Annotated in this window: 51 protein-coding genes and 1 tRNA gene (1 of these 52 only partly in view); 31 read left to right on the top strand and 21 right to left on the bottom strand. The window is 66.3% G+C overall.

The features are described 5' to 3' along the window. Nucleotides 1-345 carry the 5' portion of a DUF1810 domain-containing protein gene (locus IFR23_RS14365; protein WP_197978456.1) on the bottom strand. It extends 81 nt beyond the left edge of the window, so 345 of the gene's 426 nt are visible here — the first part of the coding sequence; the start codon lies at nt 343-345; its stop codon lies off the left edge, out of view. Nucleotides 346-428: 83 nt separating this feature from the next. Here IFR23_RS14365 and IFR23_RS14360 point away from each other — a divergent pair, with 83 nt between their 5' ends. Together IFR23_RS14360 and IFR23_RS14355 are read left to right on the top strand one after the other, a co-directional pair. After that, nucleotides 429-941, top strand: coding sequence for a hypothetical protein (locus tag IFR23_RS14360; RefSeq protein ID WP_192976497.1), 513 nt, complete (start codon nt 429-431; stop codon nt 939-941). 3 nt (nt 942-944) lie between these two features. Continuing rightward, nucleotides 945-1,574, top strand: a complete 630-nt coding sequence (locus IFR23_RS14355) for a YbhB/YbcL family Raf kinase inhibitor-like protein (protein WP_192976496.1) — start codon at nt 945-947, stop codon at nt 1,572-1,574. A gap of 439 nt (nt 1,575-2,013) precedes the next feature. On the opposite strand, the gene IFR23_RS14350 is transcribed toward IFR23_RS14355, so the two are convergent. Together IFR23_RS14350 and IFR23_RS14345 are read right to left on the bottom strand one after the other, a co-directional pair. Then, nucleotides 2,014-3,054: a GGDEF domain-containing protein gene (locus IFR23_RS14350; RefSeq protein ID WP_192976495.1), complete on the bottom strand. Its 1,041-nt coding sequence runs from the start codon at nt 3,052-3,054 to the stop codon at nt 2,014-2,016. Between the two features lie 100 nt (nt 3,055-3,154). Then, the gene (locus tag IFR23_RS14345; RefSeq protein ID WP_192976494.1) at nt 3,155-3,694 is read right to left on the bottom strand and encodes a peroxiredoxin; all 540 of its coding nucleotides are present in this window, start codon (nt 3,692-3,694) and stop codon (nt 3,155-3,157) included. A gap of 90 nt (nt 3,695-3,784) precedes the next feature. Between IFR23_RS14345 and IFR23_RS14340 the strand changes: the two genes are divergently transcribed. After that, nucleotides 3,785-4,615 (top strand): inositol monophosphatase family protein, encoded by an 831-nt coding sequence (locus IFR23_RS14340; RefSeq protein ID WP_192976493.1) that lies wholly within the window; start codon nt 3,785-3,787, stop codon nt 4,613-4,615. A 294-nt stretch (nt 4,616-4,909) separates the two neighbouring features. On the opposite strand, the gene IFR23_RS14335 is transcribed toward IFR23_RS14340, so the two are convergent. Further along, entirely contained in the window at nt 4,910-7,045 is a 2,136-nt protein-coding gene (locus IFR23_RS14335; protein WP_192976492.1) for an AsmA family protein, read from the bottom strand. Between the two features lie 168 nt (nt 7,046-7,213). Between IFR23_RS14335 and rpmI the strand changes: the two genes are divergently transcribed. From rpmI to IFR23_RS14300, 7 genes are all read left to right on the top strand, one after another. After that, nucleotides 7,214-7,417, top strand: coding sequence for a 50S ribosomal protein L35 (rpmI, locus tag IFR23_RS14330; protein WP_031395289.1), 204 nt, complete (start codon nt 7,214-7,216; stop codon nt 7,415-7,417). Nucleotides 7,418-7,436: 19 nt separating this feature from the next. Beyond that, nucleotides 7,437-7,802: a 50S ribosomal protein L20 gene (rplT, locus tag IFR23_RS14325; protein WP_056054375.1), complete on the top strand. Its 366-nt coding sequence runs from the start codon at nt 7,437-7,439 to the stop codon at nt 7,800-7,802. 282 nt (nt 7,803-8,084) lie between these two features. Continuing rightward, nucleotides 8,085-8,426 carry a GIY-YIG nuclease family protein gene (locus tag IFR23_RS14320; protein WP_192976491.1) on the top strand — a complete coding sequence of 114 codons (342 nt, stop codon included), beginning with the start codon at nt 8,085-8,087 and terminating at the stop codon, nt 8,424-8,426. Nucleotides 8,427-8,448: 22 nt separating this feature from the next. Next, nucleotides 8,449-9,543 carry a phenylalanine--tRNA ligase subunit alpha gene (gene pheS, locus IFR23_RS14315; protein ID WP_192976546.1) on the top strand — a complete coding sequence of 365 codons (1,095 nt, stop codon included), beginning with the start codon at nt 8,449-8,451 and terminating at the stop codon, nt 9,541-9,543. Continuing rightward, the gene (gene pheT, locus IFR23_RS14310; protein ID WP_192976490.1) at nt 9,540-11,978 is read left to right on the top strand and encodes a phenylalanine--tRNA ligase subunit beta; all 2,439 of its coding nucleotides are present in this window, start codon (nt 9,540-9,542) and stop codon (nt 11,976-11,978) included. Before pheS ends, pheT begins: the two co-directional genes overlap by 4 nt. Before the next feature lie 268 nt (nt 11,979-12,246). Continuing rightward, nucleotides 12,247-13,131, top strand: coding sequence for an aldose 1-epimerase family protein (locus tag IFR23_RS14305; protein WP_192976489.1), 885 nt, complete (start codon nt 12,247-12,249; stop codon nt 13,129-13,131). 276 nt (nt 13,132-13,407) lie between these two features. Further along, entirely contained in the window at nt 13,408-14,976 is a 1,569-nt protein-coding gene (locus IFR23_RS14300) for a peptide chain release factor 3 (RefSeq protein ID WP_056054389.1), read from the top strand. Nucleotides 14,977-15,027: 51 nt separating this feature from the next. Here the strand turns inward: IFR23_RS14300 and IFR23_RS14295 are convergent, their stop codons facing one another. The 5 genes from IFR23_RS14295 to IFR23_RS14275 all read right to left on the bottom strand — a co-directional run bounded on the left by IFR23_RS14295 (nt 15,028) and on the right by IFR23_RS14275 (nt 21,836). Next, entirely contained in the window at nt 15,028-16,158 is a 1,131-nt protein-coding gene (locus IFR23_RS14295; RefSeq protein ID WP_244655695.1) for an alpha/beta hydrolase, read from the bottom strand. Nucleotides 16,159-16,263: 105 nt separating this feature from the next. Then, nucleotides 16,264-17,592, bottom strand: a complete 1,329-nt coding sequence (locus IFR23_RS14290; protein WP_192976488.1) for an amidohydrolase family protein — start codon at nt 17,590-17,592, stop codon at nt 16,264-16,266. Beyond that, nucleotides 17,589-19,757, bottom strand: a complete 2,169-nt coding sequence (locus IFR23_RS14285) for a histidine kinase dimerization/phosphoacceptor domain -containing protein (protein WP_192976487.1) — start codon at nt 19,755-19,757, stop codon at nt 17,589-17,591. Before IFR23_RS14285 ends, IFR23_RS14290 begins: the two co-directional genes overlap by 4 nt. Before the next feature lie 79 nt (nt 19,758-19,836). After that, nucleotides 19,837-20,814, bottom strand: a complete 978-nt coding sequence (locus IFR23_RS14280) for a bile acid:sodium symporter family protein (RefSeq protein ID WP_446740914.1) — start codon at nt 20,812-20,814, stop codon at nt 19,837-19,839. Further along, entirely contained in the window at nt 20,814-21,836 is a 1,023-nt protein-coding gene (locus IFR23_RS14275) for an adenosine deaminase (protein WP_192976486.1), read from the bottom strand. Before IFR23_RS14275 ends, IFR23_RS14280 begins: the two co-directional genes overlap by 1 nt. 133 nt (nt 21,837-21,969) lie before the next feature. Between IFR23_RS14275 and IFR23_RS14270 the strand changes: the two genes are divergently transcribed. Then, on the top strand, nt 21,970-22,905 hold the full coding sequence (locus IFR23_RS14270) for a DUF808 domain-containing protein (RefSeq protein WP_192976485.1): 936 nt from the start codon (nt 21,970-21,972) through the stop codon (nt 22,903-22,905). A gap of 270 nt (nt 22,906-23,175) precedes the next feature. On the opposite strand, the gene IFR23_RS14265 is transcribed toward IFR23_RS14270, so the two are convergent. After that, the gene (locus IFR23_RS14265; protein ID WP_192976484.1) at nt 23,176-25,209 is read right to left on the bottom strand and encodes a S9 family peptidase; all 2,034 of its coding nucleotides are present in this window, start codon (nt 25,207-25,209) and stop codon (nt 23,176-23,178) included. Between the two features lie 147 nt (nt 25,210-25,356). Between IFR23_RS14265 and IFR23_RS14260 the strand changes: the two genes are divergently transcribed. The 4 genes from IFR23_RS14260 (at nt 25,357) to IFR23_RS14245 (ending at nt 30,667) form a co-directional block, all read left to right on the top strand. Further along, entirely contained in the window at nt 25,357-26,664 is a 1,308-nt protein-coding gene (locus IFR23_RS14260; protein ID WP_244655694.1) for a S1 family peptidase, read from the top strand. A gap of 104 nt (nt 26,665-26,768) precedes the next feature. After that, a complete protein-coding gene (locus IFR23_RS14255; protein WP_192976483.1) occupies nt 26,769-27,281 on the top strand; it encodes an RNA polymerase sigma factor in 513 nt (170 codons plus the stop codon). 36 nt (nt 27,282-27,317) lie between these two features. Continuing rightward, nucleotides 27,318-28,250 (top strand): FecR family protein, encoded by a 933-nt coding sequence (locus tag IFR23_RS14250; protein ID WP_192976482.1) that lies wholly within the window; start codon nt 27,318-27,320, stop codon nt 28,248-28,250. Nucleotides 28,251-28,252: 2 nt separating this feature from the next. Next, entirely contained in the window at nt 28,253-30,667 is a 2,415-nt protein-coding gene (locus tag IFR23_RS14245) for a TonB-dependent receptor (RefSeq protein ID WP_192976542.1), read from the top strand. A 43-nt stretch (nt 30,668-30,710) separates the two neighbouring features. Here the strand turns inward: IFR23_RS14245 and IFR23_RS14240 are convergent, their stop codons facing one another. Next, entirely contained in the window at nt 30,711-31,202 is a 492-nt protein-coding gene (locus IFR23_RS14240; RefSeq protein WP_107963082.1) for a hypothetical protein, read from the bottom strand. 136 nt (nt 31,203-31,338) lie between these two features. On the opposite strand from IFR23_RS14240, the gene IFR23_RS14235 reads away from it, so the two are divergent. The 3 genes from IFR23_RS14235 to IFR23_RS14225 all read left to right on the top strand — a co-directional run bounded on the left by IFR23_RS14235 (nt 31,339) and on the right by IFR23_RS14225 (nt 35,707). Further along, nucleotides 31,339-34,545 (top strand): autotransporter outer membrane beta-barrel domain-containing protein, encoded by a 3,207-nt coding sequence (locus IFR23_RS14235; RefSeq protein ID WP_192976481.1) that lies wholly within the window; start codon nt 31,339-31,341, stop codon nt 34,543-34,545. A 78-nt stretch (nt 34,546-34,623) separates the two neighbouring features. Beyond that, the gene (locus tag IFR23_RS14230; protein WP_107963084.1) at nt 34,624-34,896 is read left to right on the top strand and encodes a DUF1488 family protein; all 273 of its coding nucleotides are present in this window, start codon (nt 34,624-34,626) and stop codon (nt 34,894-34,896) included. Nucleotides 34,897-34,963: 67 nt separating this feature from the next. Further along, the gene (locus IFR23_RS14225; protein WP_107963289.1) at nt 34,964-35,707 is read left to right on the top strand and encodes a class I SAM-dependent methyltransferase; all 744 of its coding nucleotides are present in this window, start codon (nt 34,964-34,966) and stop codon (nt 35,705-35,707) included. 66 nt (nt 35,708-35,773) lie between these two features. Here the strand turns inward: IFR23_RS14225 and IFR23_RS14220 are convergent. Beyond that, nucleotides 35,774-35,848, bottom strand: a tRNA-Thr gene (locus tag IFR23_RS14220). 89 nt (nt 35,849-35,937) lie between these two features. On the opposite strand from IFR23_RS14220, the gene IFR23_RS14215 reads away from it, so the two are divergent. After that, nucleotides 35,938-36,075 carry a hypothetical protein gene (locus tag IFR23_RS14215; protein ID WP_192976480.1) on the top strand — a complete coding sequence of 46 codons (138 nt, stop codon included), beginning with the start codon at nt 35,938-35,940 and terminating at the stop codon, nt 36,073-36,075. On the opposite strand, the gene IFR23_RS14210 is transcribed toward IFR23_RS14215, so the two are convergent. Continuing rightward, nucleotides 36,068-37,876, bottom strand: a complete 1,809-nt coding sequence (locus tag IFR23_RS14210) for an aminopeptidase P family protein (protein ID WP_192976479.1) — start codon at nt 37,874-37,876, stop codon at nt 36,068-36,070. The genes IFR23_RS14215 and IFR23_RS14210 overlap by 8 nt on opposite strands. A gap of 627 nt (nt 37,877-38,503) precedes the next feature. Here IFR23_RS14210 and IFR23_RS14205 point away from each other — a divergent pair. Both IFR23_RS14205 and IFR23_RS14200 read left to right on the top strand, forming a co-directional pair. Then, the gene (locus IFR23_RS14205; RefSeq protein ID WP_192976478.1) at nt 38,504-40,558 is read left to right on the top strand and encodes a S9 family peptidase; all 2,055 of its coding nucleotides are present in this window, start codon (nt 38,504-38,506) and stop codon (nt 40,556-40,558) included. Next, nucleotides 40,555-40,947 carry an acyl-ACP thioesterase domain-containing protein gene (locus IFR23_RS14200; protein ID WP_192976477.1) on the top strand — a complete coding sequence of 131 codons (393 nt, stop codon included), beginning with the start codon at nt 40,555-40,557 and terminating at the stop codon, nt 40,945-40,947. The genes IFR23_RS14205 and IFR23_RS14200 overlap by 4 nt, the downstream gene beginning before the upstream one ends. A gap of 149 nt (nt 40,948-41,096) precedes the next feature. Here the strand turns inward: IFR23_RS14200 and ppc are convergent, their stop codons facing one another. The 3 genes from ppc to IFR23_RS14185 all read right to left on the bottom strand — a co-directional run bounded on the left by ppc (nt 41,097) and on the right by IFR23_RS14185 (nt 44,844). After that, on the bottom strand, nt 41,097-43,772 hold the full coding sequence (gene ppc, locus IFR23_RS14195) for a phosphoenolpyruvate carboxylase (RefSeq protein ID WP_192976476.1): 2,676 nt from the start codon (nt 43,770-43,772) through the stop codon (nt 41,097-41,099). Nucleotides 43,773-43,877: 105 nt separating this feature from the next. After that, nucleotides 43,878-44,252, bottom strand: a complete 375-nt coding sequence (locus IFR23_RS14190; protein WP_093398527.1) for an EF-hand domain-containing protein — start codon at nt 44,250-44,252, stop codon at nt 43,878-43,880. Nucleotides 44,253-44,277: 25 nt separating this feature from the next. Beyond that, nucleotides 44,278-44,844, bottom strand: coding sequence for an HNH endonuclease (locus tag IFR23_RS14185; RefSeq protein ID WP_056052248.1), 567 nt, complete (start codon nt 44,842-44,844; stop codon nt 44,278-44,280). Between the two features lie 89 nt (nt 44,845-44,933). On the opposite strand from IFR23_RS14185, the gene gluQRS reads away from it, so the two are divergent. Further along, nucleotides 44,934-45,767: a tRNA glutamyl-Q(34) synthetase GluQRS gene (gene gluQRS / locus IFR23_RS14180; protein ID WP_192976475.1), complete on the top strand. Its 834-nt coding sequence runs from the start codon at nt 44,934-44,936 to the stop codon at nt 45,765-45,767. Nucleotides 45,768-46,067: 300 nt separating this feature from the next. Here gluQRS and IFR23_RS14175 read toward each other — a convergent pair whose 3' ends face one another. Continuing rightward, the gene (locus tag IFR23_RS14175) at nt 46,068-46,418 is read right to left on the bottom strand and encodes a DUF3147 family protein (RefSeq protein ID WP_056489776.1); all 351 of its coding nucleotides are present in this window, start codon (nt 46,416-46,418) and stop codon (nt 46,068-46,070) included. An 83-nt stretch (nt 46,419-46,501) separates the two neighbouring features. Between IFR23_RS14175 and IFR23_RS14170 the strand changes: the two genes are divergently transcribed. The 4 genes from IFR23_RS14170 (at nt 46,502) to egtD (ending at nt 49,759) form a co-directional block, all read left to right on the top strand. Continuing rightward, nucleotides 46,502-46,732 carry a twin transmembrane helix small protein gene (locus tag IFR23_RS14170; RefSeq protein ID WP_056052241.1) on the top strand — a complete coding sequence of 77 codons (231 nt, stop codon included), beginning with the start codon at nt 46,502-46,504 and terminating at the stop codon, nt 46,730-46,732. A gap of 148 nt (nt 46,733-46,880) precedes the next feature. Then, complete coding sequence (locus IFR23_RS14165) at nt 46,881-47,465, top strand: cob(I)yrinic acid a,c-diamide adenosyltransferase (RefSeq protein WP_192976474.1); 585 nt, start codon at nt 46,881-46,883, stop codon at nt 47,463-47,465. Between the two features lie 48 nt (nt 47,466-47,513). After that, nucleotides 47,514-48,782, top strand: a complete 1,269-nt coding sequence (gene egtB, locus IFR23_RS14160) for an ergothioneine biosynthesis protein EgtB (protein ID WP_192976473.1) — start codon at nt 47,514-47,516, stop codon at nt 48,780-48,782. Continuing rightward, a complete protein-coding gene (egtD, locus tag IFR23_RS14155; RefSeq protein ID WP_192976472.1) occupies nt 48,782-49,759 on the top strand; it encodes an L-histidine N(alpha)-methyltransferase in 978 nt (325 codons plus the stop codon). The genes egtB and egtD overlap by 1 nt, the downstream gene beginning before the upstream one ends. 241 nt (nt 49,760-50,000) lie before the next feature. On the opposite strand, the gene IFR23_RS14150 is transcribed toward egtD, so the two are convergent. Together IFR23_RS14150 and IFR23_RS14145 are read right to left on the bottom strand one after the other, a co-directional pair. Next, nucleotides 50,001-50,198: a hypothetical protein gene (locus IFR23_RS14150; protein WP_192976471.1), complete on the bottom strand. Its 198-nt coding sequence runs from the start codon at nt 50,196-50,198 to the stop codon at nt 50,001-50,003. Nucleotides 50,199-50,429: 231 nt separating this feature from the next. Then, complete coding sequence (locus IFR23_RS14145; protein WP_192976470.1) at nt 50,430-51,545, bottom strand: DUF1176 domain-containing protein; 1,116 nt, start codon at nt 51,543-51,545, stop codon at nt 50,430-50,432. Between the two features lie 71 nt (nt 51,546-51,616). On the opposite strand from IFR23_RS14145, the gene IFR23_RS14140 reads away from it, so the two are divergent. After that, the gene (locus tag IFR23_RS14140; protein ID WP_192976469.1) at nt 51,617-52,486 is read left to right on the top strand and encodes a 3-hydroxybutyryl-CoA dehydrogenase; all 870 of its coding nucleotides are present in this window, start codon (nt 51,617-51,619) and stop codon (nt 52,484-52,486) included. Between the two features lie 226 nt (nt 52,487-52,712). On the opposite strand, the gene IFR23_RS14135 is transcribed toward IFR23_RS14140, so the two are convergent. Continuing rightward, nucleotides 52,713-53,120 carry a type II toxin-antitoxin system HicB family antitoxin gene (locus tag IFR23_RS14135; protein ID WP_192976468.1) on the bottom strand — a complete coding sequence of 136 codons (408 nt, stop codon included), beginning with the start codon at nt 53,118-53,120 and terminating at the stop codon, nt 52,713-52,715. A gap of 67 nt (nt 53,121-53,187) precedes the next feature. Then, nucleotides 53,188-53,373, bottom strand: a complete 186-nt coding sequence (locus tag IFR23_RS14130; RefSeq protein ID WP_197978455.1) for a type II toxin-antitoxin system HicA family toxin — start codon at nt 53,371-53,373, stop codon at nt 53,188-53,190. A 218-nt stretch (nt 53,374-53,591) separates the two neighbouring features. On the opposite strand from IFR23_RS14130, the gene IFR23_RS14125 reads away from it, so the two are divergent. From IFR23_RS14125 to IFR23_RS14110, 4 genes are all read left to right on the top strand, one after another. After that, nucleotides 53,592-53,747, top strand: coding sequence for a type II toxin-antitoxin system ParD family antitoxin (locus tag IFR23_RS14125; protein ID WP_192976467.1), 156 nt, complete (start codon nt 53,592-53,594; stop codon nt 53,745-53,747). Between the two features lie 56 nt (nt 53,748-53,803). After that, entirely contained in the window at nt 53,804-54,031 is a 228-nt protein-coding gene (locus IFR23_RS20645) for a type II toxin-antitoxin system RelE/ParE family toxin (RefSeq protein WP_446740910.1), read from the top strand. 378 nt (nt 54,032-54,409) lie between these two features. After that, nucleotides 54,410-55,240, top strand: a complete 831-nt coding sequence (locus tag IFR23_RS14115; protein ID WP_192976466.1) for a hypothetical protein — start codon at nt 54,410-54,412, stop codon at nt 55,238-55,240. After that, entirely contained in the window at nt 55,237-56,595 is a 1,359-nt protein-coding gene (locus IFR23_RS14110) for a DNA-packaging protein (protein ID WP_244655693.1), read from the top strand. The genes IFR23_RS14115 and IFR23_RS14110 overlap by 4 nt, the downstream gene beginning before the upstream one ends. Nucleotides 56,596-56,621 lie beyond the last annotated feature (26 nt).

Raw genomic sequence — 56,621 nt, 5'->3', positions numbered from 1 at the left:
CGGCGAAGGATCGTCGGCAACGGCAGCGAACAGCGTCATCGACGACCGCAACTTCACCGCGTCGATACCGCCCAGGATCGCGTCGGCGGATCCCGCCGCAGCCGCCACCGCCTGCGCAACCTCGATCAGTCGCGGCCCGAGCACGGGATGCGCGAGATACGCCCGAGCCTCGTCCGCGCCGGCAATCGCATAGGTCCGGGCCATCTCGCTCTGCCCCAGCCCAGCGATCTGCGGGAAGATAAACCACATCCAGTGACTCCGTTTGCGGCCCGCGCGCAATTCGGCCAGCGCCTGCGGATACACGCCGTCCTGCGCGGCGACGAAGCGGTCGAGATCATGCGTCATCATCGCCACATGGTCGGGCCATTCGGTCCCCGCAACCCTAATGCCTGCCGGTACGTTGCACCCGTAACGATCGAGGAAATGCCATGAAGACGATGATCACCGTTGCGCTTCTTGCCGCACCCTTGTTGCTCGGTGCGTGCGGGAAGAAAGACGATCCTACGAACACCGCCGCTCCAAGCGGGTTCACGCCCCCCGAAACGCGCGCGCCGACGCCGATCGCCGGACAGGCGCAGACCACGCCGATCACCGCCTATGTCGGCAAATATCCGCATGATGCCGTCGGTGGGGTCGATTTCTTCGACCGCACCGATGTCGCTACCGGCCTGGTCCATGCGGTCGGCGATGCGAAGCTGCGCGAGATGATCCGTGGGCGTACGGGGCCGGAGACGCCGATCTTCACGCTGGGCAACCGCGTCGCCGCATGGGGCTGCGAACAGCATAATTGCGGCGATCACAACTGGGCCGTGCTCGTCGATCCGAAGGGCGGCAAGACCGAAGTCTGCTACCACGACGCGACGACGATGGGCACGCGTAGCGACTGGTACGACGGTGCCGCGCCCGCCCGCCGCGACGCCGCCTGCCCCTCGCAAGGATAAGCCATGCTCGAACACATTCCCGCCTGGCTCGGCGCCGCGATGAGCGGTCTGCGTGCCGGAGCCGACAAGCTCGCCATCGTTCAGTTGGGCAGCGATTTCGCAACGCTCGACCTGACCAGTCCCGCCTTCGCGCATGAAAGCCGCCTGCCGCCACGCTTCACCGCGGATGCGGAAGCCGGCGAGGGCGTATCGCCGCCATTGGTCTGGAGCACGCCACCGACTGGAACCCAGCGCATGGTGCTCGTCGTGGAGGATCCCGATGCCCCGGCACCGCAACCTCTTGTCCATGCGATCGTCTGGGGTCTCGAAGCCGATGCGGTACGGCTGGCGGAGGGTGCGATCGTCGCGGACGGCGCTGGCGACGATACCGGCGGCCGTGATGTCGGACGCAACTCTTATCTGCGCGAAGGCTGGCTGCCGCCAGATCCTCCGCGTGGGCATGGCGAGCACCGCTATGCATTCCAGCTTTTCGCGATCGGCGCGGGGGCAGGGGATCCCGGTTCGACGCCGGGTCGCTCTGCGGTGATCGACGCCATTACCGGTCACGTCCTGGCGGCGGGGCTGTTGATCGGGACCTATTCGCGGGAAGAAGATGCACCGGTCGGACCGGTGGGGATAGGCGCGCCTGCCTGATCTAGCAGTGAAGCCTGGTCCGTCATTGGGCAACGGCCCGGATCGTCAGGCCAGCACGCTGCCGGTATGTGACACGATCAACAGGATCGTGGTCGAGAAGGCGGCGAGGGCGATGATGATGCTGCGGTTCATGGCGATGCTCCTTGGCGCAGCGGTTAGGCGATCGGGATGATTGGCGTGGCGGCGCTGACGGCGATCGCGGCAAAGAAGAGCGCGCCGACGAACGAGAGAGCGATACGCTGGGCGGTTTCGAAACGGAGCGACATGGGAAATTCCTTCGACTGGTGGGTGCCGGACCATCCAGCCTCCCATGTCGAATGAGTTGCATGCGCCGTGCCAGTTTTTTAACGCGTTGATCTAGCTAGAATCTTTAGATCGCCCACCAAGGAGTTGGGAAAACGCGCCATGTCAGCGCGGTAAATCGCACCAACTTCCAGGATCAGGCCGCGCAAACCTGATCGCGACCGCGTTCCTTGGCGGTATACAGCAGCCGATCGGCGCGCTCGAACGCGGTTTCGGCGGGTTCATCGGCGTGGATCGCGGTGATGCCCGCCGAAAACGTGATCGTCCCCAGCGCCGTATCCGTCTCGCGATTGCGATACCGTTTTTGCGCGACCGTCTGGCGAACCGTATCGAGCAGCTCGGCAGCGTGGGACAGGCTCACGCCGCTCAGCAGCACCGCGAACTCCTCGCCGCCATGACGGACGACGAGATGTGGCGCGCATTCGGTCGCCATCGCCTGGCCGATCGCGATCAGCACGCGGTCGCCGACGCCGTGGCCATGCAAATCGTTGACGTGCTTGAAGCGATCGATGTCGCATACCGCCAGGCAGTAAGGCCCCGCGCTCGGATCGCGCCCGGCGAAGGCTTCCTCGAACGCACGGCGGTTGGGCAGGCCGGTCAGGACGTCGCGCCGTGCCGTATCGCGCGCTTCGGCGAGTTTGGCGCGTAAGGCATCGGTCTCCGCGGTTGCCTCGGCCAGTCGGACTTCGCTGTCATGGATGCGCGCGATCATCGAGCTGGTGATCCGGGTGATCTCGTCGATCTCCGCCATCTGCGTGATCGAGGCCGCGCTTCTGGCCAGATCGCGCCCGAATCCGGATGTTTCGGCCTGCATCGTCCGCATCATCTGCGCGAAGTCGTCGACCTGTTGCTGTGTCTCGATGACCAGTGCATCGGCCGTATCGGTATTGGCGTCGGACGTCGCCGCGCGGCGTTTTCGGACGGTTGGCGGGCCGTCCGCGACACGCCCCGCGAGTCGTTCGATGTCATGTGCCCTCAACCGAACACCGTGCGCCGTCAGCCGCGACACGGTCTTGGCCAACGGTCCGGTGGGGGCGGACAGCACTGCAAACGCGAACGCGTAATGCGCGGGATCGGGGCTAAGCCCATGTTCGGCCAGGAAACTACCGATGCGCTCGAACAGCGTGCTGTCCGGCGATGATTCGATCACTGGCCTGGCCGCCCGCGCATTCCGCATGTCACTCTCCGCCTCTCGATCTAAATCAATAGACCCAAAAGCGTTAGGATAGCGTCACTGACCGGCAATTATTTGCCGGCCGTTGTAATTATCTACCGATTTACCGCCCCGTGAGCTTCTGAACGGCGGCGAGAGTGGTCGCGACGTGCTCGGCGGGGTTCATGTCGTCGTGCACGAATGCGACTCGGCCGTCCTTCGCGATGACGTAGCTGGTGCGCTTGGTGATATCGCGGCCCGCGATCTGCTTGCCGAGCGCTACGTCGTAGCCCTTGACCACGTTCGGTCCGGCGCTGGCGACCGCGAACTTGCCCGCGCACTTCTCGGCCGAGAACTTGCTGAGCGTCTCGACGTTGTCGGCCGACATGCCGATCACCGTGCCGCCTGCCTTGGTGAACGCCGGGATCGCTTCGGCAAACGCGTGCGCCTCGGCGTTGCAGCCGCCGGTGTACGCCGCCGGGAAGAAGTAGAGCACGACCGGGCCCTTCTTCAGCTGCTCGGCGAGGTGGACGGTGAACACCTTGCCGGCGATCGCGCCGCGCGTGGTGAAATCCGGAGCTTTGGCGCCAGGAGCCAGTGCCGCCAGCGCAGGCGCCGCGACGAGGAGGGCGGCGGCGGTAGCAAGTGTCGAGACGAGGCGCATGGATGATACTCCGTTTAGATCGCAATGACCTACGCTGGCGTGATCGATCCGTCCATTGCCCGTGACGCTCGCGCTCGATAGGCTGGAAATATGCCAGTAACCCAAGCCGATATCGATCTCGCGCACCGCCTCGCGGATGCTGCGGGCCACGTCATCCGACCCTATTTCCGCCATGAGCACGGCGTTGAGATCAAGGATGACCAATCCCCCGTCACCCGTGCCGACCGCGAGGCCGAGACCGCAATGCGGCGCCTGCTCGACGCCGAACGCTCGGGCGACGGCATCGTCGGCGAGGAGTTTGGCGAGAAGTCGGGCGTCACCAACCGCAAATGGGTGCTCGATCCAATCGACGGCACGCGCAGCTTCACCGTCGGGCGCGCGATCTTCGGCACGCTGATCGCGCTTGTCGAGGATGGCTGGCCGGTGCTTGGCATTATCGACCAGCCGATCCAGCGCGAACGCTGGGTCGGTGTCGCGGGGCGTCCGACGACGCTGAACGGCGTACCGGTCCGCACGCGGACCTGCCGCGAACTGGCAGGCTCGACGATCGCCACCACCAGCCCGCACCTCTTCGACGAGGTCGACGTCCCGCACTACTTGGCGCTGGTCGCGGCAATCTCGGGCGGCAACCCGCGGCAGGGGCCGGTGTATGGCGGCGACTGCTACAATTACGGTCTGCTCGCGAGCGGGCATCTCGACGTGGTTTGCGAGTCTGGCCTCAAGCTCTACGACTTCGCGGCGCTGGTACCGGTGGTCGAAGGGGCGGGCGGCCGCATGTGCGACTGGAACGGTGACCCGCTGACCGCGGACAGCGAAGGCCACGTGCTGGCGATCGGCGATCCGGCGAGAATGGACGACGTGCTCGAGGCGATGCACCTGTTGCAAGATGACGGGCACGCCCATGACGGCCATAACCACTGAGAAAGATGCCCCTGCCGCCTGCGGGAGGGGCTAGGGGAGGGCGCGACGTACGTACCGGCGACCGGCATGCGTTCAGCCCTACTCAACTCCGCGGGCGGGAGGGGGAACCAAAGGGCTGCATCGCAAACCGCAACCGACCCATCTCACCACCCACATCCGTCATCCCGGCGGACGCCGGGACCCACGGACACGCAACGCTGGCCGTCTACGCGCGCCCAACCGCTGGCGCCGGCGCCGCCTGACCCCAGAACGGGCGAGGTAGGGAAGGGAGCGTATTTACTCGCCCTCGCCGCGTTAGAAGATTCCCAGGAACTTCTTCTTCTGCCCCTTCTTCTCCGCGTCAGACGTCTTCCCGTCCTCGGCCTTGGCGGTCGTCCCATGCCCCACGTCATCGCGCGGCTGGCCCTTGGTAGTCCGCTGCGCCGCCGCCGTAGCCCCGGAGAGGACCGGCCCACACGCAGTGGACTTCGCATCCCCGACATCGACGAACGCCAGGATCCCCGCAACCGGCGTTGCGACCAGCGCCAGCCCAAGCCCGCTGCCGACCCGCGCAAGCAGATCCTTCGAAATTACGTTGAGCTTAGGCGCGGCGAACATTCCGCCGACCCCAACCGGCGATTGCCCCGCAAATAGGCTGAACTTCTTTGAATCTGCTCGGAACGCTAGGTCCACCGCCTCATTCCGGAAGCTGAACCCACCGCGGCCGACGATCACGTTCTTGCGCGTATCGATCAGGATCGGGTCCGCAGCGGCGACCCCGCCGCGCACGGTGAATCCGATCAGCCCGCAATTGATCTGTACCGGCTCGTCGAGCTTTCCTTGGAACATCCGCTGCGCAAACGTGCCGATGTCGAGTTCTGCGAGTTGCACGTTGCGCACCGAAAGCGCCCCCGACGGCAAAACGAACGCAATCCGCCCGCGCGACGACGCCAGCGAATCATGGATCGAGTCGCCACGCCCGTCGAGCTTGATGCGACCCTTGACGGTTCCGGTCGTCCCGGCCTCGGTCAGCCCATAGCCCTTGAGCAGCCGACCCAGCGGCGTCGGCGCAAGACGAATGTCGTAGGATACCGCGCTCGGCCGTGCGCGCGTGTCGAAGATGACGTCCGAGGCCACGTTGCCGCGTGCCATCGAGAAGGTCAGCGGGGACAGCGCCAGCCGCCCACGCTCCAGGTCGAGCGTTAGATCGATATCGGAGATCGGCAGGTTGCGCGACTTCACGACGCCGATCGTCCATTTCAGGTCGGCATCGAAGATCTGCATCGTCGCGACCGGCAGGTTACCGTCGGGCAACAGACGCTGGGGTGCGGCGCCCGTCGCGGCTGCCGCCGCGACAGCCCCCTTCGACTCGACGATGTCGGGATTGAAGCCGATGAACGGGGCCGCATCGATGATGTCCAGGCTCTTGGTCGTCAGCACCGAGTCGAGATGTATGCGCGCGCCGTTGACGATCGTCAGCTTGCCCGCGAGATCGGTCCGACCCGCAAAACCGCGCAAGTGCGTGAAGGCGTATTCGTCGCCCTGCTTGATCAGCTGGGCGCGCAGTTTGTAGGTCCGCGTGTTCGGGATCGCGACGTCGATCACGCCGAGCAGCGTCGACAGATTGGCGCCGCGCGCGGTCACGGCGAGCGGCACGTTCTCGACATCTGCGATGCTCGGCAGCGTCCCCGCGACGTCGATGATGTTCCCCGCCGCCCGAGCCCGCGCGACCAGCTTGTTCTGTCCGCGATTGGCGGTCGCGTCCGGCGACAGCAACTGCGCGGTCAGTGTGAACGGCGTCTCGCGCAGCCGCCCCTTGCCGGTCAGCCCCACAGCACGCCCGATCGTCGCGTCGACCGAGCGGATGTCAGCGACCTTGAGGTCTGCCAGCACGCGCATCCGCGGATCGAGATAGCGCACCGTGGTGCCGGTCACCGTCGCCACGTCGATCCGCGGGAACTCAAGCGGCTTGCCACCCTTCTTGTTCGAGAACGTCCAGGTGTTCGCCGAATGCGCCGCGTTCCACTCCAGATCGACGGCGCCGTTGACGAGATCGAGCCAGTAAAGCCGCCGCTTGCCGAAAATGAGCGACAGCGGCGCGATCCGCGTGTCGAGCTTGTCCGCCTGGAACAGGTTTGGCCTGCTCGCCCAGTCGGGGTTCGAGAGCGTGAAGTTCTCCGCGTACAGTTTGATGCGGAACGGCGCGAAATAGAGCTGGAAGTCGCCGCGCACGGTCAGCGTCCGGTGCGTCAGCGAGCCGACGACGCGCTCGAACGGATGCTTCAGGAAGCGCCCCTTGGTGATGTACAGCACCAGCCAGATCGCGACGATGACCGCGACGATTCCCAGCAGGATGTTGCGCAGTATCCGCCGCTTGCGACGTTTTTGCACGTCGACGGGTTCGGGTGCCGGGGAGGGGGCGTCGATCGGCTGCGTCGGGCTGGCGTCCATGCAAGCCCTATCGCATGGCTGCGGCGGCAGTTCCACAGCGGTTGATATTCCTAATTAATGCGGGTATCGGCCCCGCTTCCTCGAAGGGAACGCGTTCGACGAATCGCCCGGCCAGTGTGGGCTGCCGCGGCGATTTCAGCGTCCTCCTTCGTAACCGAAAGGATAAAAATGCCCAAGCTGAAGACCAAGAGCGGCGTCAAGAAACGCTTCAAGCTCACCGCCACCGGCCTGCTCAAGCACGGCGTCGCCGGCAAGCGTCACCGTCTGGCGCATCACAACGGCAAGTACATCCGTCAGAACCGCGGCACCAAGCTGCTGTCGAAGGCTGATACCGCAGCAGTGAAGGCCTGGGCGCCTTACGGCCTGCGTTGAGCTGAGAAGGAATTAGACAATGGCACGCGTAAAACGGGGTGTTACCACCCGCGCCAAGCACAAGCGTATTTTGGTTCAGGCGAAGGGCTATTATGGCCGTCGCAAGAACACCATCCGCATCGCCCGTCAGGCCGTCGAGAAGGCCGGACAGTACGCATATCGCGACCGCAAGGTTAAGAAGCGCACGTTCCGTGGCCTCTGGATCCAGCGCATCAACGCCGGCGTCCGCGCCGAGGGTCTGACGTATTCGCAGTTCATGCACGGCGTGAAGCTTGCAGGGATCGAACTGGACCGCAAGGTCCTGGCCGACATCGCCATGCACGAGGGCGCAGCATTCAGCGCCATCGTCGCCCAGGTGAAGGCGGCGCTTCCCCAGGCCGCGTAATTCGCGACTGAGGTGAGGTTTGGGAGGGCGTCGGTGGAAGACCACCGGCGCCCTTTCTGCGTGTGGGGTGCTGACCAATTTTGCCCCCCATCCTCAAACTCCGTTCCGCCCGCCCCCTATCCGTCATCCCGGCGAACGCCGGGACCCATGGTTACGGCGGACCCGGCGATAACGTGCTACCACCACCTGGCCCGCTACCGTGGGTCCCGGCGTCCGCCGGGATGACGGGGTTATAATCACGGATTTAAAAGATCCGGGACGCGGCGATCAGGGGAGCACGAAATGCGCGAAACCTTCCAGCCCTGCGTCTACATCCTCCACTCCCGCCGCCACGGCACGCTCTACATCGGCGTCACCTCAAACTTGCTCGCAAGGCTGGTTCAGCACCGAGAGGGGTTGATCCCCGGCTTCACTCGCCGGTACGGCATCAAGCGTCTCGCTTACTACGAGATGTTCGACACGATGGAGGCCGCGATCGTTCGCGAGAAGCGGCTGAAGGACTGGCGAAGAGCGTGGAAGATCGACCTGATCGAAGCGCGCAACGAGAATTGGGACGATCTGGGTATCGGCCTCGGGCTGCCCCGCCTGCCCGAACTACCCACCGAACCCGCCCTGGGAGTATGACGTGACGCAAGACCTGAACCAGATGCGCGACCACATGCTGACGGCGATCGCCGCCGCATCCGGGCTCGACGCGCTCGATGCGTGCCGGGTCGAGGCGCTCGGCAAGCAGGGCACGATCACGCTGCTGCTGAAGACGCTCGGCAAGATGACGCCGGACGAGCGCCTCGTGCAGGGCCCGCTGATCCAGGGCCTGCGCGAAGCCGTCGCCAACGGCATCGCCGAGCGCAAGGCCACGCTCGAACGCGCCGCGCTCGACGCGCGCCTCGCCAGCGAAACGCTCGACATGACGCTCCCCGCCGACGCGACGCCCGCCGGCACGATCCACCCGGTCAGCCAGGTCATGGACGAACTCGCCGAAATCTTCGCCGACCTCGGCTTCGCGGTCGCGACCGGTCCCGAGATCGAGACCGACTGGCATAATTTCACCGCGCTCAACATCCCCGAGACGCACCCGGCGCGCGCGATGCACGATACTTTTTATCTCCAGCAGGGGATCGACGCGAAGGTCGCCGGCATCGCCGACGAGAAGACGACCTTCTCGCTCCTCCGCACACACACGTCGCCGGTCCAGATCCGCACGATGTTGTCGCAGAAACCCCCGATCCGCATCATCGCCCCCGGCCGCACCTACCGGTCGGACTCGGACGCGACGCACACGCCCATGTTCCACCAGGTCGAGGGCCTGGTGATCGACAAGGGCATCACGCTTGGCCACCTGAAGTGGACGCTCGAAACCTTCGTGAAGGCGTTCTTCGAGCGCGACGACATCGTGCTCCGCCTGCGCCCCAGCTACTTCCCCTTCACCGAGCCGTCGGTCGAGATCGACGTCGGCTACACGCTGGTGAAGGGCAAGCGCGTCGTCGGCGGCGCCGAGCCCGATGGCTGGCTCGAGATCCTCGGCTCGGGGATGGTCCACCGCAAGGTCATCGAAGCCTGCGGGCTCGACCCCGACGAATGGCAGGGCTTCGCGTTCGGCTGCGGCATCGACCGCCTGGCCATGCTCAAATACGGCATGGACGACCTCCGCCCGTTCTTCGACGGCGATATCCGCTGGCTCAAGCATTACGGCTTTTCGAGCCTCGACGTCCCCACCTTGTCCGGCGGAGTCGGCGCATGAAGTTCACCCTCAGCTGGCTCAAGCAGCACCTCGACACCAGCGCTACGCTCGACCAGATCGTCGAAGCGCTGACCCGCATCGGCCTCGAAGTCGAAGGCGTCGAGAATCCCGGCGAGAAGCTCGCCGCGTTCAAGATCGCCAAGGTACTCAGCGCAGAACGCCATCCGCAAGCCGACAAGCTCCAGATCCTGTCGGTCGACGCCGGTAACGGTCCGTTGCAAGTCGTCTGTGGCGCCCCCAACGCCCGCGCCGGCCTGGTCGGCGTGTTCGGCGCACCCGGTGCGTACGTCCCCGGCCTCGACGTCACGCTCAAGCTCGCCAGCATCCGTGGCGTCGAATCCAACGGCATGATGTGTTCGACGCGTGAGCTGGAACTCGGCGAGGATCACGACGGCATCATCGAACTGCCCGCGGACGCCCCAATCGGCACCGCGTACCCCGACTATGCCGGCCTCACCGACCCGGTCATCGACGTGGCGATCACGCCCAACCGCCAGGACTGCATGGGCGTCCGCGGCATCGCCCGAGACCTCGCCGCCGCCGGCCTCGGCACGTTGACGCCACTGACGTTCGACGCGTTCACGAGCGAGGGCGCAGGCCCGGACGTACGCACCGACGACACCGCCGGCTGCCCCGCCTTCTTTGCGCAAACCGTCACCGGCGTGACCAACGGCGACTCCCCCGAGTGGATGCGCCGCAGCCTGCTCGCGATCGGCCAGAAGCCCATCTCCGCGCTCGTCGACATCACCAACTATCTGATGATCGACCTCGGCCGTCCGCTCCACGTCTACGACCGCGCGAAGCTCTCCAGCGGCCTCGTCGCGCGCAAGGCCAAGGACGGCGAGCAGGTCGTGGCGCTCAACGGCAAGACCTACACGCTCGACGCGACCATGACCGTCATCGCCGACGACACCGCCGTGCACGACATCGGCGGCATCATGGGCGGCGAGCATTCGGGCGTCTCGGCCGACACCACCGACGTGCTGATCGAATGCGCGTATTTCGATCCCGACCACATCGCGCGCACCGGTCAGAAGCTGACGCTCACCTCCGACGCGCGCAGCCGCTTCGAACGCGGCGTCGACCCGGCGTTCCTCGAAGACGGCCTCGCGATCGCCACCGCGCTCGTGCTCCACATCTGCGGCGGCACGGCCAGCGACGTCACGCGGTCCGGCGAACCCCCGCTCGAACCGCGCGTAATCCACTACGATCCGCGCCTTAGCGCAGACCTCGGTGGCCTCCACGTCGCCCCCGAACGTCAGGCGCGGACCTTGTTGTCGCTTGGCTTCACGATCGGTGCGATCAAGTCCGCCGACGCGTTCAGCGACGCGCTGTTCTCGACGATCGAGGGCAAATGGCCGGTCACGGTCCCGACCTGGCGCCGCGACGTCGATGGCCCCGCCGATCTCGTCGAGGAAGTCGTCCGGATCGAGGGCATCGACACTATCCCTTCGACGCCGCTCCCCCGCATGCCCGGCGTCGCCAAGCCGACCGCCACACCCGAGCAGAAGCTCGAACGTAGGGCGCGTCGCGCGGCGGCCGCCCGCGGGCTCGACGAGGCGGTAACGTGGAGCTTCCTCTCCGAAGCCGAAGCAGCCCCCTTCGGCGGCGGCGCGTGGACGCTCGCCAACCCGATCAGCGAAGACCTGAAAGTCATGCGTCCGTCGCTGCTCCCCGGCCTGCTTGCAGCGACGGGCCGGAACCTCAAGCGTGGTCAGCAGAGCGTCCGCCTGTTCGAGATCGGCCGTCGCTACCTCGCGGATGCCGAACGCGCGACGCTCGGCGTAGTCCTCGCCGGCGACCGCCGCCCCCGCGGCTGGCGCGATGGGAAAGCGGCGACCTTCGACGCGTATGACGCGAAGGCCGAAGCGCTGGCGCTTCTCGCGGCCGCGGGCGCGCCGGTCGACAACCTGCAAGTCATGCCTGTCCTGAGCGCAGCCGAAGGGGGTGAAGCCGGTGACGCATGGCATCCCGGTCAGTCGGGCACGCTTCGCCTCGGGCCAAAGACGGTGCTAGCAAGCTTCGGTATGCTCCATCCGTCGGTGCTGAAGGCGTTCGACCTCGACGGCGCGGTTGCCGCGGTAGAAATCTACCTCGACGCGATCCCGCCCAAGCGCGCGTCTGGCTTCACCCGCCCTGCCTACACGCCGCCAGCGCTGCAAGCCGTCCGCCGCGACTTCGCCTTCCTCGTGCCGGCGGCGCTCGCCACCGACACGCTGGTCCGCGCGGTCAAGGGCGCCGACAAGGTCGCGATCGTCTCGGCCCGCGTGTTCGACGTGTTCACCGGGGCAGGGGTGGAAGAGGGGCACAAGTCGGTCGCGGTCGAGATCATCCTGCAACCGACCGCCAAGAGCTTCACCGACGAAGAGATCAGGGCCATCGCCGACAAGGTGGTCGCTGCGGCCGCAAAGCAGGGCGCGAGCCTGCGCGTCTAAGCGTGCCCTCACCCTTCCCACGGCCAAGCGGCCGCGGGCCCCTTCCCTCTCCCCCGAGGGGAGAGGGAGAGACGCCGAAGGCGGCGAGGGTGAGGGCACGCGCTGGCGTCCTCTCCACCCGAACCACCCTTCTTTCGTCATCCCCGCGGAGGCGGGGATCCAGACGGGCTAACCAAGCGATTCCATCGACAGCGTCGCCACTCTGGATCCCCGCCTCCGCGGGGATGACACGAAGCGCATAGACCGTTCGACCGTCACGGAGACAGAGATGACCGACCTGATCACGATCGCCAACGACCACCTCACCGCGCAGATCAACCCGCACGGGGCCGAGCTCACCCACCTCCACGACGCCGACGGCCGCGAGCTGATGACTAACGCCGACCCGGCCTTCTGGACCGGCCACGCCCCGATCCTCTTCCCCGTCGTCGGCGTCGTCAACGAAGGCGTCATCCGCCTCGACGGCCAAGCCTACCCGATGCAGAAGCACGGCTTCGCGCGTCATTCAACGTTCGACATCGTCGCGCAGTCGGAAAGCTCCGCCACCTTCCGCCTCACCGACAGCGAGGAAACCCGGAAGGCCTACCCGTTCGCGTTCGCCCTCGACATCGTCTTCACGTTGGACGGCGCGACGCTGACGCTCCAGGCGCACATCCACAACCGCACCGACGTTGCGATGCCGGCAAGCTTCGGCTTCCACCCCGCCTTCGCCTGGCCGCTCCCCTACGGCAAGCCCCGCGCAGACCACCGCATCACGTTCGACGCCGACGAGCCCGGCAGGCTGAAGGCGATCAGCCCCGATGGCCAGATCGCGGTCGACGAGCGCCCCTCGCCGGTCGAGGACCGCGTCATCGCTCTGCGCGACGAGCTGTTCGCCAAGGACGCGCTGGTGTGGGACCCGGTCCATTCGGACTCGGTGACCTATGGCGGCGAGACCGGGCCACAGTTGCGGATCGCCTTTCCCGACACACCGAAGCTCGGCATCTGGACCAAGCCCGGCGCGGCCTATGTCTGCGTCGAGCCTTGGCACGGGATCGCCGACCCCGAAGGCTATACCGGCGATTATCGTGACAAACCCGGTGTGTTCGAGGTGGCCGCGGGGGGCACGAAGCGCATCACGATGAGCGTGACGCTGGTGCCTGCCACCGTTTGAACCAAACGCATCGGACCCTCTGCGATCCTCCCTCGCCAGGGGGAGGTGTCTGGCGCTTACCGGACGGAGGGGGAGGAAGGGGGCACATCTGTTCCGTGTCCTCCCCCTCCGTCACCTTCGGTGCCACCTCCCCCTGGCGGGGGAGGATTTTACTTTGAGACTTGATCCCGAATTAGTGCCTTGAGGGACGCCCCTCTGTCCTCCACGCCCTACATCTGCCAAGAGCGCGCATCCTCTTTTCCCGAGCCGGCCACCCGCGCTCACCGGACCCACGCCATGACCCAATTTCCCCGCCGCACCTTCGCGATCATCTCGCATCCCGACGCCGGCAAGACCACGCTGACCGAGAAGCTCCTCTATTTCGGCGGCGCGATCCATCTCGCCGGCGAAGTGAAGGCGCGCGGCCAGACCCGCCGCGCCCGCTCCGACTGGATGAAGATCGAGCAACAGCGCGGCATCTCGGTCACCTCCTCGGTGATGACGTTCGAGCGGCAGGGGATCACCTTCAACCTGCTCGACACGCCGGGCCACGAAGACTTCTCCGAGGACACCTATCGCACGCTTACGGCGGTCGACTCGGCGGTCATGGTGATCGACGCCGCGAAGGGCATCGAGCCGCAGACGCGGAAACTGTTCGAGGTCTGCCGCCTGCGCAACGTGCCGATCATCACCTTCGTCAACAAGGTCGACCGCGAGGGCCGCGATCCGTTCTCGCTGCTCGACGAGGTGGCCGAGATGCTCCAGCTCGACGTCTGCCCGATGAGCTGGCCGGTCGGCATGGGCGGCGAGTTCGAGGGCGTCTACGATCTCTACGCCAACACGCTGAGCCGCCCCGAGGGCGACAGCCGCGAGTTCATGGGCAAGGCGATCCCGTTCACCGGCATCGACGATCCCGAACTCGCCAAGATCCTCAGTCCCGAAGCGATGATCCGCCTGAACGACGAGGCCGAACTCGCACAGGGAGGCTATTCGAGTTTCGACCCCGAGGCCTATCGCGCGGGCAATTTGACGCCGGTGTATTTCGGGTCCGCGCTGAAGGACTTCGGTGTTGCCGAACTGATCGCCGCGCTCGCCGACTACGCCCCGCCACCGCGCGCGCAGCCCGCCGAACCTGCCCCCGTCTCGCCGGACGAGCCCGAAGTCACCGGCTTCGTGTTCAAGGTGCAGGCCAACATGGACCCCAACCACCGTGACCGCATCGCGTTCATGCGGCTCTGCTCGGGCGTGTTCAAGCGCGGCATGAAGCTGACGCCAACCGGCCACGGCAAGCCGATCGCAGTCCATTCGCCGATCCTGTTCTTTGCGCAGAACCGCGAGCTGGCGGACGAGGCGTTCCCCGGCGACATCATCGGCATCCCCAACCACGGCACGCTGCGGGTCGGCGACACGCTCAGCGAGAAGGCCACGATCCGCTTCACCGGCCTGCCGAACTTCGCGCCCGAAATCCTGCGCCGCGTCGTGCTGAAGGACTTCACCAAGACCAAGCAGTTGCGCAAAGCCCTGGACGACATGGCCGAGGAGGGGGTCACGCAGGTGTTCTACCCCGACATCGGCTCGAACTGGATCATCGGGGTGGTGGGACAGCTTCAGCTCGAAGTGCTGCTCTCGCGCCTCGACGCGGAGTACAAGGTCGCGGCCGGGCTCGAACCCGCCCCCTACGAGACCGCGCGCTGGATCACGGCGGAAGACCCGCTGGAACTGAAGACCTTCGCCGAGATCAACCGCGGCGCAATGGCCAAGGACCGCGACGGCAACCCCGTCTTCCTCGCCAAGAGCGCCTGGGAAGTGAACTACATCGCCGAGCGCTACGCCAAGATCCGCTTCGCTGCCACGCGCGAGCGGTAAGCCGGATCGACAAGATGTCGGGGCGGCCAACGCCGCCCCGATGCTTCGTGATTACCGCTTTGGCGCGGCGGCAAAGGCCGCCTTCAGGCGCGCGATCGCCAGCGTGTTCGCGTCCTGCGCGCCGCGTACGACCATGCCCATGCCGAAGAACTCGTGCGTCACGCCTGGAAACGTGCGCTGCTCGACCTTGTCGCCGGCCGCACGCATCGCCGCCGCGAGCGTCTCGCCGTCGGAGCGCAGCGGATCGATCTGCGCATTGATGATCGTCGTCGGTGGCAGGCCGCGCAGGTTCGCCTTGACGAGGTTCAGGCGCGGGTCCTGCGCATCGGCTGGCGTGGCCTGGTAATAGTGCCCGAACCACTTCAGCATCGCGCCGTTGAGCGGCTTCGCGTTGGCCGAGTCCATCCGCGAGGGCAGCGTCATGCTGCTGTTGGCGATCGGATAGACCGATAGGATGTGCAACGGCGGGGTCAGGCGATTGTCGCGTGCATAGATCGCGGTCGCGACGGCCAGATTGCCGCCTGCGCTCTCACCGGCGACCGCGATCTTGCGCGGATCGCCGCCCCAGGATGCGGCGTTCTGCAGCGTCCAGCGATAGGCGGCGGCAGCGTCGTCATGCTGCGCCGGGAACTTGAATTCCGGTGCGTGGCGGTATTCGACCGATACGACGATCGCGCCAAGCTGCTTGGCGAGCAGGCGCGGGGCGGCATCATAAGTGTCGACAGTTGCGATCACCCAGCCCCCACCGTGATAGTACACGATCACCGGGACGTTTCTTGCGTTCGCCAGCGACGCAGGCTTGTAGATCCGCGCGAACTGGTTGGCATCGCTGCCATAAGGAACGTCCCGCGTCATCACTGTGGAGTCGGGCGTCGCCGACAGGCCGTGCTTGACCATCACCGCCTTGACGGCGTCGGCTGCGGACGGCTGGGTACGCGCGACGGCGGGCGTCAGCGTCTCGATCGGCTTGCCACCAAGCGCCGCCAGCTGGTCGAGCACGACCTGCATGTCCGGCGCGGCCTTGGCCGGCTTCGTCGCGGCCACGGGCGGTGGGGGCGGGGGAGCGGCATCGACCGATCGTGCCGACTGCGCGACCGCGTGGCTCGTCAGCGCAAGCCCGGAAGTCGTGATCAGCGCTGCAGCGGCAAGCGCCGTCATGGCGCGCGACGAACGATTGGTCATATGATGGAATATCCTGTTCGAGTGCCCCCACTCGCCGGCTTAAACCTCAATCATACCGACTTCGTTCCGGTGATCTGACCGTAACCCATGCATATCAAACGTATTTCAGAAGGCGGCCGGCCGTCCAGCTACCCAGGTCTCGACGACCTTGTCGGCATCGTCGATCGATCGCGCCGGATTGCCGTCGAGCACGAGCAGGTCCGCGCGCAGTCCCGGCGCGATGATGCCGCGGTCGCGCAACGCCAGCAGGCCCGCAGCGTTCGCGGTGGCCACCTGCAACGCATGTACCGGGGTCAGTCCGGCCTGCACCATAAGCGCGAGTTCGCGGTGTTCGGCGATGCCGGGAACGCGAACCGCACTTGCGCCACTGTCGGTGCCGAAACCGATCTTCACGCCGGCATCGTAGAGCGTCTTCAGGTTGCGCAGGTTCATCGCCAGCGACATGCGTGCGTCGGCGGTCTTTGGATCTGCCAGGATCTTGGCGCGCCATGCCGGATCGTCGATCTGCCGGGCAAGCGCCGGTGACAGCGCCGCGCGTGCGAACGGGGTCAGCGTCCACGGCGCGCGATCGGCCCAGGCGAACGTCGCTTCGTCGAGCTGAAGCGTGGCGATGTACCAGACCGCCTTCGCCTTCAGCGTCGCAACGAAGCTTGGCGGCACAGGCTTGTCGCGAACGCCGTGCGCGATGATGTCCGCACCTGCCGCGACGATCGCCTCGGCATCCGCCAGATCGTGGATATGCGCGGCGACGCGAAGCCCGCGCGCATGTGCCTCGGCGATCACGGCGTCGTAGATCGCCGGGCTCATCTTCGCCGGTACGCTGCCGCCGAAATCGTCGAGCCACAGCTTTACCAGGTCGGTCTTCTCGGCGGCCATCATCGCCACCGCCTTGCGTGCCTCGTCCGCCGTCGACGGACGGAAGAGCTGGTCGGGGCCGACCTTGAGCATCGCCTGGGGCGGTGCGCCGTTGGGAACACCGATGCCCTGCATCACCCCGAACAGGTCTGCGCCCGCGATCCGCCCGGCATGGGCGTCGGCACGGATGGCGGCGAACGACGGCGCGTTGTTGCCCAGTGCGGTCACCGTGGTGACGCCGTAGCGGCGGAACTGCGCGAGCTGCGCGACGATGTTGGCGCGTGTGTAGTTCTTCGCGCCGGTTTCGGTGCCGCTCACCTGCCCGACATGGCTATGGTCGGAGATCAGCCCCGGCATCACGCTGCGCCCGTGATAGTCGCGTCGCTCGGCCCCGGCCGGAACCGCGACCTTGCCCGCCGCGACGATCCGCCCTTCGGTAATCACGATCGTCGCATCCTCGACCGGTGCACCGCCGCGCCCGTCGATCAGCCGGACCCCGGTGATCGCCACGGTCTGCGCGAGTGCGGGCGTCGCGAGGGCGCTGGCGGCCAGCAAGCCCGAAACCAGATAGCGCATCATCGTTCATCCTCGATCGGTGCCGTCATCACGACGCGCAGCCCGGGCATGTTGTCGTCCTGCTCGATCGTCCCGGACAGTCCGGCGACCACCGCGTTCATCATCCGGCTGCCGAATCCGACCCGTCCATCCGTCGCTGTCGCAGCCTTGCCGACGCCCTTGTCCGCGACGATCAGCCGCAACCGGCTACGATGCTGTTCGAGCGCGATCAGGATCGGCCCTGGCTTGCCGGCATAGGCATATTTGCTGGCGTTGATGATCAGTTCGGTGAGCACCAGCCCGATGTTCACCGCGCGGTCGGTAGGTACCAGCACCGGCGCCAGATCCAGGCTGATGTGTGCCGACCAGTCCTCGCCGAGCGACGTCTTCATGTCGTCCGCGAGTTCCTCCAGATACCGCGACAGGTCGACCGACTCGACCTGATCGTCGCGGTAGAGCCGGCGGTGAACCAGCGCGACCGCTGCGAGCCGCGCCTGCGCCTCGGCCAGATGCGCCTTCACCTTCGCATCGTCGGACGATTTCGCCTGCAGCGACAGGAACGCCGCAACCAGTTGCAGGCTGTTCTGCACGCGGTGATTGACCTCCTTCATCAGGACGTCCTTCTGCGCGATCAGCGCATCCTTGTCGGCGAGCGTCCGCTGGAGGTCGGCGTTCAGCAACCGCAGTCGCTGGTTGACGTACGCATCGTGGAACGCCCGGCGCAGCCGGTGCGCGGCCTCGATCTCCTCGCGCGTCCAGCGTCGCGAGCGACCGCTGACCGCCTGCGTCCAGGATTCGAACGAGGTACGCGGCGTCAGCATCGCGTTCGGATCGAGCGAAACCGCCTTGTGAGGATTGCCCGCCCACTCGACCTCTTCGATCTGCTCGGCACGAAACCACAGCAGCACCGCCCCCTCGTCGACCAGCGACAGAGCGAGCAGACCGCTTGCCTGCGCACGGTAGACCTCGGCGCGGGGCAACAGTGCCGACAGTTCATGCGTCGTGAACGGCTCGATCACGCCCCTCGCGCGTGCCCATGCTGCGAGATCGAGAATGTCGTCCTTGCTCGGACACGGCCCGTCGGTGTCGACGATCGTCCCCTCGACATAGGCGAAGCCATCGCCGCCGAGCATCCGCCGGAGATCGTCGCGCAACGCGGCGACGATGCTGCGCGGGGCCGGTTCGGTCGCGAGCTTGGGGATGACCGCATCCTCCGCCGCGCGCAGCCGCAGCCGCTCGCGGTACGTCTCCGCCTCTTCCTTCGCGCGGATCTGGCGCGCGAGCCCGCTGGCCAGCGTCGCCGACGCCGCACGAATGTCAGGCGTCAGGCCCCGCGGCGAGCCGTGATGGCAGGCGATCAGGCCCCAGAGCAGCCCGTCCTTGACGATCGAGATAGACGCCGACGCCGCCACGCCCATGTTGGCCAGATAGCGCAGATGGATTGGCGACACGCTGCGCAGCGCGACGTCGCTGAGGTCGAGCGTCTCGAAGCCGGCCGGGCGGAGCACCGCGGGCGCGTAGGCGATCGTCGGGATCGTCCGCGTCCGGTTGCGCACGTACAGCGCGCGCGCCTGTTTCGGGATGTCCGACGCGGGGAAATGGTGATTGAGGAAGGTGCCGAGCCCCGTCGCCTTGTCCTCGGCCATCACGCGGCCCGCCTCGTCGTCGAGGAAGCGATAGACCATGACGCGGTCGAAACCGGTCAGCTGACGGAACGCGGTCGCGGCGCGCTCGCACAGCGCCTGGAGGTTGCTCGCGCGCTCGAACGTCATCGCCATCGCGTTGAGCCGGCCGAGCATGCCGGCCGCCGTGACCGGCTCCGCTTCGACGGGTTCGAGTTCGACCAGCACGTGTTCAGCGGTGCGGTGGAGGGTGATATCGAACCGTTCGGTCAGGCCCGCTACCGGCAGTCCGGCAAGCGCGACGCCGGCGACCGTGTCATTGGCCGTGAGTGTCGCACCGATGTCCTGCGCCAACAGCGCCGACAGGTCGCTGCCGAGCCAGTCGAGGGTCAGACGGGTCTCGAGATCGCCCGCGCCCGCCACGACCGTCAAGCTGGTCGCATCGGCGACGAGAAGCAGGCCATGCGGCTGGATCGCACCGGGAATGTGGATCGGCTCGCGGTCGCACGCATTGAGGTCCAGCCCCACGCCATCGGCGGAACCGGCAGTATCGCTCGACGCGCTCATGTAACCGAAACTCTCCTATCGAGCCTCGATCATGCAGCCCCCGGCGGAACAAAGCAAATACTCGCAGCGGGTTACGATATTAATCTGAAGCAATATCGCGCGGTGCGGACTCGGCATAGCGCCGCGCGATCACGGCGCAGGCGATCAGCTGCAACTGGTGGAACAGCATGACGGGCAGCAGGATCACGCCGACCTGCGCGGGCGGGAACAGCACGCCCGCCATCGGCACGCCCGACGCGAGGCTCTTCTTCGAACCGCAGAACTGCAGCACGATCGCATCCTCGCGGGGGAGTTTCATCAGCCGCGCAACGGCAAACGTCAGCCCAAGCACGAAGGCGAGCAGCGCGGCGCACAACAGTCCGATCAGGATCAGGTCGCCGATCGACAATTTGGTCCAGAGGCCTTCGACCACTGCGGCACCGAACGCGCTGTAGACGACCAGCAGGATCGAACCGCGATCGACCACCGTCAGCAGGCCCTTGTTGCGCGTCACCCACGCACCGATCCACGGCCGCAACAGATGTCCTGCGACGAACGGCACCAGCAGTTGCAGCACGATCGCCTCGATACTCTCGATCGAGATGCCACCACTGCCCGAAGTGTTCATCAGCAGCGCGACCAGCGCCGGCGTGACGAGGATACCGAGCAGATTCGAGAACGACGCGCTGCACACCGCCGCCGCGACATTGCCGCGCGCGATCGCGGTGAAGGCGATCGACGACTGCACGGTCGAGGGGAGCAGCGTCAGGAACAGCAACCCAGCAGCGAGCGGTCCCGTCACGAACGGCAACGCGGTCAGCCCCAGCCCGAACAACGGGAACGCGACGAAGGTGATGGCCAGTACCGCCAGATGCAGCTTCCAGTTGCGCAGGCCCGCCCAGATCGCATCGCGCGACAGCTTGGCGCCGTGGAGGAAGAACAGCAGGACGATGCCGATATCCGCGGCATAGCCGACGATCGTCGCCATCTCGCCGCGTGCCGGGAGGATGCTCGCCAGCACGACGGTGCCGAGCAGCATCAGGATGAACGGCTCGAAGACCGCCAGGAACCGCCCGATCACGGATGCGCCTTCACATAGGCGTCGAGCGTCGCGAGATAGCCGCTGAGCGCGTCGTCATCCAGGAAACTGCCGAGGAAGCTGTTGCGCGCGAGCGTCACGACCTGCTCGCGAGACAAGTTCTTGGCCCACGCTGTCTGGCGGAAATTCTCGCCGATATAGCCACCGAAATACGCCGGATCGTCCGAATGGATCGTCGCGCGCAGGCCGAGATCGAGCATCCGGTCGATCGGATGGTTCTCTAGCCGGTCGACGTTGCGCAGCGCGACGTTCGACAACGGGCACACGGTGAGCGTCATCGCATCGCGTGCGAGGCGCGCGACCAAGGCCGAATCCTCCAGCGCGCGATTGCCGTGGTCGATCCGGTCCACCTGGAGGATATCGAGCGCCTCGTGGATATAGGCGGGCGGGCCCTCCTCGCCAGCATGCGCGCAGAGCATCAGCCCGGCATCCGCCGACGCCGCGAACACGCGCGCGAACTTCGAGGGCGGATGGCCGACCTCGGACGAATCGAGCCCGACGCCGATGAACTGGTCGAGCCACGGCTCCGCCTGCGCGAACGTCTTGAACGCGTCCTCCTCGTCGAGATGGCGCAGGAAGCTCATGATCAGCCCCACCGACATGCCGTGCTTGGCCTGCGCCTCGTCGATCCCCGCGAACAGCCCGCGCGCGACGACATCGAACGGGATGCCGCGGTGCGTGTGCGTCTGCGGATCGAAGAAGATCTCGGCATGGACCACGCCGTCCTGCGCGACCCGGTCGAAATAGGCGACCGCCAGATCGCGGAAATCCTCCTCGGTCTGGAGCACCGCAGCGCCGGCGTAATAGATGTCGAGGAAGGTCTGGAGATTGGTGAAGCTGTACGCCGCGCGGACGTCCTCGACGCTCTTGAACGGGATCGCGACCTTGTTGCGCTCGGCCAGCGCGAACATGAGCTCGGGCTCGAGACTACCTTCGATGTGGAGGTGGAGTTCCGCCTTTGGCAGGTTCGTGATGAAGTCGTCGTTCGGGAAGGGGGTCATGATCCGTCCTGTCGCTTGGGTCGCGTCGGCTGCAACCATTCCGCCCGCCACGCACTACCGCAAGTGCGAAAGCCGTTGCATGACAATCCTGTCACGTTACCGAGCGGCGATACTTACGCGAAGGACACCATCGATGCCGACAGGATTGGTCGCACTACTCGACGACATTGCCGGGATCACCAAGCTCGCCGCCGCCAGCCTCGACGATATCGCCGCGACCACCGGCAAGGCGGGCAGCAAGGCGATCGGCGTGGTGGTCGACGATGCCGCCGTCACGCCGCGCTACATGGTCGGGTTTGAGCCGAAGCGCGAACTGCCGATGATCGGCAAGATCGCGCTGGGATCGTTCCGCAACAAGCTGGTCTTCATCCTGCCCGCAGCGCTCGCGTTGAGCGCGTTCGCGCCGTGGCTGCTGACGCCGCTGCTGATGATCGGCGGCACCTATCTGTGCTTCGAGGGCGCGGAGAAGATCCTCGAGGCGTTCGGCGGCGGCCATGCCGAGGAGGTCGTCGCCGAGCCGGTCGACGCAGCGACGCTTGAGGCACAGAAGGTCTCGGGCGCGATCCGTACCGACTTCATCCTGTCCGCCGAGATCATGGTGATCGCGCTGTCGGATGTCGCGACCAAGCCGATCTGGGAGCAGGCGATCGTGCTCGCACTGGTCGGGATCGTCATCACCATCGGCGTCTACGGCGTGGTCGCGCTGATCGTGAAGATGGACGATATCGGGCTGCATCTGGCGCAGCGCAGCAGCGCGGTCGTGCAGGCGGTCGGGCGCGGTCTGGTGAAGGGCATGCCGATCGTGATGTCGGCACTGTCGGTGATCGGCACCGCGGCGATGGTCTGGGTCGGGGGGCAGATCATCGTTCACGGGATCGAGGAGTTCGGGTTCACAACGCTGCCGCACTGGATCCACGATACGGCGGAGGCAGCTTCGCATGCGGTGCCGTTCGCCAGGGGCGCGGTGAACTGGGTGATGAACGCGTTCTTCTCGGGGATCGTCGGGTTGATCCTGGGCGGGGCGATCGCGCTGGGGCTCCATGCGGTGAAGAAGCCGAAAGCGCACTGACCGGGAGGGCGTTGTCCGCTCTAACCTTGTTCTCCCGCGAAGGCGGGAGCCCAGTCTGGGTCCCCGCCTTCGCGGGAAACACGTCGCGGTCAGTCTTGGGGCGCTACCACCATCAAACACCACCCCGGCGAAGGCCGGGGCCCAATTGGGGAACGGAGGTAACGATGGATAGCCCGTCGTTACTGCGACCTTTCCAATTGGGCCCCGGCCTTCGCCGGGGTGGTGCTCATTTAGCCGGGGTGGCGGCATCGGGAGGGAAAGAGGCAGCCCCTACTTAGCCGTCCACTTCCCCATCCACCCCAGCACTTCCCCATACCATTGCCGCGAGTTCTTCGGCTTCAGTACCCAATGGTTCTCGCCCGGGTTCACCAGCAACCGCGACGGGATCCCACGCCGCTGCAACGCGGTGAACGTCGCCAGCCCCTGCGTGTACGGAATCCGGAAGTCCTTCTCGCCGGTAATCACCAGCATCGGCGTCTTCCACTTCGCCACATAATTGACCGGGTTCCATTTCTCGAACGCCTGCGGGTCCTCGTAATAGGCCTTCCCGCCATGCTCCCATTCGTCGAACCAAAGCTCCTCGGTCTCGTACGCCATCGCGCGCGCGTCGAACACGCCGTCATGCTGGACGATGCACTTGAAGCGATCGGGCCACTGCCCCTCGATCCAGTTCATCATGTAGCCGCCGTACGACGCACCAAGCGCGCACGCATTGTCCGCATCGAGCCACGCGAACTTGTCAGTCGCGGCAGCCAGCCCCTTCTTCAGATCCTCAAGCGGCCAGCCGCCCCAATTGTTGCTGATTGCGTCGGTGAAGCCCTGTCCGTACCCGGTCGACCCATGGAAATCGACCGCGACTAGCCCGTAGCCTGCGCCCGCGAACACCGCGGGGTTCCAGCGATACGACCAGCTGTTGTTGCTCGATCCCTGCGGGCCCCCGTGGACCATGTAGGCAACCGGGACCTTCCCCGTGGAGCCGTACGGCTTCACCGCATAGCCCCAGACGGTGTCCGCGTTCGCGCCCTTGAAGTTGAACCGCGTGACCGTCGGCATGTCGATCCCGGCAAGCTTCGTCGCGTTGACCTGCGTCAGGCGCTGCGGTGTGCCGGTGCCCGCGACACGGTAGAAATCGGCGGGTGCGGTGAGGCTGTCGATCGCCACCACAGGCCCCCGCGGCGTGATCGCGACCGCGCTGACGTGACCCTCCTGTGTCAGCCGCGTGACCGCACCGCTCGTCGCATCGACCCGGAACAGCGGCGTCTCCTGCGTGTCGTCCGCCGTCACGTAGAGCGACTTCGAGTCCGGCGCCCACGCGATCGAGCCGACCGACCGGTCCCAGCGCTCGGTCAGCGACACCGTCTTGCCGCTGGCGATATCGCGCAGCGTCAGCACCTGACGATCCGCCTCGAACCCCGGCCGACGCATCGCGAAATATGCGAGCGTGCGGCCATCGGGCGATACGGTCGGGAGGTTGTCCGTCGCCTTGTTCGTCGCGGTCAGGTTGATCGGTGCCGCCGAGCCGTCCGCGGGCACCGAGAAGATGTCGAGATTGGTCGACAGCGACTCGATCCGGCCGGCTTCGCGCAGCGCGAAATAGACGGTGCGGCCGTCCGGACTCCACGAGATTTCCTCACCGCCGCCATTGGGCTTCGATGGTGTGTCGCCAACCAACGCGCCGACCAATGGAACGCCGTTCCCGGTCGCACCTGCGGCGGTCAGCGGCAGGACGAACAGCTGAGAGCGCGTGCCGTCCGCCCACGTATCCCAATGCCGCACGAACAGCTGGTCGTAGGTGCGGCCGGCGCCCGCGTTAGGATCCTTCTTCACCATCGCTAGCTCGAGGCTCGGCGCGCCCGGCTTGCGATCCGCCCAGACGAGCAGCTTATCGCCTGTCGGCGCGACCTTGAACCCGCTGAACCCACCCTTGAAGCTGGTGATGCGCCGCGACGTGCCGCCAGTGACGGGCACCGACCAGACCGCATCTTCGCCGCCCTTGTCGGACGTGAAATACACGGTGTTGCCGACGATCTGCGGGTCGTTCTCGTTGACCTGCGGATCGGCGAGCAGCTTCACCGGCGTCGCGCCCGGCTTGCTCAAGTCGAGCCGCCAGAGATCGTAGCGCCCCTTGTCCGCCGCGAGATCGGTCTCGCGCTGTGCCCAGACGAGCCAATGCCCGTCCTGCGACGCGGTCGGCGCACCGACGCGGCTGAGCATCGTCACGTCGTCGATGGTGAGTTGCCGGGCGGCGGCAGGGGCACTCGCGAAGGCGAGCACGGCGAGGCTGGCGGAGAGCATGATCTTCATGGGCCGCTTGATAGGACGCATGCGGGAGCGCGCGCAATCACCAGGGTTTGCTTGCCTTGGACGTTTCAGGTCGCTTGCAAGACAGCGCCCGTTCAGATCATGGCGGTATCAGGCCACAATCGCCCAACGCCTCCAGGATCGCCGTGTATGTTGATGACCTTGATCCGCGCGACGGCGAGCGCGCTGCTGGTGATTGCCATGGCGACCGCGTCCGTGGCGCAGGTCGTTCCTCCGTCCGCAGGCGGAGCGGCGCGTGTCCAATTGCCGGTCGATGCGCTGATGCAGGATGCCGCCGAATACGCGCAGCGGTTTGGCGTGCCGTTCGACGAGGCGCTGCGGCGCATGCGTGCGCAGGGCGACAGCGTACCGGCAACCGACGCGCTGCGTGAAACCTTCAAGGATCGCTGGGCCGGGATCGCAATCGAACATCTGCCGAATTACCGCATCGTCGTGCTGTTGACCGGCACCGATCCGGTCGTGGAGCAGTCGGTGATGGCGGGCGGCATGACCGTGCCGATCATCTTCCGCACCGGCGCTGCCGCGACGCGCGAGGCCGTGCTCGAAGCGATCACCCGCTATCAGGCGAAGATCCGCGATTCCCTCCCGCACCCGCCAGGACTGGGCGTGGACCAGAGGGCCGGCGAGCTCGTCGTGATGACCGCCAGTGCGGACGCCGATCTCGACCGGAACGGCGAATTGCGCGCGCGGATCGCAGCGATGACGGGCGTGCCGGTGCGGATCGATATCGTCGATCGGCCGCCAGTCGACATGGCGCAGGACCAGGTCGTTCCGGTCCCCACGCTCATACCCGCCCCGGTCGACGGCAGCGCGATCGAGGGCGGCGGGCGCGTCGTCGGGACGGTCGATGGCAAGCGCTATGCCTGCACGACCGGCTTCGTCGTGTCCGACGGCGTGCGCAACGGCGTGGTCACCGCAGCGCATTGCCCGGACACGCTCTCCTATGTCGGCAAGCGCCCTTCGGACGGCGGCCGCGAGGAATGGCCGCTGGCGTTCGTCGGGCAATGGGGCTGGGGGTATCAGGACGTACAGGTCAACGTCGCGACCGCGCCTGACGTCGGCTACGCACCGCTGTTCTACGCCGACACTGCCAAGACGCTCGCGCGGCCCGTCGCCACGTGGCGCTACCGGACGAGCACGCGGGCGGGCGACTTCGTGTGTCATCGCGGCGAGCGTACCGGCTATAGCTGTGCGGTGATCGCGATGGTCGATTTCGCGCCGGCGGGCGATCTGTGCGGCGGTGCGTGCCTGCCGACCTGGGTCGCGGTCGAGGGGCCGACGTGCAAGGCCGGCGACAGCGGCGCGCCGGTGTTCGAGGGCAGCACCGCGCTGGGCCTCGTCAAGGGCGGCACCTATCGCCGCGACGGGACGTGCCTGTTCTATTATTACATGTCGACCGACTATCTGCCGCAGGGCTGGACGCTGCTGCATCGATAGGTGGCGAGGCGGGTCGATTGTGTCTCCCCGCCAAGCGCTGTACGTCCCGCCGGGAACACGGTGCCGCCGAGCGCCGATCGGCGGCCTATCGACACGGGCATGACATGGACTCCTCGGGCCTTGAGGCCGTTTTCCTGGCTAATCGCGATACGCTGCTGCGGTTTATCCGCTCGCTCGGCGCGAGCGATGCGGAGGATCTTGTGCAAGAACTATGGGTGAGGATCCAGACCGCCCCCACCGGCCCGATCGCGTCGCCGCTGTCGTACCTCTACCGGATGGCGAACAACCAGATGCTCGATCGACACCGCGCGGTGCGGCAGGCGGAGAAGCGCGATCGCGAATGGACCGAGGCAACGGGGGGACCATCACTCGACCGTTCCGAGGAGCCCTCCGCCGAACGCGTCGTGATCGCACGCGAGCAGGCGGCCCTGGCGGAGTCGTCGTTGCAGTCGGTCGGCGACCGGGCGGCGCGAATCTTCCGACGGCACCGGATCGACGGCGTCGAGCAGCGCGTGGTCGCTGCCGAGTTCGGGGTAAGTCTCAGCACGGTCGAGGGCGATCTGCGGAAGGCGTATCGCGCGATGATCGATGCAAAGCGACGTTATGATGAGGCCTGATACGATCGTCTCCGTCTTCGGCTATAGGAGGCCATGATGGCGGAGCATGATGACATCGAAGCACGCGCGCTGAACGATACGGCGCTGGACTGGGTGGTCCGGACCGGCAGCGATGCGTTCGACGACTGGCCGGCGTTTCACGCCTGGCTGGAGGCGGACCCGCGCCATGCTGCGGCGTATCATGCGACGGCGATGGATATCGAGGAAATGGCGGCGACGGTGCCGCCTGTGCAGGCTGCGCCGATCGCGATGCAGCCTCCGCGGAGGCGCTGGCCAGTCTGGACCGGTGGAGCGATCGCCGCGTCGCTCGCGCTGTTCGTCGGGTATGAGTCGATCGAAACGCGCGCGCATCCTTATGCGGTCGAGACGGCGGCGGGGGCGATGCGGACGGTTCAGCTCGCCGACGGTAGCAGCATTGCGATGGGTGGTGCGACGCGCCTGATGCTCGACCACAACGACCCGCGGGTCGCGACGCTCGATCACGGCGAGGCGATGTTCGTCGTTCGGCACGACGACAACGATCCGTTCGAGGTGAGCGTCGGGGGCGCGCAGCTGATCGATGTCGGCACCGCGTTCGACGTGAAGCGCGCGCGCGGCGAAACGCGTGTCGCAGTGTCGGAAGGCGCAGTCGACTATAACCCAGGACGCGACGGCATCCGGCTCGTGAAGGGGCAGGGGCTGGTGGTGCGCGACGGCAAGGCGACCGTGACCGCGGTCGATGTCGCCAGCGTCGGATCGTGGCGCCACAGCGTGCTGGCGTATGAGGGCGCGACGCTGGCGGAGGTCGCGGACGACCTGTCGCGCGCACTCGGCGTCGACCTGCGCGCCGATCCGGGCGTCGCCAAGCGCGCGTTCAGCGGCAGCATCGCGACGGCCAAGCTGTCGGGCGATCCCCGGCTCGCCGCGCCGTTGCTGGGTGTCGCGATCCGCAAGCGTGGCGGTCACTGGGTGATGTCCTCCCGCTCGTGAGGATGCGCGGATGTCTGGTCGTTGCGGCACTCGCCGTCGCCGCTCCTGCGCAGGCGGGGCAGGGGGCGGTCGACTTGCCGGCGGGGCGTCTTGGGGACGCGGTGCTGGCGCTCGGGCGGCAATCGGGGACGAGTATCGTCGTCGGCGATCCAGGGCTTTGGGCGCGGCGCGTGCCGGCAGTGCGTGGGCGGATGAGTGCGCGCGAGGCACTCGACCGGCTGGCGACTGCGGCGAATGCGGACGTCGTCGCAGCGGGCGCGGTCGGGTGGCGGCTGACCGCTCGCGCACCGCGCGTCATTCCAGTGAAGCGTCCGAAGGTCGTTCCGATCGCCGTACCACCCGCAGTACAGGGCGCGGACATTGTCGTCACCGGCAGCAAGCGCGACGTGCGGCTGCGCGATTTCGCAGGGCAGGTTGCGTTGCTCGATGGTTTCGACCTTGCGCTCGGCGGTGCGGGCGGGACCGAGGCGATCCTCGCGCGGCTGGCCAGCGTATCGTCGACGCATCTCGGCGCAGGCCGCAACAAGCTGTTCATCCGCGGCATCGCCGATTCCAGCTTCACCGGACCGACCCAGACCACCGTCGGCCAGTATTTCGGCGACTTGCGGCTGAGCTACAATGCGCCCGATCCCGACCTGCGGCTCTACGATATCGCCTCGGTCGAGGTGCTCGAAGGGCCGCAGGGCACATTGTACGGGGCAGGGTCGCTCGGCGGGATCATCCGCACCGTGCCGAACGCGCCGGAACTGGGCGCGGTGTCGGCGTCGATCGCGGGCGGTCTCTCCGCGACGTGGCATGGCGATCCGGGGGCTGATCTCGGCGCGACGCTGAACGTGCCGCTCGGCGAGCGGGTCGCGCTGCGCGTCGTCGGCTACGGCGTGAGCGAGGGCGGGTATATCGACAATCCGGTGCTCGACCGCCGCGACGTCAACCGGACGCGGATCGGTGGCGGGCGGGGTGCACTGCGGCTCGATGCGGGGAATGGCTGGACGGTCGATCTCGGCGGGATCGGGCAATGGACCAAGGGCGACGACAGCCAGTACGCGGACCGCGACGCGCCGCCGCTGACGCGGTCGAGCGCCATCGTGCAGGGCTTCTCGGCGGACTACACGATGGGGCAGGTCGTCGTGTCGGGCACGATCGGCGGGCTGAAGGTCAAGTCCTCGACAGCGATCGTCAGCCAGACGCTGACCGAACGGTACGACGCGACCTTGCCAGCCGCCGATCCGGCGCTACCAAGCAGCAACTGGCCCGCATTCAGCAGCCCCCTGATCGCAGCCGCGGGCAGCCCGCGCGTGTTCGCGCAGCGCAATGCGACCGACATGATCGCGAACGAGACACGGGTGTGGCGGCCCATGCTAAACGGGTTCGGCTGGGTAGTCGGCGGCAGTTACACGCATAATCGCACGCGGTTGTCGCGCTCGCTCGGCCCGGTCGAGGCACCCGCGCCGGTGACGGGCGTGACCAACAGCATCGACGAGGCAACGCTGTACGGCGAGGGCAGCGTGCAGTTGGTGCGCGGATTGACCGCCACCGCCGGCGCGCGGGTCACGCGGGCGTCGCTCGCGGGGACCGGCGAGGATATCGCACCGGCGCGACTGGAGACGGTTGCGCTCGCCCGTGCGCGCGTGACGGCGGACCGGATCGAGACGAGCGTGCTGCCGTCCGCCTCGCTGATCGCGGCGGTGTTGCCGAAGGTGTCGCTTTACGGCCGCTACCAGCAGGGGTTTCGGCCCGGCGGGCTGGCGATCGAGAGCGATTTCGTCCGGCGGTTCGAGAATGATCGCGTGCGGACGCTGGAGACCGGCATGCGCTTCGGGCTCGCCGGTGTCGATCGCGCGTACCTGACGGCGAGCGTCTCGCACACGATCTGGCAGGATATCCAGGCGGACTTCATCGACGCCACCGGCCTGCCGAGTACCGCCAACATCGGCGACGGACGGATCTGGACGTTCAGCGCGGCGGGCGGATGGAAGCCGGTCGCCGGGCTGACCCTCGACGCGGGCTTCACCTATAATGACAGCCGCGTGACCGAACCGAGCGCGGCGCTGTTGGTGGCGCTTGCGCGGATGAGCCAGGTGCCCAACATCGCACGCTATGCCGGGCGGCTGGGCGCGGATTACCGGCGTGATATCGGGCGGGATCTGGAACTGCGGGTGTATGGCTGGGCACGCTATGTCGGGCGGTCCCGGTTGGGTGTCGGCCCGGTGCTGGGCGAAGAGCAGGGCGATTATCTCGATACGGCGCTTACTGCACGGATCGGGCGGCCGTCGTTGGGCGTGACGATCGGCATGACGAACTTGACCGACAGCGTCGGAAACCGGTTCGCGCTGGGGACGCCGTTCCAGGTTGGGAGCGGGCAGATTACGCCGCAACGTCCGCGGACGATCCGCATCGGCCTGGACGCCGCCTTCTAACTTTCCCCTCCATTTCAAGGAGGGGAGCCAGAAAGGCGCTGGTTCACCCCTTCGCGTTCACCAGTGCTCGCTGATCGGCCGGCAGCAACGCGAGGGCGGTTTTGTAGCAGTCGTCCACGTGTGAATTACCGACAAGTTTCATGGCACCGAAGCTGATCGTTGCCGCCACGGCCGAGCCGGCGAACGGGATGAACTTTGCCATCGATCCTACCGCTACCCGGGCGCCGACGCGGCGGAGGAGGGCGGCGACGATGCGTTTGGTCACCATCCGGCCGATCATCGTGTTGCCCAGACTCGACGCCATCACGAGCGCCTGCTGCGCGAGTTGCGGCTCCATCGTCTTCACCTGCTCGTGATCGAGCCCGAAGCGCTTGCTGATCTCGGGCAGCAGCTTGGTGAGCAGGCCGATATCCGCGACGATGTCCGCGCCGGGGATCGGCACGACCGCCGCGCCCGCCGACATCACCGAGCGCGTCGTGACGAGGCGCTTGCTGTCGTCGCGGATGCGGTCGAGTTCGGCGATGGTGGTGATCATGCTGGCATTTCCCTGAAGATATCCGCCGCACAACGCGCCGCCTCGGCCATTGTGCCGCACGATAATGGAGCGCGCTTCAAGGTTCGCGAGCCGCGTCTCCGTCCTCTTCTCGAAAACACATCGAAAAGGGTTCCGTATGCGTCGTCTCCTGCTGACCACCACCTGCCTGTTCGCGGTAACGACGGGCGCCCAGGCGCAGACCGTGATCGACACCAAGCGGACCGACGCGGTGCGGACCTCGACGATCAAGGCCGGTACGCCCGACAATATCCGCATCGCCGCCGCCGGTTCGGTGACGCCGACCACCGGCACCGCAGTCACCGTCGACAGCGTCAATTCGGTCGCCAACGAAGGCACGATCCAGATCACCAACGCCGACGGATCGACCGGCATCCTCGCCAACGCAGGCACCGGCGGCGGAATCACCAACGCGGCGACCGGCAAGATCATCATCGACGAAAGCTATGTCGCGACCGACACCGACAAGGACGGCGACCTCGACGGTCCGTTCGCGGCCGGCACCGGACGCACCGGCATCCGCACCGCGGGCGCGTACACGGGCGCGATCGTCAACAGCGGCGCGATCACCGTGAAGGGCAACAACTCCGTCGGCATCTGGCTCGGCGGGCCGCTGACCGGTGCCTTCACGCATAACGGCCAGACCACGGTCACCGGCAACGGATCGACCGGCGTGCGGATCGCCGACGTCACCGGCAACGTCCGGCTCGCAGGCACGATCGCGGCGATCGGGCAGGGCGCGGTCGCCGCACGCGTCGATGGCGACATCGCGGGTGCGCTGGTGGTGCAGGGCGCGCTCGGCTCGACCGGCTATCGCTATGCGACGGCGCCGGCCGATACGACCAAGCTCGACGCCGACGACCTGTTGCAGGGCGGATCCGCGCTGGTCGTCGCGGGCAACGTGTCGGGTGGAATCATCTTCGCGATCCCGCCGAAGGACGCGAGCACGACCGATGCCGACGAGGACAAGGACGGTCTTCCCGACGCCACCGAAGGCTCGGCCGCGATCACCTCCTACGGCGCGGCGCCCGCCGTACAGATCGGCTCGGCCACGCGGACGGTCGCGATCGGTGCGGTGGCGGGGACGGGGACCGGCTACGGCCTGATCGTCGATGGCGGCATCGCGGGCAACGGTGTCTATGGCGGGGTCGAGGGCAACGGCCTGGCGATCGGTGGCCTTGGCGGCGCGGTGACGATCGCCGGCGGGATCGGCATCAACGGCACCGTGGCGGCAACCGCGAACGGCGCGAGTGCGACCGCGTTGAAGCTTGGCGTGGGTGCATCCACGCCCGAGATCCGTAATGCCGGCACAATCTCCGCGGCAGGCGGCGGCACGACCGCATCGCGTTCGACGGCGGTCCTGATCGACACCGGCGCATCCGTCGCCACGATCCGCAACAGCGGCACGATCAAGGCGACCGCGCAGGCCGCCGACGGCACCGCGATCGCCATCCTCGATCGGTCGGGCACCGTGACGCTGGTCGAGAACAGCGGCGGCATCGGCGCAACGGGCGCGCTGGCCACCTCCGAGCGCAACGTCGCGATCGATCTCTCGGCCAACACCACCGGCACGATCGTTCGCCAGACCGCGGTCGCGACCGGCATCGCGGCGCCAGCGATCGTCGGCGACGTGCGCTTCGGCAGCGGCAACGACGTGTTCGATGTCGCGGACGGCACGGTCGCCGGTACCGCGCGCTTCGGCACCGGCAACGACCGCCTGGCGCTTTCGGGCGACGCCAATTTCACCGGCGGCGCAGTGTTCGGTGCAGGCAACGACGCGCTCACGCTCGCCGGAACTTCGGTGTTCAGCGGCGCGGCGGACTTTGGCGGCGGTACCGACACGCTGACGCTCGGCGGCACGTCGCGCTTCTCCGGCACGCTCGCCAATGCCGGCGGCCTTGCGGTCGCGGTCAACGGCGGAACGCTCGACATCACCAAGACGGCATCGATCGCCTCGCTTTCGGTGACCGGTGGCGGCGTGTTGGCGGTAACGCTCGACAAGACCGGCGGCACCGGCACGATGATCCAGGTCGCGGGCACGGCTGCGTTCGACAAGGATTCGAAGCTCGCCCTGAAGCTCACCAGCGTCGTCGATGCGGAAGGGCGCTACACCGTCCTTCGCGCCGGCACGCTGACGGGCGCTGCAAACCTTACCGCGACCACGACGTTGCTCCCGTTCCTCTACAAGGGCAGCATCGCGACCGGCACGGGCAACGACCTCGCGGTCGACGTGGCGCGCAAATCGTCGACCGAACTCGGGCTCAACCGTTCCCAGGCATCGGCCTATGATGCGATCTACAAGGCGCTCGGCAACGACGCCAAGATCGGCGGCGCGTTTCTCAACATTACCGAGGCCGACGCGTTCCGCGGCTCGGTCCGCCAGATGCTGCCCGACCATGCCGGCGGCACGTTCGAGGCGGTCACGATGGGCTCGCGCGCGACTGCCCGCGTGCTCGCCGACCCGCACGGCCCGTTCAAGGACGAGGGCAAATGGGGCTATTGGGTGACGCAGGTCGCGTGGGGAACGTCGAAGAGCGTCGCTGATACCGCAGGCTATGACATCAGCGGCTGGGGCGTCTCGGCAGGCGCGGAGTACAAGACCGGCGTCGGCAACTTCGGCACCTCGATCGCCTATCTCCACGGACAGGACGCGGACGACGGCACGGACAATGAAGTGAATTCGGACCAGTATGAGCTGGCCGGATACTGGCGCGGGCGTTGGGGCAGGCTGCAGGCCAACGCGCGGGCGTCGGGGGCGAAGGTGAAGTTCGACGGTATCCGGCAGTTCACCGGTGCTATCGGCAGCGAGGCGGTTGCCCGGACCGCGAAGGGCAAGTGGGACGGTACGCTCTACGCCGCATCCGGCGGGCTGTCGTATGAAGCAGGCAAGGGCATGCTGATCTTCCGCCCGGTGCTCGCGATCGATTACTACAAGTTGAAGGAAGACGGCTATGGCGAGACCGGCGGCGGCAAGGCGATCGACCTCGTCGTCAGGTCACGCACGAGCGACGAGCTGGCGGTTACGGGTAGCGGCGCGCTCGGGCTGAACTTCGGTGGTCCCGAGTATCAGGACGGCTGGTTCCGCGTCGAAGCCGAGGGCGGACGCCGGCAGCTCGTTGGTGGCGGGCTCGGCGCGACCACCGCATCGTTCGAGGGCGGCCAGTCGTTCACGCTGACTCCTGACAAGCGCACCAGCGGCTGGGTCGGCAAGCTGCGCGGCGTCGGTGGCAACGGCATCTTCCGCATGGGCGGCGAGTTCAACGCCGAGCAGCAGCAGGGCCGCGTCGCGCTGTCGCTGCGCGCGAGCCTGCAGATCGGGCTCTGAGGCGACAGCTTTTCGGGATCGGGGATGGCTCGATTCCGCCTCCGGACTGTTGTCCGCGCATAAGCGAGGAGTGAACATATGGCCGACGACCGTCTGAACATCGATACCAAGACTCTCGAGGATAACAGCGACCTGCGCCAGGTCGAGTTCGAGGCCGAGGTGAGCGAAGAGCGCTATCAGTTCGCGGTGCAATATGATGTGCTCGAAGCGCTCAGCACGGTATCGCCCGAGGGCGATGCGGTGGCGATCTTCCGACAGCATGCCGACGAGATCGCCGACCTCGGTGTCGTTGCCCTCGCGCGTGATCCGGATCAGGAGATCGTCGTGATCAGCGAGAACGATCTGGACTAGCGCGGTCTTCGGGACGATCCTCCCCACCGAATCCGGCACTATCGTCCGGACCGGTGGGAGACGGATGATGAAATCGATCTGGATGGGCGCCACGATGGCAGTGGCAATTGCCGGTGGTGCAGTGCCCGCAGGTGCGCAGAAGGCCAGCCCGGCCATCGCCAAGGCGCTGGCCGACCCTGCACGGACGGACCAACAGGGCGACGACGCGCGGCGCAAGGCGGCCGAGGTGCTGGCCTTCTCGGGAGTCAGGTCCGGCAACGTCGTCGTCGATTACCTTCCGGGTGCCGGGTATTGGACGCGGATCTTCTCGGGTGTGGTCGGTCCCAAGGGTCGCGTTTATGCGGTATGGCCCGCATCCGGGGCCAAGTACGCGGAGAAGTCGCTACCGGCGTTGCAGGCGCGTGGCCTCGCCAACGTCACCGCAGAGGTACAGACGACCAACCTGCCGACCTCGCCGGTGCCAGTCGACCTGGTCTGGACCGCGCAGAACTACCACGACATCCCCAACAAGGGCGCGGGCGAACCGGCGTTGCGCGCGTTCGACGGCGCGGTGTTCCGGATGCTCAAGCGCGGCGGCACGTATATCGTCATCGATCACGCGGATGCCGCTGGGACGGGCATGAGCGGCACCGAGACGCGTCACCGGATCGATCCGGCGGCGGTGAAGGCGCAGGTCCAGGCGGCGGGCTTCAAGTTCGTCGGCGAGTCGACCGTGCTGCGCAATCCGGCGGACGACCACAGCAAGGCGGTGTTCGACCCTGAGATCCGCGGCAAGACCGACCAGTTCGTCTACAAGTTCAGGAAGCCGTAAGCGGCGCTGTTTGGGTGGTCCGCGCTGGTCGACGTCGCTTCGGATCGTCGACCAGCCGGGGAATACTGGTGCTGCCGGTGAGGATTGAACTCACGACCTCAGCCTTACCAAGGATGCGCTCTACCACTGAGCTACGGCAGCACTCGCTGGCATCGCTGCCGGCGGAGTGGGGCTAAGAGACGAGGGCGGCGCGGTTGTCAAGGCATCGCGGCCCGATATAGGGCGTATTTATGGACGATCGGGATCGGAAGGCGGCGGAGAAGGCCGAGCGCATGGCGGCTGCGCTGCGCGAGAATCTGCGGCGGCGGAAGGCGCAGGCGCGGGCCGTCGGGGCTGCGCCTCTGATCAAGGACGAGCCGTCTAGCTGAGCGGCGCGCATTTGGCGGTGAGCCAGGTGCGATCCTCCGCATCGGTCATTTCGGGGGTCAGGACCGCCAGCACCTGTGCGTGATAATCGTCGACCCATTGGCGCTCGCCTGCCGTCAGCAGCGTCGGCTCGATCAGCGTGCGTTCGATCGGGCAGAAGGTGAGCGTCTCGAAGCCGAGCATTGCGCGGTCGGCGCCGGGGATATCACGCGGTTCTATCAGGATCAGGTTCTCGATGCGGATGCCGTATTCGCCGGCCTTGTAATAGCCGGGCTCGTTGGAGAGCATCATGCCGGCGCGCAGCGGCTCCATCGCCGCGCCGCCGGGGTAATTGGGCGCGGCGATCCGCTGCGGGCCTTCGTGCACCGCGAGATACGCACCGACGCCGTGGCCGGTGCCGTGGCCGAAATCGAGGCCGGCTTCCCAGAGCGGCCGGCGCGCGAACGCGTCGATCTGGCCGCCCATCGTGCCGTCGGGAAAGACCGCCGTGGCGATGCCGATATGGCCCTTCAGGACGCGGGTGAAGCGGTCGCGCATCTCGTCGGTCGGTTCGCCGATCGGCATCACGCGGGTGACGTCGGTGGTGCCGTCCGCATACTGGCCGCCGGAGTCGATCAGGTAGAGCTGGCCGGGTTCGATCGGCGCGCTCGACTCCTCGGTGACGTGGTAGTGCGGGATCGCGCCGTGCGCGCCGGTGGCGGAAATCGTGTCGAACGACGTGTCCTTGAGGACGCCGGTCTGTTCGCGGAAGGCGAGCAACTTGGCGGCGGCGCTGAGTTCGGTCTGACCGCCTTTAACGCATTCGCTCTCGACCCAGCGGAGGAAGCGCGCGAGTGCGGCGCCGTCGCGGGCGGAAGCGGCGCGGTGGCCGGCGATCTCGACGGGGTTCTTGATGGCCTTGGCGAGGACGACGGGGTCGCGGAGGGGGAGGATCTTCGCGCCGCCGGCCTGGAGCGCCTGCGTGATCGCGGCGACCGCGCGTTCGGGATCGGCGGCGACGCGCTTGCCGGTGTAGGTGCTGAGGGCCGCTGAGAACGCGCTGCGATCATGGAGGCGGACCGCGTTACCGAGATGCTGGCGGACGGCGTCGTCGAGCTTGTCGGGGGCGACGAACAGGTCGGTCGTGCCGTCCGCGCTCACGATCGCGTAGGACAGTGCGACGGGGGTGTGATCGACGTCGCCGCCGCGGATGTTGAGCGCCCAGGCGATCGAATCGAGTGCGGTGAGGACGACCGCGTCGGCGTTCTGCTCGGAGAGCCAGTCGGCGATCTTCGCGCGCTTTTCGGCGGAGGAGGCGCCGGTGAACTGGTCGGGCTGGACGGTAAGCTTGGCGGGGGAGGGGGCGGGGCGGTCGGTCCAGATTGCGTCGATGGGGTTGGTGTCGACCGCTACCAGCGTCGCGTCGCGGTCGGCGAGGGCTGTGGTGGCGTCGGCGACCCAAATTCCGGTGTGGAGCCACGGGTCGTAGCCGATCCGGCCGCCTTCTGGGGCGTGCTTGGCGAGCCAGGCGGCGGGGCTGGTCTGGGGGACGTCGGCATAGTCCCACTGCGCGCCGTCGACCTGTTCGCGGACCTGGATCGTGTAGCGACCGTCGGTGAAGATCGCGGCGCGGTCGGCGAGGACGACCGCGGTGCCGGCCGAGCCGCCGAAGCCGGTGAGCCAGCCGAGGCGCTGCGCGTAGCCGCCGACATATTCGCTCATGTGTTCATCGGTGAGCGGGATGACGAAACCGTCGAGTTTATCGGCAGTTAGCTGGGCGCGGAGGGCCGCGAGGCGGTCGGCTAAGCGGGCGGTCGGGGTCATCGGTTCGGTCTCTCGTCAAAAGTGAAGTATAGAAAGTGCAGACGCTGGCGAGGTTTCAATACATGCCCCTGGTGGGCGTCGGGTGCGGGTACGACGGCATGGATATGGATGCGGATCGGGCGGTCACGGTCGATGCCGGGCGTTGTGACAGAAAGCAGATGTGTAGGACAGCGGGTGCGGGCGGGGCTCAAAACCGTTGCTGTGTCTACGGCCAACTTTCGTCACCTCCCCGGCGGAGGCCGGGGCCCAGTTGGGGGATGTCGCTAACTAAGCGCAGCGCGTCGTTACTTCGACCTTTCCAACTGGGCCCCGGCCTCCGCCGGGGTGGTATTCTTCGCTGCTATCGTACGTTTCCGCTTCTTGTTCTCCCGCGAAGGCGGGACCCCAGACTGGGTCCCCGCCTTCGCGGGGAAACAGGGTTGGTTTACGGTAGCTCGCACGAGCCGCCACCACCCCGGCGGAGGCCGGGGCCCAATTGGGGGACGACGGTAACGAGGGATTGCGCGCAGTTACCGCGATCTTTCCAATTGTGCCCCGGCCTTCGCCGGGGTGGTGGTTGTGCGGGGATCGGTTCTCCCCAACGCCGCAGCGTTTGGCTTCCACCCTCCGCCCGGCTAACACACCGGGATGACCACGCCCCCCATCGCCGAACAGCGGCCGCACAGCTTCACCACGCATGGCGTGACGATCGAGGATCCGTATGCGTGGCTGAAGGATCCGAACTATCCGGAGGTCGATGACGCCGACGTGCTCGCGTATCTCGCTGCCGAGAATGTGTATTTCGAAGCGCAGATGGCGCCGCACGAAGCGCTTACCGACACGATCTACGAAGAGATGAAGGCACGGATAAAGGAGGATGAATCCTCGGTGCCGCAGAAGGATGGCGATTGGCTCTACTGGACCGCGTACGAGACCGGCGGGCAGTACAAGAAATGGTGGCGCAAGCCCGTTGCGGGTGGTGACGACGAGCTGTTGCTCGACGAGCCGGCGCTGGCGGAGGGGCACGAGTATTTCCGGCTCGGGGCGTTCTCGATCAGCAATGACGGGCGCTATCTCGCCTATGCGATCGACGACAATGGGAGCGAGCGGTTCGAGGTTCGGGTCAAGGACCTGGATACCGGCGAGCACCTGCCCGACGTGATCCCGGGGATGCTCAGCGAGATCGTCTGGACCGCGGACGATGCAGGCTTTTTGTACGGGCTGGCGAACGAGCAGTGGCGGACCGACAATGCGCGGTTCCACCGGTTGGGGACGCCGATCTCCGAGGACGTCGTACTGTTCCACGAGGAGGACGAGGGCTTTCGCGTCGGCGTCGGCGAGACGAGTTCGCGGAAATGGATCGTGATCGCGACCAGCGACCATGTGACGAGCGAGCTGTACCTGCTGCCTGCGCATGAGCCTCTGGCGGTGCCGATCCTCGTTTCGGCGCGGAAGGTGGGCCGCGAATATGATGTGGACGAGCATGACGGGACGCTGTTCATCCACACCAACGACGTTGATCCGAATTTTCGGCTTTGCACCGCGCTGGTCGAGGAGCCGGATGCGTGGAGCGAGCTGATTCCGGCGTCGCCGCATTTCTACATGACGGGCGTGGAGTGTTATCAGGACTTCTTCGTGGTCGACGGGCGCGAGGATGGCCTCGATCAGATCGCGATCCACCGGTACGAGACGCCGACCGAGGGCAAGCGGATCGACTTCCCCGAGGCGAGCTATGTCGCAGGGCTGGGGGATAATCCCGAGTATGACATGACGGTGCTGCGGCTTGGGTATGAGTCGATGGTCACGCCGGGGACGGTGTACGACTATGACGTCGATACCGGCGAGCGGACGATGCTCAAGGTGCAGGAGATCCCGAGCGGGTATGACGCGGCGAAATATGCGACCGAGCGGCTCAAGATCGTCGCGCGGGACGGGACGGAGATCCCGGTCTCGATCGTGTATCCGGCCGGGTTCGTTCGCGATGGGTCGGCGCCTTTGTTCCTCTATGCGTATGGCGCGTACGGCTATGCGATCCCGCCGGGCTTCTCGACCGGGCGGATGAGCCTGCTCGATCGCGGGTTCGCCTATGCGATCGCGCATATCCGGGGTGGCGACGATCTGGGTCAGCAATGGTATCTGGATGGCAAGCTGGAGAAGCGCGCGAATACGTTCAACGATTTCGTCGATGTGGCGAAGGCGCTGGTCGACGCGAAGTGGACGTCGGCGGGGAAGATCGCGATCGCGGGGCGGTCGGCTGGCGGCGAGCTGATGGGGGCGGTGGTCAATTCCGATCCCGAGCTGTGGGGCGCGGTGATCGCGGACGTGCCGTTCGTCGACGTGCTGAACACGATGCTCGACGAGAGCCTGCCGCTGACGCCGGGCGAGTGGCCCGAATGGGGGAACCCGATCGAGGACGAGGCGGCGTTCGCGCTGATCCGGTCCTATTCGCCGTACGACAACGTGAAGGCGCAGGTCTATCCGCCGATGTTCATTTCTGGCGGGCTCAACGATCCGCGTGTGACCTATTGGGAGCCGGCGAAGTGGGCGGCGAAGCTGCGGCTGATGAAGACCGACGACAATGTGCTGCTGCTCAAGACCAACATGGGCGCGGGGCATGGCGGCAAGTCGGGGCGGTTCGAGTCGTTGCGCGAGGGCGCGGAGGAACACGCGTTCGTGCTGTGGCAGCTGGGCGTCGCGGGGTGAGCCGGTTCACGCTCTCGATCACGGCGCAGGACGCGGATATCGACGAGCTTGGGCATGTGAACAATGCGGTCTGGGTGCAGTGGATCCAGGTCATCGCGACCGCGCATTGGGAGGCTGTGGCGCCGGCCGAGCACAAGCTGGCGTATGTGTGGGTCGTGACGCGGCATGAGATCGATTACCGCGGTAGTGTCGTCGCGGGGGAGACGGTCGTTGGTGAGACTTGGGTCGAGGGGGCGCCTAAGGGGGCTCGGTTCGATCGGCATGTGCGGTTTGTCGGGGATGACGGCCGGGTGAAGCTGGAGGCGGTGACGACCTGGGCTTTGCTGGATCGGGCGACCGGGCGGTTGATGCGGGTGCGTGAGGATGTCGCTGCGCCGTTTTATTCCTAGTCCCTCTACCCTTCGGGGAGAGGGAGGGAGCGACGTAGTCGCGGAAGGGTGAGGGGCGTTGGGAATTGGCGTCTTGAGCCTCACGCCCCTCTCCCTTCCCACCGCAAGCGCGGCGGGCCCCTTCCCTCTCCCCGGAGGGGCGAGGGAGTTTAGCCGCTGTTTCGCAGGGCGGTGGCGATTGCGTTGATGGAGAGGAGGATGCCTTCGCCTATCCGCGGGTCGTCCTCGCCTGCTCTGCGGCGTTTGATCAGTTCGATCTGGAGGAGGTTGAGCGGCTCGATATACGGCAGGCGGAGGCGGATCGAGGCGTCCAGGGCGGGGTGCTTTTCGAGGAGGCGGGACTGGCCTGTTACCGTGAGGAGCCCGTCATGGGTCTGGTGCCAGCCGTCGCGGATCGTGGTGAAGATCTCGCGGAGTTTGTCGTCTTCGACCAGCCCGGCATAGCGTTCGGCGATGCCGATGTCGGACTTGGCCAGCACCATCTCCAGGTTGGCCAGCGCGGAGGCGAAGAGCGGCCAGCCTTGCGCCATGTCCTTCAGCAGCGCCTTGTCCTCGAAATCGGCGATCGCGCGGCCGACCCCGTACCAGCCGGGGAGCATGACGCGCGCCTGCGCCCAGCTGAATACCCAGGGGATCGCGCGGAGGTCTTCGATGCGGTCGGATTTGGTGCGGCTGGCGGGGCGGCTGCCGATCTTGAGGCCGGCGATCTCGGCGATCGGCGTCATCTGGCGGAAGAAGGTGCGGAAGCCCTCCGTACCGTAGACGAGGTCGCGGTAGCTGTGGAAAGCGGTGTCGCTGAGCGTGTCCATTGCCGCAGAGAAGCTTGCGTTGTCGGCATTGGAGAGGCGTTCGGGCTCGAGGCTTGCGAGCAACGTGGCCGACGCGATCGCCTCGAGATTGGTCATCGCGGCGTCGCGCGTGCCGTATTTGGCGGCGATGACTTCGCCCTGTTCGGTGATGCGGATGCGGCCCTGGACGGTGCCCGAGGGCTGCGCGCGGATCGCGCGGAACGCCGAGCCGCCGCCGCGCCCGACCGCGCCGCCGCGTCCGTGGAAGAGCTGCATGCCGACGCCGGCGGCGGCGAAGACGGGTTTTAGTGCGGTCGAGGCTTTCGAGAGCTGCCAGGTGGAGGTGAGATATCCCCCGTCCTTGTTGCTGTCCGAATAGCCGATCATCACTTCCTGATGGCCGCGCGCCTTGGAGATGGTGGCGATCTCGGGGAGCGCGAACCAGGCGGTCATGACGGCGGGGGCGGCTTCGAGATCGCCGATCGTCTCGAACAAGGGCACGGCCATGATCGCTGCGGTCGGGGTTTCACCGGGGCGGTAGAGGCCGACTTCCTTGAGCAGGAGGTTTACTTCGAGCAGGTCGCTGACCGACTGCGCCATCGAGACGATGTAGTTGGTGATGCACGCCGGGCCGTAGGCGGCGTGCGCGTCGGCGGCGGCCTGGACAATCGCGAGTTCGCCGGCGGTTTCTTCGGAATATTCGGCGAAGCGTGAGGTGAGCGGGCGGGCGTTGGCGAGCTCGCGGCGGAGCAGCGCGACGCGCGCGTCTTCGTCGAGCGCGAGGTAATCATCCTCTACGCCTGCGACTTTCAGCAGTTCGGCGACGACGCGTTCGTGGACGGCGCTGTTCTGGCGAAGGTCCAAGGTGGCGAGGTGGAAGCCGAACGTCTCGACCGCGCGGATCAGCCGGCCGAGCGCGCCGCCGGTCTTGAGCGCGATGCCGAGGCCGTGCGCGAGCGTGACGAGGTCCGCGCGGAAGTCGGCGGGGTTGGCATAGGGCTCGCCAACGAGACGGCCGGGGCGGGGGGCGTGCTTGCCGGTGAGTGTGTCGTGCGTTGCGGACAGGCGGGCGTAGATGCCGGAGAGTGCGCGGCGATAGGGCTCGTCGCTGCGGCTGGCGGCATCGTCGCCGCTGGCGTCGGCGAGCGCCTGCACCGCGGCATCGGCGGGGGCGTGCTCGGTCGAGATCGAGAGTTCGGCGCCTAGTGCGTGCACCGCGTCGCAGTAGTAGCCGAGCACGGCTTCACTCGCCTTAGACAGCGCGGTCTTGAGCGAGTCTGCGGTGACATAGGGGTTGCCGTCGCGGTCGCCGCCGATCCAGCTGCCGGGGCGCAAGAAGCTCGGCGTGCGTTCGCCGAGCGCGCGGTCCCAGCGCTGGTAGAGCGCGGGGAGCGCGGGGAGGAACACGTCGCGCAGGTAGCTGAGCGCGGTGTCGACCTCGTCGGTGACGTAGAGGCGGTCGCGGCGCAGGACGCGGGTTTGCCAGAGCAAAGCGATCTGGCGGAGGATCGCGTCGTCGACGCTGTCGCCGTCGGGCGTGGTGTCGCGGCCGAGATCGCGCAGGCCCATCAGCTCGGCGATGCGGTTGCGGTGGTCGATCATGCTCTTGCGCCGCACTTCGGTCGGGTGCGCGGTGAGCACTGGGGCGATCAGCGCGTGGTCGAGCAGCGTGCGGATCTGGGCGCGGTCGATGCCTTCGGATTCGAGTTGTGCGATCGCGGAGGCGAGGTCGGCGCCGTCTTCCGCGGCGATGCCCTGGCGGTCTTCGGCGAGATTGGCGAGCATCGAGAAGAGCATGAAGCCGCGGACGAAATCGAGCGTCTCGTCGAGGCTGAGCTTTTCGAGGCTGAGATCGACCGCGCGATCGTCGCCGGGCTTGCCTTCGGAGGCGTCGCGGTGGCGCTCGACCGACGCTTTTCGGATCGTCTCGGTGGCCGCGAACAGACGCTCGCCGCCATAGGCGCGGATGACGTCGCCGAGCAGTTTGCCGAGGAAGCGGATGTCGGAATTGTTCGCGATTGCGGGGAGACTTGCCATGATTCCCTGCTGCGCTGCGGCAGGGATCAGGTCAACAACGAACACCGCGCGACACGCCTAAATAGTCGCTTGTTTAGTGGTTTAGGCGACAGATTATTGCACAGATCAGCGCTTACGCGACTCCGCACGCTCTTCCGACGTCACCGTGCCGTCGTGGTTCAGGTCCATCCGGTCGAACCAGGCGAGCGTGCCTTCGCTCCACTCGATCGCGGTGATGACGCCGTCCTTGTTGCGGTCGAACGCCTTGATGCGCGTGTTGGGCGAGGGGAGCTCGTCCTTGGTGACGCGATCGTCGCCGTTGCGGTCGAGCGTGCGGAAGCGGCGTTCCATGCTGGCGCCGAAATCGAGCCGCGAGGTTACCGAGGGCGGCACGAAGCCGACCGCGTTGGCGTCGGCCTGTGCGCGCTGCGCGTCCTTGTCGCCGCACGCGGACACCAGAATTCCCGTCGCGGCGAGCGCCGCTACCAGTTTCACCTGCATAGAATCTCCCGTCGTATCGATGCCGTCAGGCTTCGAGTTCGATGTCCCAGTACAGCCAGTCGTGCCATGTGTCGTGCAGGTAGTTGGGCGGGAAGCTGCGGCCGTGTTCCTGGAGATGCCAGTTGGTCGGGCGGATCGCCTCGATATGCAGCGGCATCGCCGCCTGTTTCGGGGTGCGGCCGCCTTTCTTGAGGTTGCAGGGCGAGCAGGCGGTGACGACGTTCTCCCACGTGGTACGACCGCCTTGCGCGCGGGGGACGACATGGTCGAAGGTGAGATCGCGCAGCTTGCCGCAATATTGGCAGGTGAACTTGTCGCGCAGGAACAGGTTGAAGCGGGTGAAGGCGGGAAATTGGGACGGTCGGACGAACTGCTTGAGCGCGATCACCGAGGGCAGCTTCAGCGCGAAATTGGCGCTGCGCACTTCGCGTTCATAGGTGGCGACGATGTCGACACGGTCGAGGAAGACAGCCTTGACCGCGGTTTGCCACGGCCAGACGCTGAGCGGATAGTAGGAAAGCGGCGTGTAATCGGCATTGAGCACGAGCGCCGGACAACCATCCGGATGACGCATCAGATCGGGGTGAAACACGGCTCCTCCCACTCAGGCTTCGCAGAGCGCCCTATGGACGACAGCGATGACACCGCCATGACAGCACGCCGCGTGGCGGTCGGTCAAGCATGCTGAGCGACGGACCGGTCGTAACGCGGTTCGCGCCGAGCCCGACGGGGCGGTTGCACCTGGGCCATGCGGTGTCGGCGATCCGCGCGCACGATTACGCGCGGGAGCGGGGCGGGCGGTTCCTGCTGCGGATCGAGGATATCGATGGGACGCGGAGTCGGCCCGAGTTCGTCGCGGGGATTTTGGAGGATCTGGCGTGGCTTGGGTTGCGGTGGGACTCGCTGGTGTCTCAGTCGGAGCGGCTGGCGACGTATGATGTTGCGCTAGAGGCATTGAAGGCGCGCGGGCTGGTTTACCCCTGTTTCTGTACGCGGGCGGAGATCGCGGCGAGCGCGTCGGCGCCGCAGGGGGATGTCGGGCCGGTGTATCCGGGGATTTGTCGCGGTTTGAGCGCGGAGGAGGTCGCTGCGCGGGGGGATGTGGCGCATTGCTGGCGGCTCGACATGGCGAAGGCTGTGGTGATTGCCGGCGTGCTCTCGTGGCACGATGCGATTGCGGGGACGGTTGTCGCCGATCCGCTGGCGCAGGGGGATGTCGTGCTGGCGCGGAAGGATGCGCCGGCGAGCTATCATCTGGCGGTGACTCTGGATGATGCGGCGCAGGGGGTGACGGATGTGGTGCGCGGGGTGGACCTGTTTTCGGCGACGGACGTGCACCGGGTGTTGCAGGCTTTGCTGGGGTTGGCGATGCCGCGCTATCATCATCATCCGTTGGTGGTGGATGCCGCGGGGCGGCGGTTGGCTAAGCGGGATGGGGCTTTGTCGCTGGCGGAGATGCGGGATGGTGGTGAGGATGGGGTGGTGCTGGCGGCTTGGGTACGGAGTGGGGGGTGACCGGTTTCCAGCGGTCAGCGCGGGGATCAATCGGTGCTTGTAACTTTCGGCGGCGGTGCCGTCGTAAAAGTTCGCAGTCTGCACTTCCTTGTTCTCCCGCGAAGGCGGGAGCCCAGCCTGGATCCCCGCCTTCGCGGGGAAACAAGGAGGGGGGTACGACGCCTGTAACGTGCCACCACCCCGGCGAAGGCCGGGGCCCAGTTGGGGGACGTTGCCAACGGGGCGCTGCGCTTCGTTACTGCGACCTTTCCAACTGGGCCCCGGCCTTCGCCGGGGTGGCGCTCTGAGTTGGGATGGAGGCTAAAGCTCGATCCCCAACCTCGGCGCGGCCCACGTCATCGCCGCATACAGCGCTATCGTCAGCACGCACCCCGCTACCAGCGACACCCAGAACGGCGCACCATGTCGCAGCAGCGCCGGGATCAGGAGGAACATCGGCAGCGACGGCAGCACGTACCAGAAGGTCGCGCCGGCGTGCGCGGCCATCGTCCGAGGGTCGGGCTTGTCGCGCCAGAGCCAGATCATGCCGAGCACCGACACCAACGGCAGCGACGCCACGAGCGCGCCGAAGCCGGGATAGCGCTTGGCGATCTCCGAGGCGGCGGCGATAAGAATGCCGGAAATCAAGGCTTTCAGCGTCAAGTATAACATGCAGCATTTGCACGCATCACGAAGGGTTCCGCAACACTGCTACGGCCATTGCTAGCAGCATCCGGTGCGCTTACATTCCTGTCATGAACACATTCCTCGTCATCCTCCTGATCGCGGCGATGATCGCGACTGTCGTGGCCCTGGTGCGGGGCGTCGTGTCGTTCCTGCAGGAGGGGACGGCGCAGGTTCGCGACGGCAACGGCCCGAGCGCGGCGTCGCTCAAATCGAATCGGATGATGCAGCAGCGGATCTTTTTCCAGGCGCTGGCGATCCTGATCGTGGTCGTGATCCTGTTCGCGGCGGGGCGGAACTAGGGTCTAACGCGCTTTGCTAACCACCGTCATTCCAGCGCAAGCTGGGATCTCGACGTTAGGCGGATGTCGCGAGCCACGAGGGATACCCCAGCTTTCGCTGGGGTGACGGACTTGTGGCACAGCATGGTCGGACAGAAGGAATCGACCGATGGTCAAGCTCAACAAGATCTACACGCGAACGGGTGACGACGGCACGACCGGGCTGGTCGACGGCTCGCGGGTGTCGAAGGCCAGTGCGCTGATGCAGGCGATCGGCGATGTCGACGAAGCGAACTCCGCGATCGGCGTGGCGGTGGTGGCGCTTGGCGACGATCCGCTCGCCGCCGCGCTGGAGCGGATCCAGAACGACCTGTTCGATGTTGGTGCCGACCTCGCGACCCCCGCCGGTGACGATGGATTCGCGCCTTCCGAGATGGTGCTGCGGATCGTGCCGGCGCAGGTCGAGCGACTCGAGCGCGAGATCGATGCGATGAACGCGCACCTTGCGCCGTTGCGGAGCTTCATCCTGCCGGGCGGGTCGCCGCAGGCCGCCGCGCTACATCTGGCGCGGGCGATTTCGCGACGCGCGGAGCGATCCGCGGTCGCGGCGACGCACGATATGCTGCTGAATCCGGCGGCATTAGCGTATGTTAACCGGCTATCCGATTTCCTGTTCGTGGCGTCGCGGGCGGTGAACCAAAACGGGGCCGGCGACGTTCTATGGCGACCGGGGGCTACGCGCGCGCAGGCGTGATCGGCGTTCGAGCGTTGCGGTACTGGGCGACGCATTGAAGGATAATCGATGCCGCAGCCTGTTCGTCCAGATCCAAACGCCGCTCCATCATCGGAACTGAGCGAGCGCTTTTCCGCCGTACGCGCGCTGACGCTGGCGCTGGCCGCGCCGCTGTCGGATGCGGATGCGACGGTGCAGTCGATGGACGACGCGTCGCCGACCAAGTGGCATCTGGCGCATACGACGTGGTTCTTCGAGACCTTCGTGTTGCGCGATCACGTCGCCGGTTATGCGCTCCACGACGAGCGGTTCCCGTTCCTGTTCAACAGCTATTACGAAGCCGAGGGCCGGCGCCATGCGCGCGATCGGCGGGGGATGGTGACGCGGCCATCGCTCGACGAAGTGCGGGCGTACCGCGCGCATGTCGATGCGGCGCTACTCGATGCGCTGCCCGGCTTGTCGGAGGATGCTCAGGATTTGGTGGCGCTTGGGTGTCATCACGAGGAGCAGCACCAGGAATTGCTGGTGACCGACATCCTTCACATGTTTTCCGAAAACCCGTTGGAGCCCGCGATGTGGCCGGCGCCGCGGAAAGTACCGGTCGAGATGCCGGGGCCGATCGGCTGGATCGCGCGCGAGAGCGGGATCGTCGAGGTCGGGCATGACGGCGACGGGTTCGCGTTCGATTGCGAGGGACCGCGGCACGCCGCCCTGCTGGTGCCGCATGCGATCGCCGACCGGACCGTGACGAACGGCGAATGGGCGGCGTTCATTGCCGATGGCGGCTATACCGAAGCGCGGCATTGGCTGGCGGATGGCTGGGCGTGGGTGAAGGCCGAGGGCATCGTTGCGCCGCTCTATTGGGAGCAGGGCGAGGCGGGCTGGACGCGGTTCGGGCTCGACGGGCGGCGCGCGATCGATCCGGCGGCACCGGTGACGCATGTGAGTTTCTTCGAGGCGGATGCGTATGCGAGCTGGGCCGGCGCACGGTTGCCGACCGAGTTCGAATGGGAGGCGGCGGCGGCCTCGCATGATGCGAACGGCGGCAACCAGATGGACGTGGCGGGTCCGGTCGAGCCTCGGCCGGCGGCGAATGGCCCGGCGTTTTTCGGCGATGTCTGGGAGTGGACCGGCAGCGCGTACCGCCCGTATCCCGGTTTCGTGACCGCGGCCGGCGCCGTCGGCGAATACAACGGCAAGTTCATGAGTTCGCAGTTCATCCTGCGCGGTGGCAGTTGTGCCACGCCGCGTGGCCATGCCCGGCCGAGCTACCGCAATTTCTTCTATCCGCACCAACGGTGGCAGTTCACCGGCGTGCGTCTCGCGAAAGATATCTGATGTTGAAGCCTGAGATCGAGGACGGCCAGCAGACGCTCGCCGACCCGCAATTCCGTGCGGACGTGCTGGACGGCCTGGCCCGCCGCCCGCGGGCGATCCCGGCGCGCTGGTTCTACGACCGGCGCGGGTCGGAGCTCTTCGAGAAGATCACCGATCTGCCCGAATATTATCCGACGCGGACCGAGCGGTCGATCCTGGAAACGGCATGTCCCGAGGTGGCGACGCTTGCGGGCGAAGGGCGTGCGGTCGTCGAGTTCGGCTCGGGATCGTCGACCAAGACGCCGATCCTGCTCGATGCCGTTGCACCGTCGGTATACGTGCCGATCGATATCTCGGGGGATTTCCTGCGGGAGTCGTCGAAAGTGCTGGGCGAGCAGTTTCCGGATCTGCTGGTGCTGCCGTTCGAGGCGGACTTCATGCGGCCGTTGAGCTTGCCGAAGACGATCGCGGATACGCCGAAGCTCGGCTTCTTTCCGGGGTCGACGATCGGCAACATGATTCCGCTGATGGCTGTCGATCTGCTGCGCGCGATGCGGTCGTCGCTCGGCGTCGGCGCGATGCTGTTGATCGGGATGGACCGGATCAAGGGCGAGGACGTGCTCGTCCCGGCATATGACGATGCGCAGGGCGTGACGGCGGCGTTCAACCTGAACCTGCTCGAGCGTATCAACCGCGAACTGGACGGCGATATCCCGGTTGACGCGTTCCGGCACAAGGCGGTCTGGAACGACGATCGCGCACGGATCGAGATGCATCTGGAGGCGGTGCGCGATGTCGCGTTTACCGTCGATGGGCGATCGTTCGAAATGACTGCGGGCGAGACGATACACACCGAAAATTCGCATAAGTATGGCGCGCGGGATGCGCGGATCCTGCTGCGGTCGGGCGGGTGGACGCCGGTGGCGGCGTGGACCGATCCCGAAGGGCTGTTCGGGGTGTATCTGGCCGAGGCCCAGGTGGAGCGGCCGGCGCCCTGATTAGGGGGCGACGGCTTGATGCAGTATCGCCCATTTCCGGTCGTTGGGGATGGCGATCCGGGCTCCCAAGACTGGCCATTCGTTAAGCGCGATCTTTCCCGTTTCTCCGTCTCCGAAAGGCCATCTCGGGAAAGAGCAATCGGGAACAGATTTTGGGAAACGGGGTGCCTTGGACGGCTCTGGCCGTGATCGCTCCGGCGACTGTCTCGCTATGCGTTCCTAATCGGGAAACCCGCTCGGATCAGCGGATATCGTCCACCTCCAGCAGAACACGATGAGCGCTGTCTTCGCTTTGCATTGCTCGAGCCGCTTGCTCAGCCGTTATCGAACGCTGAAGAAGTCGGCTACCGGCCGGCTCTCCGCTGTCGTATTCAGCTATATAAAGGTCGTCTTCGCAGGTGATCCGCAGGCCCCATCCCTCGAATACGATCGTCTGCAACGTTACCCCCTATCAAAAGGTTGATGTGATACGCCCTGATAACGGATCTGCGTGAACTTTGAAAAAATCCTGATGTACCATCCTTTTTGAGAATGGCCGCAGCATCAGCCAACGTCCGCTAACGCTTTCTGCCTTCCCAATAACGGCCATTCCGCTTTCCTCGCCTAACCAGCTATCTAGCTACTGTTGGATGTGCCCCACCCCGACCCTCCCCTGAGGGGAGGGGGCACATCAGGGGTGCACGACCTTCGCGCGCCACGTCGTGATGTAGTCGATGTTGCCGCGGCATTCGCTCATGTCGGCTTGTTCGGAGAGGCGGAAGCGGGTGGCGTCCCAGACGAAGCTCTGGTGCGAGCCGCAGTCGCCGAGACCTCGGCCCTTGGCGTAGCTGGTCAGGACGCCGTTCTTGAAGTCGCCGTTGATGATGCTCTTTACGGGGGTGCCGGTGTCCGCGCCGGTTGCTTCGAAGCCTGCGGGGGCGTCGAGTTGGGCTGGGGTGATGCTGGCGCCGTCGACGATGAAGAGCGCGCTGATCAGATTATAGGCGCCGGTCGAGCAGGGGAAGATCACCAGCGACTTGCCGCCGCCGAGCGCGTGCGTTTCGGGGGTGAAGCCTTCGAGATCGCAGGTGGCGCGTTTGCGGAGTGCTGCGACCTGAGTGGCGGTGAGCTTTGCGGCGGTGCCCGATGGCGCGATCGCGGCGATGACCGGGAGCGGTGGTGCGGGGGCGGTCGACGCTGCTGGACCCTTGGCGACGATCGCGTCGGTGCTGCCCGCGCGGCCTTGTTGCGCGTCAATGTAGCGGAGCGCGGCGGCGGCGCCTTTCAGCGAGAGCGTGGCGAGCGTAGCGCCGTCTGCGTCGAGGATTTTGAGCGACTGGGCGTTGGCGATGGCTGCGGCGAGCGCGGTGGCGTCGCGCAGGGCTATGGGTTTGCCGTCGACCGCGAAGCTGGCGGGCGGGCGCTTGGTGGCGGCCTGGTCGTTGCGGGTTTCCAGCGCCAGCGAGATCTTGCCGCCGCCGTGCGATGCCGCGCCGGGCTCGCGCGTAAGGTTGAGCGTGATCATGTCGCCGCCGCTCGTCTCGGGGAGCAGCGAGGCTAGCGTGCAGCGGAGCGTGTTGTCGCAGCCGACGGTCCAGTCGGTGAAGGTCTTCAGTTCGCCGGGTTTCGGTAGCGTGTGCGAGTCGGTGGCGGGGGTTGGCTGGGGGGGCGTCGGCGCGGCGGGGGCTGGCTCGGTTGTTGGCGTCGTCTCTGCTTTGGGCTGGGGCGCGGGCTGGCTCGGCGAACAGGCTGCGAGCGGCAGCGCGACGAGGGGGCCGAGGGCGGAAAAGATCGGTTTGCACAGCATTGTTGCAGTCTAGCGCTCTGGCTGCGCGGGGAAAAGCGGCTAGGGAGGGGGCAACAAATCAGGAGAGTGATGTGCAGACGATCGGCGTGATTGGTGCAGGGCAGATGGGCGCGGGGATCGCGCAGGTTTCGGCGCAGGCGGGGTACCGCGTGCTGCTGGCGGACGTGTCGCTTGAGGCTGCGACCAAGGGCAAGGCGGGGATCGCCAAGGCGCTTGGCCGGCTGGTCGAGAAGGAAAAGATCGCGGGCGAGGCGCGTGATGCGGCGCTCGCGCTGATCGAGCCGGTCGCGAGCGTGGCGGACATGGGCGATTGTGGACTCGTCGTCGAGGCGGCGACCGAGCGTGAGGCCGTGAAGCGCGCGATCTTCGCCGAGGTCGGCAAGGTGCTGGGGCCGGATGCGATCCTGGCATCGAATACGTCGTCGATCCCGATCACGCGGCTCGCACAGGCGGCGCCCGATGCGGCGCGGTTCATGGGGGTGCATTTCTTCAACCCGGTGCCGGTGATGCGGCCGATCGAACTGATCCGGGGCCTCGCGACGTCGGACGCGACGGTGGCGGCGGTCGAGGCGTTTGCGGAAAAGCTCGGCAAGCAGGTGGTGCATGCGAACGACGCGCCGGGCTTCATCGTCAACCGCGTGCTGATGCCGATGATCAACGAGGCGTGCTTCGCGCTGGGTGAAGGCGTGGCGAGCGTGCGCGATATCGACCTGGCGTGCCAGTTGGGGCTGAACCATCCGATGGGGCCGCTGACGCTGGCGGACTTCATCGGGCTGGATACGTGCCTGGAAATCACGCGCGTGCTGTTCGAGGGGACGGGCGATCCGAAGTTCCGGCCGGCGCCGGTGCTGGTGAAGTATGTCGAGGCTGGGTGGTTCGGGCGGAAGACTGGCCGCGGGTTTTACGATTATTCCGGCGCGGAGCCTGTGCCTACTCGGTGAGGGGGGGCTTACTTCTCCAAGCAAGCTTGTCGAATGTCTAAGCGACACAGCTCGTCTGCCTTCCGTATACGACAGGCTTTGCTTCTGTACGGCGCAATCGATTTTCGCTCGTCCTAGGCTGGTAAGCAGACGTTCGCCCTCTGGGCGCACGCGGATGTAAAGCTACTTTCGCTCAGCGCTTCCGGATGCTCTGGAGACGACGTTTGGACCGTCGTCTCCAGATACATTACGCAGTAACGAACTGACGCGCTGCCTCTGCTAAAAACGCAGATCGAGTCAGCCGCCTATCGGCAGCCGCGCTATCGATAATGCTAAGCGTGTTCTCATCAAATGTGAGATTTACCCGCTTTGTTCTTCCAGCAGGTAAAATTGCTGGAATCATCACGGTGATCAACGCTTCATTGAAATCCTCGGTAAATTTTTCATCGCTTTTAATATCTACGAGGCTTCTTGATTTGGGGAGGCTACCCCCAGCGTCTATCAAAGCGGCAAGATGTCCTGCCAATACGCGACGAGCTATTGCTACTGCCGCCTCGAAATTATCGGTTTCAGCGTAAGCGGTAAAACCGTTAACATCGGGAATAATAAATCCGAAGCCATCTATCTCCTTTGTTACAATGCTGAGATAATACATCTCAATCTCCTCATGTGCTCCGTTTCTGAATTACGGTCTATCGGGCACCCGGGTGGGGGGTAGCGCTTTAGCGCCACCCCGCCTCCCTTTGGATCGCCCGCTTCAGACCCTTGCCAATTTCTTTGCGTGGATGTGGAACGGTGATCAGCTTGATCATATCCGAATGCTTGAAGGTCCGATGGCTTCCTGTCTGAGAAACCTCAACCCAACCTTCTTTTTGCAATCGGCGGATGATCTCGTCGCTGTCACCCATCAGCCAACTCCTTTCTGTGCGCATATAAATGCGCATGATAAATCAGGATGTCAATTCGTGCGCATTATAATGTGCGCTTAGCTGAGTTCTGTGCTAAAAATTTGGTGTTCGGGATATCGTTCATGCAGGTGAGTTGCGACGAGTGTACTTAGCCTGGCTAAGATCCAAATTTGCATGATGTAATAGCTTGACCGCATCGCAAATCGAAAAGGCAGGACATGGCGACCGTTCGCAAGACCATTACGCTTACCGAGCAGCAGGATGCGTGGATCGCGGCGGTTCGCGAGGCGCTGAGCGAGGGTGAGGACAGCGGTGCAGCGGAGGCGTTCGACTTTGCCGCCTTCAAGCAGCGTAAAGCGGCGGAGCGTGGGTGAGTATCGGCTGACGCCAGAAGGCGCAGTGCGATCTCGATAGGGCGTTCGAGTATAGTGTGACGCAATGGGGCTTGGCGCAGGCGTTGCGGTATGTCGATCTGATCGAGGCGGCATGTGATGCGATGGCGGATGCGCCTCTACGCGGGCAGGACTGCGCGCCTATCCGGGCGGGGTATCGGCGGCGGGGTGTTGGGGAGCACGTGCTCTACTTTCGGCCTACGGGGTATGGCACTGCCGTCGTTCGGATCCTGCATCGGCGGATGGAGGCGGGGCTTCTTATCTGATTGCGGCTGCGGTTTAGGAGCTGCGCGATATGCTGGCGTCCTTGGTATCTGCTCGATGGGGAGCATGGGGTCATTAAAACAAGCGTTGGGCTTCACCTCCTTGTTCTCCCGCGAAGGCGGGAGCCCAGACTGGGTCCCCGCCTTCGCGGGGAAACATGCTCGCTGCTTGGAGTAGGCCGCGCCATAGCGAACCAGATTGGTTAAAGTGCTTGACATCGTCACGCTCTTTTGGTACATAACGGGAACGCTGAAGAATTGCGGGTCGGGCTGGTGGCTCGGGCGGAGAGAGGCCGGGACGGCCGGGACGGTCGGGGTGGGAGCCTCGGGTGTCGCCGGCCTCTTCGCGTTCTGGCGGACCTTGTTGTCGGGAGAGCGGGGATGGTGCGGTTGGTGGCGGCGGATAATCGGATCGTGCAGTGCGCCGCGGTGCGCAAGGATGGGTGGACCAAGGCGCGGCGCGAGGGGTTTTTCGCGATGCTGAGCGCGACATGCAACGTGCGGGCTTCGGCGGCGGCGATGGGGATGACCGATTGCGGCGCTTATCATGTGCGGCGGCGTGATCCGGTGTTTGCAGGCCAGTGGCGGGAGGCGCTGGCGGAGGGCTATGGTCGGCTCGAACAGGCGTTGATGGCGCTGGCGCTGGAGGGGATCGAGCCGGCGCCGGCGATCGAGGCAGGGATCGAGCAGGCGCGGGCGGCGACGTGCGGCGAGGCGAAGACCGAGGGCTTCGGGGCCGAGCGGCGGCGCGCGGACGCGGCGGCTCGGGCGGCGGACGGTGGCGGGGATGCGGTGGTTCCGGGGGTCGGGCGCGAGGCTGGGGCTGGTGCGGGAGGTGGCAATGGCGTGATCGTGGGGTCGCCGGGTGTTGCGCCGACCATAACGAGTGTCGACCTGGCGCTGCGGTTGCTGGCGCGGAATACGGACCGGGTTGCGGGTACGGCAGGGGGTCGCGGGCGCAAGGCGCGGGCTTCGGCGGAGGAGACCGATGCGGCGTTGATCAAGCAGCTCGATGCGCTGGCGCGGCGGATCGCGGCGAAGGAGGTCAAGCGGGTCGAAGGCAGGGTGGTCGAAGGCAGGATGGTCGAAGGCAGGATGGTCGAAGGCAGGATGGTCGAAGGCAGGATGGTCGAAGGCAGGATGGTCGAGCATGGCGCCATCGGACATGAGGGCGCTGAGCTGGCCGGCGTGCCCGGAACTGCTTCGGAATGAGTGCGGACCAGGGGGCTCCGGTGCGCGATCCGGTGGCGGAGCTGGCGATGTTGCCGCGGACGCGGGCGGATTGGGTGCTGGGTGCGCTGACCACGGCGCAGCGGCGGGAGCTGCATGATCGGTGGGAGGTGTGGGCGCATCCGGGGCAGCATCTCGGCGCGCGCACGCGGGCTGGTACGGCGGCGGACGACTGGCGGATCTGGGTGATTTTGGCGGGGCGCGGGTTTGGGAAGACGCGCGCCGGGGCCGAGTGGGTCAGTCAGGTAGCGCGGGACAATCCGGGGGCGCGGATCGCGCTGGTCGGGGCGACCGTCGACGATGTTCGGCGGGTGATGATCGAGGGGGAGAGCGGGTTGCTTGCGGTGGCGCGCGATGACGAGGATCCGGTGTGGCGGGCTGGCTTGGGGGAGCTGCGGTTTGCGAACGGGGCTTTGGCTTCGGCGTATTCTGCTGAGGCGCCGGAGGGGTTGCGCGGGCCGGAGCATCATGTGGCGTGGTGCGATGAGGTCGCCAAGTGGCGCAACGGGAATGCGACGTGGGACAATCTGATGATGGGGCTGAGGCTGGGGACGCTGCCGCGGATCGTGGTGACGACGACGCCTAAGCCGGTGGCGTTGTTGCGGCGGATATTGGCGCTGCCGGGAGTGGTGCGGTCTCAGGGGCGGACGCGGGATAATGTGCATCTGCCGGTGAGCTTCGTGGAGTCAATGACCGCGTCCTATGCGGGGACTCGGTTGGGGCGGCAGGAGCTGGACGGCGAGCTGATCGAGGATGTTGTCGGCGCCTTGTGGACGCGGGAGCTGGTAGAGTCTCGGCGGGTGGCTTTTGCGCCTGCCGTCGTGCGGGTTGTCGTTGGAGTGGATCCGCCGGCCGGAAGTGTGTCCGGGGGGCCTGGGGATGCTTGCGGGATTGTGGTGGTGGCGTTGGGGGATAACGGGTTTGCGTATGTGCTGGAGGACGCCAGCGTTTCCGGGGCCAGTCCTGAGGGGTGGGCTCGGGCGGTGGCGGAGTGCGCGGCGCGGCATGGCGCGGATCGGGTGATCGCGGAGGCCAATCAGGGGGGGACTATGGTGGGGAGCGTTCTCTCTGGCGCTGATCGGGCGATGCCGGTGAAGCTGGTGCATGCGTCGCTTGGGAAAGTGGCGCGGGCTGAGCCAGTGGCGGCTTTGTATGAGTGCGGGCGAGCCTGGCATGTGGGGGCGTTTCCGGACCTGGAGGATGAGCTTTGCGGGCTGATCGCCGGCGGGGGGTATGAGGGGCCGGGGCGGTCGCCGGATCGGGCTGATGCTCTGGTTTGGGCGATGACCGAGGTGATGCTGGGGCCTCGGGCGCGGGTTTCTGTGCGGGTGCTTTAGTCCCACTCCCCTGCGGGGAGAGGGAA

Source organism: Sphingomonas sp. CFBP 13603 (assembly GCF_014892665.1).
Classification (GTDB): domain Bacteria; phylum Pseudomonadota; class Alphaproteobacteria; order Sphingomonadales; family Sphingomonadaceae; genus Sphingomonas.
The sequence above is the reverse complement of the archived record's forward strand: the minus strand, read 5'-3'. Positions and strand labels throughout refer to the sequence as shown.

Excerpts from the sequence above, each read along its gene's own strand:
- IFR23_RS14360 (WP_192976497.1), top strand. The coding sequence starts at position 429 with ATGAAGACGATGATCACCGTTGCGCTTCTTGCCGCACCCTTGTTGCTC.
- IFR23_RS14355 (WP_192976496.1), top strand. The coding sequence starts at position 945 with ATGCTCGAACACATTCCCGCCTGGCTCGGCGCCGCGATGAGCGGTCTG.
- IFR23_RS14350 (WP_192976495.1), bottom strand. The coding sequence starts at position 3,054 with ATGCGGAATGCGCGGGCGGCCAGGCCAGTGATCGAATCATCGCCGGAC.
- IFR23_RS14345 (WP_192976494.1), bottom strand. The coding sequence starts at position 3,694 with ATGCGCCTCGTCTCGACACTTGCTACCGCCGCCGCCCTCCTCGTCGCG.
- IFR23_RS14340 (WP_192976493.1), top strand. The coding sequence starts at position 3,785 with ATGCCAGTAACCCAAGCCGATATCGATCTCGCGCACCGCCTCGCGGAT.
- IFR23_RS14335 (WP_192976492.1), bottom strand. The coding sequence starts at position 7,045 with ATGGACGCCAGCCCGACGCAGCCGATCGACGCCCCCTCCCCGGCACCC.
- rpmI (WP_031395289.1), top strand. The coding sequence starts at position 7,214 with ATGCCCAAGCTGAAGACCAAGAGCGGCGTCAAGAAACGCTTCAAGCTC.
- rplT (WP_056054375.1), top strand. The coding sequence starts at position 7,437 with ATGGCACGCGTAAAACGGGGTGTTACCACCCGCGCCAAGCACAAGCGT.
- IFR23_RS14320 (WP_192976491.1), top strand. The coding sequence starts at position 8,085 with ATGCGCGAAACCTTCCAGCCCTGCGTCTACATCCTCCACTCCCGCCGC.
- pheS (WP_192976546.1), top strand. The coding sequence starts at position 8,449 with ATGCGCGACCACATGCTGACGGCGATCGCCGCCGCATCCGGGCTCGAC.
- pheT (WP_192976490.1), top strand. The coding sequence starts at position 9,540 with ATGAAGTTCACCCTCAGCTGGCTCAAGCAGCACCTCGACACCAGCGCT.
- IFR23_RS14305 (WP_192976489.1), top strand. The coding sequence starts at position 12,247 with ATGACCGACCTGATCACGATCGCCAACGACCACCTCACCGCGCAGATC.
- IFR23_RS14300 (WP_056054389.1), top strand. The coding sequence starts at position 13,408 with ATGACCCAATTTCCCCGCCGCACCTTCGCGATCATCTCGCATCCCGAC.
- IFR23_RS14295 (WP_244655695.1), bottom strand. The coding sequence starts at position 16,158 with ATGACCAATCGTTCGTCGCGCGCCATGACGGCGCTTGCCGCTGCAGCG.
- IFR23_RS14290 (WP_192976488.1), bottom strand. The coding sequence starts at position 17,592 with ATGATGCGCTATCTGGTTTCGGGCTTGCTGGCCGCCAGCGCCCTCGCG.
- IFR23_RS14285 (WP_192976487.1), bottom strand. The coding sequence starts at position 19,757 with ATGAGCGCGTCGAGCGATACTGCCGGTTCCGCCGATGGCGTGGGGCTG.
- IFR23_RS14275 (WP_192976486.1), bottom strand. The coding sequence starts at position 21,836 with ATGACCCCCTTCCCGAACGACGACTTCATCACGAACCTGCCAAAGGCG.
- IFR23_RS14270 (WP_192976485.1), top strand. The coding sequence starts at position 21,970 with ATGCCGACAGGATTGGTCGCACTACTCGACGACATTGCCGGGATCACC.
- IFR23_RS14265 (WP_192976484.1), bottom strand. The coding sequence starts at position 25,209 with ATGAAGATCATGCTCTCCGCCAGCCTCGCCGTGCTCGCCTTCGCGAGT.
- IFR23_RS14260 (WP_244655694.1), top strand. The coding sequence starts at position 25,357 with ATGTTGATGACCTTGATCCGCGCGACGGCGAGCGCGCTGCTGGTGATT.
- IFR23_RS14255 (WP_192976483.1), top strand. The coding sequence starts at position 26,769 with ATGGACTCCTCGGGCCTTGAGGCCGTTTTCCTGGCTAATCGCGATACG.
- IFR23_RS14250 (WP_192976482.1), top strand. The coding sequence starts at position 27,318 with ATGGCGGAGCATGATGACATCGAAGCACGCGCGCTGAACGATACGGCG.
- IFR23_RS14245 (WP_192976542.1), top strand. The coding sequence starts at position 28,253 with ATGCGCGGATGTCTGGTCGTTGCGGCACTCGCCGTCGCCGCTCCTGCG.
- IFR23_RS14240 (WP_107963082.1), bottom strand. The coding sequence starts at position 31,202 with ATGATCACCACCATCGCCGAACTCGACCGCATCCGCGACGACAGCAAG.
- IFR23_RS14235 (WP_192976481.1), top strand. The coding sequence starts at position 31,339 with ATGCGTCGTCTCCTGCTGACCACCACCTGCCTGTTCGCGGTAACGACG.
- IFR23_RS14230 (WP_107963084.1), top strand. The coding sequence starts at position 34,624 with ATGGCCGACGACCGTCTGAACATCGATACCAAGACTCTCGAGGATAAC.
- IFR23_RS14225 (WP_107963289.1), top strand. The coding sequence starts at position 34,964 with ATGAAATCGATCTGGATGGGCGCCACGATGGCAGTGGCAATTGCCGGT.
- IFR23_RS14215 (WP_192976480.1), top strand. The coding sequence starts at position 35,938 with ATGGACGATCGGGATCGGAAGGCGGCGGAGAAGGCCGAGCGCATGGCG.
- IFR23_RS14210 (WP_192976479.1), bottom strand. The coding sequence starts at position 37,876 with ATGACCCCGACCGCCCGCTTAGCCGACCGCCTCGCGGCCCTCCGCGCC.
- IFR23_RS14205 (WP_192976478.1), top strand. The coding sequence starts at position 38,504 with ATGACCACGCCCCCCATCGCCGAACAGCGGCCGCACAGCTTCACCACG.
- ppc (WP_192976476.1), bottom strand. The coding sequence starts at position 43,772 with ATGGCAAGTCTCCCCGCAATCGCGAACAATTCCGACATCCGCTTCCTC.
- IFR23_RS14190 (WP_093398527.1), bottom strand. The coding sequence starts at position 44,252 with ATGCAGGTGAAACTGGTAGCGGCGCTCGCCGCGACGGGAATTCTGGTG.
- gluQRS (WP_192976475.1), top strand. The coding sequence starts at position 44,934 with ATGCTGAGCGACGGACCGGTCGTAACGCGGTTCGCGCCGAGCCCGACG.
- IFR23_RS14175 (WP_056489776.1), bottom strand. The coding sequence starts at position 46,418 with ATGTTATACTTGACGCTGAAAGCCTTGATTTCCGGCATTCTTATCGCC.
- IFR23_RS14170 (WP_056052241.1), top strand. The coding sequence starts at position 46,502 with ATGAACACATTCCTCGTCATCCTCCTGATCGCGGCGATGATCGCGACT.
- IFR23_RS14165 (WP_192976474.1), top strand. The coding sequence starts at position 46,881 with ATGGTCAAGCTCAACAAGATCTACACGCGAACGGGTGACGACGGCACG.
- egtB (WP_192976473.1), top strand. The coding sequence starts at position 47,514 with ATGCCGCAGCCTGTTCGTCCAGATCCAAACGCCGCTCCATCATCGGAA.
- egtD (WP_192976472.1), top strand. The coding sequence starts at position 48,782 with ATGTTGAAGCCTGAGATCGAGGACGGCCAGCAGACGCTCGCCGACCCG.
- IFR23_RS14145 (WP_192976470.1), bottom strand. The coding sequence starts at position 51,545 with ATGCTGTGCAAACCGATCTTTTCCGCCCTCGGCCCCCTCGTCGCGCTG.
- IFR23_RS14135 (WP_192976468.1), bottom strand. The coding sequence starts at position 53,120 with ATGTATTATCTCAGCATTGTAACAAAGGAGATAGATGGCTTCGGATTT.
- IFR23_RS14130 (WP_197978455.1), bottom strand. The coding sequence starts at position 53,373 with ATGGGTGACAGCGACGAGATCATCCGCCGATTGCAAAAAGAAGGTTGG.
- IFR23_RS14125 (WP_192976467.1), top strand. The coding sequence starts at position 53,592 with ATGGCGACCGTTCGCAAGACCATTACGCTTACCGAGCAGCAGGATGCG.
- IFR23_RS14115 (WP_192976466.1), top strand. The coding sequence starts at position 54,410 with ATGGTGCGGTTGGTGGCGGCGGATAATCGGATCGTGCAGTGCGCCGCG.
- IFR23_RS14110 (WP_244655693.1), top strand. The coding sequence starts at position 55,237 with ATGAGTGCGGACCAGGGGGCTCCGGTGCGCGATCCGGTGGCGGAGCTG.